Genomic DNA, 57,212 nt, shown 5'->3' with positions numbered 1-57,212 from the left:
GTGGTCATCAGCACGAAGGCAGCGACCAGCGCGCTGCGAAAACCCAGCCGCTGGGCCGCCAGCCCGCCCGCGGCCGGGCCGAGCATGCCGCCGACGCCGAGCACCAGCCAGTAGCCGTTGCCCGCCGCCAGTCCGCGCCCCAGTTCACGGGCGATATAGTCCACCCAGTACAACGAATGCGGTACGTAACCGGCCGAGTTCAGCCCGTAGGCGAGCACGATCAGGGCGATTGCAAGCCACGGCACCGGCGCGCCGTTTGCGCGCTGATCGCTGTGCGTGGTTGCCGGCAGCGCGGCCAGATCGCGCCAGACCGCAAACCAGCTCCAGGCGCCGAGCAATGCCGCCACGCTGCCGATCGCCGCCCAGGTGGCGGCAATGCCGGCGGCCGCCAGCCACGGCACGATCAAGCTCGCGGTGATCGTGCCCACGCCGATGCCGGTGAAGATGATCGCCGAGGCGGCCGGACGCCGGGCCGCCGGCACGCGTGCCATGATCGCCGGGGTGACGACGATGGTGAGCGTTGCCGCGGACCAGCCGGCCAGCAATCGCCACAATCCGTACCAGACAAATCCGGCATCGAACATGCAGCCGAACAGGCTCAGCGTGAGCGTGGTCAGACACAGCGCGATGGCGCGTCGCTCGCCCAGCAGCCGGCCGCTGCGATCAGCGCTCGCCGCCCCCAGCAGATAGCCGAGCAGATTGATCGCGCCCAGCTGGGCCGTGGCTTGCGGCGTGAACCAGCCCTGCTGCACGAGCGGAGTGATCAACGGGGTGAAGGCATAGCGCCCGAGCCCCACGCCCAGCAACAGTGCCACCGCGCCGGCCAGCGACAGGCGCCAGGTCGACGCCGGTGGCGCCTTGGACACCGCCGGCCTCACGTGACGCGGCGCGTGGCTGCCGTGCCGGCACACAGGGTAGCCAGCGCCAGCGAAACAAACGCCATGCCGAACAGCGGCAGATAGCTGCCGAGTTGCTCATACCCCCAGGACATGCCGTAGGCCGCGACCGCCTGTGCGAGCGCGAACGACAGCGTCGCCCAGCCCCACAGCTGCTGTTGCCGCTCCGGGGTGCTCAACGCCGCAATCGACCCGGAGGTGAGCGTGACCGTGCCCGGCACCAGCATGCCGACACCGAACGACGACAGGCCCAGCGCCCATACGCTGTCGGAGAACAACGGCAACGCGACGGCAACGGCCTTGAGCGTGAGTGCGAGCACCAGCGCCGGCCGAAAATCGATACGCGCGGCCGCCGCGCCGGCAAGCAACGGCCCGCAAACCGCGCCCAGACCGAACAGCACCCAGTACAGACTGCCGACCTGCAGCCCCTGACCCAGTTCGCGGGCAATATAGTCGACCCAGAACAGCGTATGCGGCACGAAACCGATCGCATCGAGGCCGTAGGCCACGATAATCAGGCCGATCGCGAGCATTGGCAGGCGCGCGTCGGACGTGGTCCGCGCCCGGGTCTTCTCCAGCGGCACGAGATCACGCCAGACGGCTCGCCAGCTCCACCAAGCCAACCCAGTCGCCACAAGCGCCAGCGCCAGCCATGTGATCGCCACGCCCTGTCCGGCCAGCCACGGCACCAGCGTGCCGCTGGCCATCACGCCGATGCCGATACCGGTGAACACGAGCGCGCTGGTTCGCGCGCGCTCCTGGATAGTGGCCCGCGACAACGCCGCCGGCGCGCCCACAACCACCAGGGCCGCGCCGGTCACACCACAGGCCAGCCGCCAGAAGCCGTACCAGACCACGCCCCAGTCCAGCGCACAGGCATAGAAGCTGGCCACCGTGATCAGCAGACAGGCGCCCAGCACGTTGCGCACGCCAAAGATCAGCGTTGCCCGGTGCGCCAGCGCCGCGCCGAACATATAACCCAGCAGATTGATCGCGCCGAGATAGGCCGCGGCATGGGTGGAGAACCAGTCGGCCTGCACCAGCGCCGGAATCAGCGGCGTGTAGGCAAAACGGGCCATGCCGATGCCCAGCAGCGTTGCCACGCCGCCGGCCAGCCCCAGACGCGTGGCCGAACTCTGCCCCGCGCTACCCATGGCCCGCCCGCCGCCGCGTCGCTTGCGCACTCATGATTGATGTTCCATGCAGCATAAAGACCGGCGAGTGTGCCATGCACTGCGGCGCTGTCCAGCAACCAGACCCCATCACCACGAAACGCACAACGCCACATCGGTCGCGACCAGGCATTGGCGGCGCGAAAGACAACGCCTAAGATCGACCCATGAGCAATACCCACACCACGGCCTCTCCCGACGCCTGCGTCGATACATTGTTCGTCGGCAGCGTGGGCCGACTCGCCAACGACGGCGCCGATTCGGCCATCGACAAACGGGCGGTCACCGACGCGCGCTGGCTCGACGGCGACGGCGTGGCCGGCGACACGGTGGCGGACCACGTCCACCACGGCGGCCGCGACCGCGCACTCAATCACTATCCGGCCGAGCATTACGAAGGCTGGCGATCGCGCTATCCCGGCTTCGACGACGCGTTCGTCCCCGGCGTGCTGGGCGAGAACATCAGCACCCACGGCATCACCGAGGCGGATGTGCGGGTCGGGGATGTGTTCACGCTGGGCGAAGCCACGATCCAGATCGCCCAGCCGCGCCAGCCCTGCTGGAAGATCGGCGCGCGCGTGGGTATCGGGGGCCTGGCGACCGCGGTGATCAAGGAAGGCCGCGCCGGCTGGCTCTACCGCGTGATCGAGCCCGGCCATATCCGCGCCGGCGATACGCTGACCTGTATCGAACGCGCCGGACACGGCATCACCATGGCGCAGATGTGGGCCCTGCTCACCAAGCGCCAGCCCGACGCCGACGACCGCGCGCAGATGCGCGTGCTCACCGAACTGGGCGCGCTGGCACCGGAGTGGCGCAAGCGCATGTCCCAGCGTGCCCGCGGCGGGCGCAGCAGCTAGCCCCGGCCGGGTAACCTACTCGGGATAAAGACGCGGCCTGTAGCCCGGATGTATCACGCCGACCGCGATGTCGGCAAAGTCGGTGAACAGGCCGTCCACGTCGTAGCGGTGATAATACAGACGCAGCTCGTCTTCCAGACGACGCGTGCCCGCCGGTAGTTGGTCGGCGCGGAAGGTATAGGGATGCACCTTGAGGCCGCGCTGATGGGCCTGACTGACCAGCGCTCCGTCGGTATCGGCGATCCGGTTCTTGTCCGGGCCGATACCGTCCGCGTAGGTGGCGATCTCGTCGAGACCGTCGGGCGTGACCATCGCGTCGAAGGCATCGCCGCTGCCCTCGATCAGCTGGATCTGGGGCAGATCGGAGCCCATCACCGAACGCATCTCCTTGAGATTATCGGCATCGAAGCTCTGCACGAACACGTTCGCGTCACGGCCGGCGTAGCCGTATTCAGCCAGCGTATCCAGCAGCTTGCGTTCCAGCGGCAGGCCCTCGGCGTCGTGAAACGCCGGATCCTTGGTCTCCGGATAGATACCGACATCGCGCCGGGTCTCGCGGTTGAGCGATTGCACCATCTCGATCACGGCGCGCAGGGTCGGCACGTGAAAGCCGTTGGCCTCGGCCTGGAAACGGCCGGGAAACACCCGGGTTCCGTCCGGGTTGGTGCGCTCGGTGACCGCGAGCGTCTCGATCTCCGGCAGGGTGAAATCCGCGGCATACCAGCGCCCGTCGGCCCGGGCCCGGTCGGGGAATTTCTGTTCCACGTCGGTGGTGGATTCCAGATGGATATCGTGCAGGCAGATCAGGCGCTCGTCGGCGGTCATCACCACGTCCGGCTCGATGAAGTCCGCGCCCAGGGCATAGGCCATCGCATAGGCCGGCAGCGTGTGCTCGGGCAGATAGCCCGACGCGCCGCGATGGGCGATGACGATCTTGTCGTCCCTGTTCTTGTTGTCGTGCTTCTTATGCTTGGGCATGACGTGTTCCGGAGCGTGGCCGTGATCGACGCCTTGGCCCGGTGCGCCGAACAGGGGCGCGGCGGCCAGTGCCAGCGCGATACACAGACACAGTATCGTCAGATCGATCGAACGGCGAATACGGCGTGAACGGGCCATGGCATGCTCCGGGTCAAGGACAAATACACCAAGCGGGTGCCCTCGACGCTAGCCACGGCGAATGACGCGCGTATGACAGCCGGCGCTCTGCTACCGACAATCAGCCGTTTTCGGGTGTCGAGCGCGGCTTGTTGTCGCGCTGACGGATCAGGCCTTCCTGGGCCACTGACGCCACCAGTTCGCCGGCGCGATTGAAGATCAACCCGCGCGACAGGCCGCGTGCGTCCTGGGCGCCGGGGCTGTCCATGCTGTAGAGCAGCCACTCGTCCATCTGCAGATTGCGATGAAACCAGATCGCGTGATCGATGCTCGCCATCTGCATGCCAGGCGTGAAGAACGATACCCCGTGCGGAAACAGCGACGTCGCCAGCAGATTGAAATCGCTGGCATAAGTGAGCACCGCGCGGTGCACGGCCTGGTCGTCGGGCAACGGCGCCTTGGCCTTGAACCAGACATGCTGGACGGCGTCACGCTTGTCCGGGGCGAGCATGTTCCAGGGCTTGACCGCGCGCATGTCGATGGCGACCTCGCGGCCGACCGCCTCGCGCAGGGATTCCGGCACCCGGTCGAGTTCGTCGACCCAGTTGCGACGCAGTTCGTCGTGGCTGGCCAGGGTTTCCGGATCCGGTACGTCGGGCATGGCCATCTGATGGGTATAGCCGTGTTCTTCGACATGAAACGAGGCGAGCATGGAGAAGATCGGCCGGCCGTGCTGGATCGCCTGCACCCGGCGAGTGGCGAAACTGCGGCCGTCGCGGATATTGTCCACTTCGTAGACGATCGCGGCCTCCATGTCGCCCGGACGCAGGAAATAGCCATGCATGGAATGGGCCTGCTGCTCGGGGTCGACGGTGCGCGTGGCCGCCACCATGGCCTGACCGGCGACCTGGCCGCCGAAGACGCTCTTGCCGCCCAGATCGCGCGAGCTGCCGCGGAACAGACGCTGTTCCAACGGTTCCAGATCCAGCTGGTCGAGCAGATCGCCGACCAGACGTTCGCCGTCTGACGCCATAGTTGATATCCCCCGCTTGCAGATGCAAAAGCATCAGTCTAAAGGATTACGCCAATCGGCCCGGCGCCGGCTCAGTCGGCCTCCCCGGAGTCGGCGGCGCGCAGCAGGAAGTCGGCCCGGGCGAAGGCCACCGGCTTGTCCGGGTCGTCCTGCCAGCACTCGGCCTGCACCTGCGCGATGCGGCGCCCGGAGCGAATCAGACGACAACGGCACAGGCAATCGCGCGCCTGCGCGGAGCGCCAGTAGTCGATCGAGAAATCCACCGGATAGGGCAGGCGCAGCTGCGATTCGGCGATCAGCACATCAAGCTGCATGGACACTTCCAGCAGCCCGGCGACGGTGCCGCCGTGCAGCGCCTGCAGGCGCACGTTGCCGACGAGGGCCTCGCGAAACGGCATGCGATAGATACGCCCGTCGCCGTTACGGTCGTCTTCGACCGCCAGCCCCAAGAACACGGCATAGGGAATCGCGCCGGCCACGGCGGCGAAATCGCGGGCCTGCAGCGCGGCCTGCAGTTGCTCGGCACTGGCGTTCATGCCATCACCGCCTGACCGGTGCGCATGAACGCGGCCGTGCACAAAGCCGTCGGGCGCTCGCGATCGCCCTGATGCAGGGTCGCGCGCACGAACGCCACGCAACGGGTCACGTGGTAACACTCGGCCTCGACGGTGAGCGTCTGATCGGCCACTGCCGGGCGCAGGTAATCCATGCGCAGATCGAGGGTCGCGATCGACTCCAGGCCCGGCAGTGCCAGAAACACGGCCAGCCCGCAGCTGCTGTCGGCGGCCGTGGTGCCCACGGCGGTATGCCACAGGCGCGCGATCGGATCGCCGAGGAACTCGGGGCGATAGGCGAGCGCGGTGACGATGCGTTCGCCGCTGACGTCAACTACTGTCAGTCCCAGCGCCTGATTATGCGGAATCTGTTCGTTGAAACGTCGCGCAATCTGCGCGCGCACGGCCGGATCGCGCTTGTCGAGGAGTTCGGCGGTCTGCGAGCTGTTCATGGCGGGCGACGATAGACGCTGGCTGCGGGCCTGTCCACGCGCGTGATCCGGCGCGCCATCGGGCGAGCGGGTAAGATGAGGGGGCTCGACCGCCTCTATTATGTCGAGTTGCCGTGCGCCACGCGCGGCCGGTATTTCCCAGCCCATCGCTTTCTATGGATCATCCCGATTTCGCGCTGTTTCCCCTGTCCACCGTGGTTTTCCCCGGCGGCATCATGCCGCTGCGGATATTCGAGCCACGCTATCTGGACATGGTCGCCATGTGCATGAAGGGCCAGACCGGCTTTGGCGTGTGCGCGGCCCATCCGGCTGCGGACAAGAATGAGTTCAGCGCGCCGCGCGCGGTGGGTACGCTCGTCGACATCATCGATTTCGACCGGCTCGACGACGGCCAGCTGGGCATCACCGTGGAAGGCAAGCGCCGCTTCGAGGTGGTCTCCACCCGCCAGGCCGACAACGGCCTGTGGTGGGGCGAGATCTCGTTCATCACCGAGGAGGCCGACAGCGCCTGCCCGATCGAATTCTCGCAGCTCAAGCAGATTGCGGCCGCGCTGATCGAGGAAGTGGGCCTGCCCTATGAAACCAAGGGCACAGCCTACGACTCGGCCAGCTGGCTGTCGGCGCGTCTGACCGAACTGCTGCCCTTCGATGCCGCCACCAAGCACGATCTGCTGGCGACCAACGACCCGCTCGAACGGCTGCGGCGTATCCGGCCGATGGTGGAGATCGAAAACACGCGCTGACGGGGCATGGCGACACGGCCGGCGTTATTCGGATCGTGCACAATCGGTTAGCATGCATATCAGCTGTTCCGCAACCGTCGTCGTCCCGTGAAAAACCCCGTCTACCGGGTGGCCTGCATCACCGTGGTGCTGCTGGCTGCCGCATGCAGCAGCCAGCCCACGCGCGCGCCCGAGATCACCGCCAGCCCCACGCCGCCGCCGGTGGATCAGCGCGCGATCGCGATCGCCGACCAGCTGCAGACCCTGCCGGCCACGACCGTCGGCAGCGCGGTGACGGACTTCTACGCCAGCCATGACAACCAGCCGGCCTGGTTCGATCACGACGACAGCGCGCGCCCGGCAATCAAATCGCTGCTGGACGCGCTGTCACGCGCCGACCGGCAGGGCCTGACCGTTGCCGACTACGGGTACGAGGATCTGGCCCGGCGCGTCGAGACACTCGACGACATGAACGCCTCGCTGGCACCGGCGGCACTGGCACGGCTGGACGTGCGCCTGAGCACCGCGTTCGTGGCCTATGCCATCGACCTGCATCGCGGCCGTGTCGACGACAGCCGCAATATCCGTCCGCGCTGGTATCAGGAGCTGCCAGCCGGCGACTATGCCGGTGCCCTGGCCCGCGCCACGGATGCCGGCAACGTCGATGACGCGCTGGGTGAACTGCGCCCGCCACATGCCGGCTATGCACTGCTGGTCAAGGCACTGGCCGACTATCGCGCCATCGCCGCCAACGGCGGCTGGCCCAGTGTCGCCGACGGCCCGCTGCTGAAAGTCGGCATGCGGGATCGGCGCGTGCCCGCCTTGCGCCGGCGTCTGCATATCACCGGCGATCTGCCGCTGGGTGCGGCCACCGGCGAAAGCCTGGACGACGGCGTCCATGCCCTGCAGCGCCTGGATCGGGATGACGGCGTCGATCTCGCATCGACCCGCTACGACCGGCGGCTGGCCGCATCCGTGCGCCAATTCCAGGCCCGTCATGGCCTGGCCACCGACGGCGCCGTCGGCAAGAGCACCCTCGCCGCGCTCAATGTGCCCGCCGCCACGCGCGTGCATCAGATCGAGCTCAACCTGGAGCGCTGGCGCTGGCTGCCCGGCGATCTGGGCGATCGCTATGTGATGGTCAACATCCCCGAATACCGTCTGCGCGCCTTCGATCACGGCCGCACGGTGCTGCAGATGAACGTGGTCGTGGGCAAGTCCTATGACGACCGCGCCACGCCGGTGTTCTCGGATCGCATGCGTTATGTGATCTTCCGGCCCTACTGGAATATCCCGCACGGCATTGCCGTGGACGAGATCCTGCCCAAGGCACGCCGCGACGCGGGCTATCTGGCGCGCCGCCAGTACCAGATCGTCAAGGTGTTCGGCCCCAATGCGAAACCGTTGCCGGCGACGCCGGAAAACCTCGACGCGGTCGAGGCCGGACACCTGCATATGCGCCAGGCCGCCGGGCCACACAACGCGCTCGGTCTGATCAAGTTCATGTTCCCGAACGAGTTTTCGGTCTATCTGCACGACAGCCCATCGGAGCGGCTGTTCTCGCGCACCGAACGTGACTTCAGCCACGGCTGCGTGCGCGTGCAGTTTCCGGCCGAGCTTGCCGAATTCGTGCTGCAGGGCAAGCCCGACTGGGACGCCGAGCGTATCGACAAGGCGCTGCACGAAGGCGGGCGCGAGTATGTGAGCCTGGCCGAACCGCTGCCGGTCTATCTGATCTACTGGACCGCGTTCGTCAACGACGGCGGCGTGCAGTTCAGAAACGATCTCTACAATCACGACCCGCAGTTGGAGAAAGCCATGCAGCGCGCGCATAACCACTTTGCGACGCAGCCGGAGGCTGGTTGATTCGTCTGCGCGGCTATCGGCTGTTGGTCGGAGCGGTCCTCGGGCTGCTCGCCGGCGGCGCCGATGCCCAGCGATTGACGATGACGCAGGCACTGGACGGCGATCCTTTCGGGGCCGCGCCGCAGTTCAGCGCACGCATCCAGGACCGACGCCTCGCCGGCGACGTCGCCGGCGTATTCGCGATGCCCGGCGAAACGCTGTCCGTCGTGGCTCGGGAGATACCCGCCGGCGCCGACCTCACGCTCGACGTCAACGGCTTCGGCGCGGCCCGGCGCGACAACGACCACAGCTGGCGCTGGCGCGCGCCGCGGCAGCCCGGCCTGTACCCGATCACGCTGCGCAATCGGGCCACCGGCGGCCAGATGCGGCTGAACGTATTCGTCAAGACGCCGTTCGACCCGGCCGCGCGCCAACTCAACGGCTACGATATCGGCCGCTACCAACCAACGGCACGCGCCAGGGACCCGCGCAGCGCGCCGCCGCGCGGACTGGTCGAGGTCACCGCCGGCACCACGGGCGTGCATGTCTCGCCGCATTTCACGCTCGGCGATTTTCTGTGCCATCAACAGCCACAATACTGGCCCAAATATGTGTTGATCCGCCCGCGCCTTATCGCGAAGCTGGAAATGATACGCACGGCCCTGATCAACGCCGGCATCGATGGCAACGGGCTGGTGGTGATGAGCGGTTATCGCACGCCCTGGTACAACGCGGATATCGGCAATACCACGGTCTACAGCCAGCATCTGTTCGGCAGCGCCGCCGATATCTTCGTCGACGCCGATGCCGACGGCGAGATGGACGATCTCGACGCCGACGGTTCGATCACGGCCGCCGACGCCGGCTGGCTCGCCGATCTGGTGGAAACACTCACCGCGCAGGCGCCCGAGCTTGCCGGCGGCCTCAGCGCCTATCCCGGCAACCGGTTCCACGGCCCGTTCGTGCACGTGGACGTGCGCGGGGTGGCGGTGCGCTGGTAGCTGATCGAGGCGCAGCGCGCCAGCGTCATCCGGGCTCGGCTACGGTGTGCCGATGCCGGAGCTGACGTTGGACCCGCTGCCGATCCCCGGACTGGTGGGCGACGTACCACCCGTGCCCGGCGTCGTGACCGTTCCGGCGCCGGTGCCACGGTTGGTGCCCGAGCCCGACGCTTCGTCGGCCAGGTCATCGAGCAGATCGGCGATCGCCTCGATTTCGTCGTCCCGATCGCCGATGTTATGGCGATCGGCGATATAGCCCGGATCGTTGTAGTAGATATGCACGTCGCCGTCGTCGTCCTGGCTGACCAGCATCTTCTGCGGCAGATCGACGCCGGCGGTCTGGCTCGATTGCATCAAGCGTGTGCCGACCGTCGGGTTGCCGAACAAGAACAGCGTGCTGGGGTTGATAGCCCGGCCGACCTGCACGGCGCGCGTGGCCTCATCGATGATCACGGGCGCACCGAGGTTGTCGCGCGCATTGATGGCAGTGGCTAGATTGTTCACGGTGGTGTTGAAGTCGTTGTCGCTGTCGACGGTTTCGATACCCTCGCCGTCGCTCACCTTCGCGGCACTGCCCTCGCGCCGGATATCGTCGCCGGCCGCGCTTTCGGCCAGGGTGCGCATATCGTCTTCGAGGCCATCGAGGGTATCGTTCTCGGCATCGTCGAGCGCGTAGCGGGCGTCCAGATAATCGACGTTGGTATAGGCCACGCCGACGGCGTTGTCGCTATCGCGATAGACCAGAATCCTGGCCGGAAGATCCAGCGCCACGCGCGCGTCGGCGGCGATCAGGGCCGCCGAACGGTTGGGGTCGTCGAAATAGACCACGGTGGTCGGACGCAGGGTCAGATTCCCGCTGTCGGCGTTATTCCGATGATCGATCAGCTGCGCGTAATCGGCGCGATACACGGACGCGACGTCCTGCCGGAGCGTCGACAGCGTGGTGTCGAAATCGCTGCTGGACACGGCCACGGACAGACCAGCGATATCGGTATCCTCGACCGGCGCGGTGACGTCCTTGCTGTCGTCATCGTCGTTGCCGATGCCCAGTTCCGACGACCAGTCGCAGGCCGCGACGACAACCAGGCTCAGCGCCAGCAGCAGCCAGAGCGCAATACGGTCTCTACGAGTACGTGGTTGGCAAGTCATGACCGATACCTCGTCCGGGCCCGACCCTCAGCCTACTCGAAATGCCCGCGCCAGCGCTGCACCGCGACCTGTTCCTTGACCAGCTCGAGAATCTCGACGACCGCGTCGCGTACTTCCGAGGTCTGGCCGATATCGTCGGCCAGCAGACGCGAGAGCACGCTGTCGGTGATGTTCTGCACCAGATTGTCGAAATCGGAGGACGACAGGCCGGCCACGGCTTCGTCGAGCACATTGTTGACGGTCTCACTGATCGCGTCGTCCAGCGCCCGCGACACGAAGCTGCCGAGCATGGGCACGCGCTCGAGGTTCTTGAGCGCGGCGTTGTTGTCCACGCCCCGGTTGACCACGTTGGCGACATAACCCTGCAGTTCCTCGCGATTGGCCTGGTAGGCGCTGATGATGGCGTTTTCGATATGAGTGCTGGCAGAGGCGACCAGGCGCTGCTGACGCGGCTGGAGCACGTCCTGCACGACCTTGCGCGAGAGTTCCTGGCCACCGCTTTGCAGTTCCTCCTGGGCACCGGCCAGTACCTTGATCACCACCCGGTCGGAGATCTCCTCGACGACGATGTCGTAATAGACCATCGCGGTCTTGTAGACCGCCCAGTTGCGGATATCGATCACGCCCAGCCGTTGCAGGCGCATGACGATCGAGATCACGCGCAGTACGCGCAGGAAACGAAAACCCGCCACCGGGACACAGCCGAGCACGTCGTACCAGCGCGCGAACGGATAGAAGAACCAGCGGTAATAGCGTTTCTGCACGATCGCGAGCGTCCAGCCGGCGAGCACGTCGGCCACGAAAATAGCGACAAACGCCAGATCGATGGCAAAGAAATTGTCGTGGATACGGCTTTCGTACCAGTCGTGCCCGCCCTGCCAGATCGCGGCAAACGCATTGGACAACGGCCCCACGGCGAACAGCGCATCGAAGATGATCAAGGCCAGATTGAGCGATACCAGCGCGATGATGCCCAGATCCCACAACAGAAACAGGCGCTCGCTCAGGGTACGATCGCCGGCGACCACATCCAGCGGATTGGTGACGTCGGGGCCTTCGTCGTGTGCACTCACGATGTGGCTGCCGACTGTCGGTTCAGCGACACCGTGCGCTGCATTTCATGCACCTCGGCGATCTGGCCATCCATCTGTTGATAGCCCCAGCCGACCGCGAGATCGATGGCATCGCCGCTGGGCACGATATTCAGCGGCGACAGGGTCTTGTCGAAGCGCACCATGGTGTCGGCATAGACGCGGTTCACGCGCATCTGGCGCTGCACGGTCTGAGTGATCGGCCACAGCCACATATTCTTTGCATCGAAGCGCGGAAAGAAACAGTCGAAGGCCAGATAGTAAGCGTTACGCGTCGCGCTCGCAGCGCGGCCTGCCGCCACCCCGCGCCAGGCCGCGCGCGCGGGCACGTTATCGGCGACGCCGCCGTCGACGATCGCCGCCAGCTCGCGGCTGGCCATCAGCTCGGAGAATATCTCGCGGGTCACGCCCGCGCCGGGACCCGGCTCGTACTGCAGGATGGTGGGCACGGCGGCCGAAAAACCGGCGGCGTCGACCGCGTGCACCTGGCGCGTGTCGCTGTCTCGCCCGAGCACGATCGGCTCGACCAGGTCTGCGCTGAAGAATTGCAGCAGGCGGGTGGTACGCGCGGCCACCCGCATCCACATCGGCAGCCAGCGATCGGCGGCCCGGGCCGCGCCGTGCTTGTCCGCGGCCATGCGCTCGTAGGGACGGCGCCGGATGCCAGCGACCACCAGATCCAGTGGTATCTCCATTTCGTCGAGGCGCAGTGGCCGGCGCAGGTCGCCCACGGACATGCGCTGATGCAGGGCGCGCAGGTGCAGATGCAGCAGTCCGGGCAGACAGAATTCACGGCGGCGACGCGCGGCGCTGAAGATATCGCCGTTCTTGAGCTTGCGGGCGAAATCGGTGTACTCGTTTACATCGCCGTGGCGGCGCTGGGCGCGGAACAGGCCCAGGATCGCGCCAATCGAGTTGCCGACGATGTAATCGGGTATCAGCCCGTCTTCCATGAGCCGCGCGAACGCGCCGGCATAGACATAACCGGCGCCGCCACCGCCGCCGGCGACGATCACGAGCGCGCGGCGGCCGGCCTCGCGATCCAGTGCGGTGGCATCGAAATCGTTGCTGTGGTCGACCAGCAGCTGACGCCGCAACTCGATACAGCGCGCACGCAGGGCCGGCACCGCGTCCACGCAGTACACCAGTTTTTCCTCGGCCGTGGCCGAGCCGCGCAGCCGATCGTAGAGATGCTCCAGCATCCAGGCGCGCAGCGGCGCGATACGGGCCGCGTCGACGGTGACATCGTCCACGCCCTGCGCCGGTCGAAACACATGCAGGCGAGCCAGGCCCAGCGCGTAGCGCAGGCATTCATAGTCGCGATCGGTGATGGTGGCGGGCGCAGCCAGATACGCGCGCACCAGCGCGCGCTCCATGCGCTGCAGCTGCAAACGCTCGCGTTCGTCGCGCTCGGCGTCGGGATGCTCGCCCACGGCCGGGCGCAGCACGGCGCTGTTCATCGAATGATCCCCACAATTGTCTTGCCCGCGACCAGGTTATCGGCCGATATCGCGGTCGCAGCAGACGGCGTACAGCCGCAAGGCCGCGTTCCGGGCGGCGGCGTCACGCCGGAAGCAGGCGCTGGCGGGCACTAGGCGCATACCGCAGCGGCCGTCTTCAGCGGCGTGATTGCGGTTCCGATCGTCTGTGCCCGCGGATCGCGTCCGGTGGTTACGCCGGTACGCACGCTCTCGGCCTGGAAGACTTCCCCCTGACCGGCATCGGTCCGACGCGCCTGACCGTGGGCCCGGTTATCCATACGCCGACTGACAGGGCCCACCGTGGCTTGGGTCCCGCCGTCAGCGGCACAAAATAATATCTCAGGCGTCCGGAAACAGCCCATGGCAACGGTTGCGGTGGCCATATTGCAGCCCCACGGGATTGTCGGATGAGACCACCAGCATACCGCAGGAGTGTCGCCCTGCGTCTCACTCGACCAGCGCCTGGGCCTCGGCGCTGTCGGCATACTCGGTGGCCAGCGGCGCCGCGTCGATGCCCTGTTCGCGCAGATAGGCCACCAGCACGTCGGTACGCCCGTGGGTGGCCAGCACGCGGCGAGCGCCGGTCTGTTCGATGGTGCGGATCAGGCCCGGCCAGTCGGCATGGTCGGAGAGCACGAAGCCGCGGTCATAACCACGCCGACGGCGATTGCCCCGGATTCGCATCCATCCGGAGGCAAAACCGGTGTCATGACGCTTGAAGCGCCGCATCCAGCGCGAGCCGGCCGCCGACGGCGGCGCCATGACCAGATCGCCGGCAAAATCATGGCGCTTGTCGCAGGCGCTGACCGCCTCGGTCGGCAGCATCCGGACGCCGGCATGGCGATAAATCTCGGTCAGCGGTACCAGCGCGCCGTGCAGATAGGCAGTGCTGTCGCTGAACGCGGCCAGTTCGGCGAGCAGACGCTGGGCCTTGCCGAGGGCATAGCAGAACAGCACGCTGGTCTTGCCGGCGGCGGCATTGGCCTGCCACCAGGCATGGATATCGGCAGCCACGACCTGCGTGGGCTGCCAGCGATAGACCGGCAGCGCGAAGGTCGCTTCGGTGATGAAGGTATCGCAGGGTACGACCTCGAACGCAGCGCAGGTCGGATCGGCGTCGCGCTTGTAGTCGCCCGAGGCCACCCAGACTTCGCCGTCCACCTCGACCCGGATCTGGGCGCTGCCCAGCACGTGACCGGCCGGATGAAATGAAACCTGCGCATCGCCGAAGCGTAGCGGTTCGCCGTAGTCGACATCGGTCAGATCGATGGTACGGCCCAGGCGTTGGTGCAGGATCGGGCGATTGGCCGCCTGCGCCCAGTAGCGGTCATGCCCGGCGCGCGCGTGATCGGCGTGCGCATGGGTGATCAGGGCCCGGTCGACGGCCCGCCACGGGTCGATATAGAACCCGCCGGCGGCGCAGTACAGACCGCGCTCGGTCAGTTCTATAACGGCTGCCATTGCGATCGCTCCCGGCTGTCGCCTATCCGGTCGGTGGGGCGTGCGCTGCAAGCGCGTCACGCAGATCACCGAGCCACGGTTCATACGCGCGCCAGCGCGCCACCGAAGAGCGATATACAGGTTGGCGCACCTGCCAGACGCTGGCCGTGCGTACCGCGCGTGACGACTCGTGAAAACGCAGGCAGGCATCATCCCAAGGCAGACCGGTGAAATCGATCAGACGCCGTATCTCAAGCTCTTCGTCGTCGACTAGTGATTCATAGTCGACGGTGAGCATCGACAGCGGCAAGCAAGCCGCCCAATGCGCCATGAGTCGTTCGTGCTGGCGATAGACACGCCCCAGGTGCGCGAGATCGTAGGAAAACCGCAGTCCCTTGTTGAACAATTGGAAATAACAGGACAAACAATTGTCCATGGCCTCGCGACGGCAATAGATCACGCGTGCATTCGGGAATAGGCGTGCGATCAGGCCCAGCCAGAGCATGTTGAACGGCATCTTGTCGGTCACGCGCTGGGCCTCGGGGTCCCGCGCCGACAGCGCGCCTAGATAGCGCTGCGATAGCGTGATGACCTGCTCGGCCGTGAGCCGGCGCAGGCATTCCGGGTAGCGCTGGCTCGGCGTACCGACGATCGCAGGTAGTTCCCGCACCATGCGGCCGATATCGCTCAGCTCGCCTGCGCCGTGTGCCTGTGGATGACTGGCCACGATCTGCTCCACCAGGCTCGTGCCCGAGCGCGGCATGCCGACGATAAACAGTGGTCGCTGGGACGGATCGCCCGACGTTCGATGCTCAGCAAAAAAGGCGGTGTCCAGATGTCGTGTGATCCGGTCGATACGCTGGCCAAAGGCCGCTGGATCGAAGGGGTGGCGGCGCGCCTGCAGTCGATTGCCGTCCCGAAAATGTGCGAACGCCTCGGCGGTGTCACCACACCCATCGTGCAGATGGCCCAGCGCGAAGTGCAGATGACTGCGCGCCTCGTCGCCCAGCGACCGATCCTTCAAGCGCTGGCGCATGGCGTCTACGCGCGCTTGCGCCATCGAATAATCGCGATTGTTCATCAGCGCCGCATAGACCCATTCCAGGCCCGGATCCACATCAAGCGCCTGTTCCAGAAAGCTGGCCGACTCGTCGAAGCGTCCCTGGCTCTGGCGCATGCTGCCGAGCCCGGCATAGGCGCGTGCGTCCTCCGGATTCGACACACGTATTGCGTCATGGATACGGACCGCGCGCTCGTATTCTCCGATAACCGCCCAAGCGGCGGCCAAGTCACGCTGGCTTTCGACGTCTTCGGTGCCCTGCTGCGCCCAAGCCAGCAGTTGCTCGCCAGCATCCGCCGGGGCGCCGCGCTCGAACAACAGCGCCGCGACCCGCGCATGTGCCTCGCCGAGCGCAGGACGTGCCTTTAGCAGCGCGCGATAAACCATCAGCGCGTCTTCGCTGCGGCCAGTCTGTGCCAGCGTATCGCCAAGATCAAGCCCGTTCTCGACGCGGTCCGGCTGCAGGACGAACGCCCGCCGATAAGCCGTGATGGCGGTGTTTGCATCGCCCAACGCGCGCAGCAGTTCACCGAGACTATGGTGATAAACCGGATTGCTGGGCTGCTGTTCGATCGCTCGCCGCATCAGTTTGACCGCGGCATTCGCGCGCCCCTGCTGGTGCGCCAGAACCGCCCTCATCCGCAACGCCTCGGGGTAGCCGGGATCACGGCGTTTTAGCGCACGATAGCAACGCTCAGCAGCTTCCAGCCGGCCGGCACGATGGTGGACGATGCCTTCAGCGAGCGCGGGATGGTGGGCGGGATAACCCGCAGGCGTATTTTTCGGACGGGGAAAGAAGGCACGCGTCATTCCTGCATCTTACCGGTCATGTCCCACGCGATGGAAAGCCACACGCAAAAGGCCCCGGCATGCCGGGGCCTTGACGTAATGCTCGGCAAATGGCCGGGCATGCAATCACGACCGTTCTCTAGAAATTGTAGATCGTCGAAAACTGGACGTTCTGCGCTTGGGCGTCGGTACCGTCCTGCTGCTCGTAGAAAGAGCGATTGTATTCAATACCGAAGGTCAGTGGATCGACGGGCGTATACAACAGATTAACCGCCAACGTGTCCGAGTTGTCGTGGAGGCCATCGGTCGAGTAGTCCACGTTGTTCGGGCTTTCCGAGAATGCCTGCCCCCAGACCACGTTACCGGTCAGTTCGGAGGTCAGCGCCTGCGAGATGGTAGCGGTATAACCCCAGCGCTGGAAGGCTTCCAGATTGCCGTTGTCGTCGACGTAGGTGTCGGTGCCACCTGCCGGCGCATAGATATACTTGCCGATGCCCTCGCCGCCAGCGACCGTACCCATGAGGGTCGTGCCGGTCGGCAACGCCAAAGTGGCTCCGGCATCCAGGCCCCAACCGAGCACCGAGTCATTGCTATTGGAATCCGCGCCGTTGAAGCCTTGGATATCGGCCTTCAGATAGCGCGCGATACCGGCGACCTGGAAGCTGACCGGCCCCTGTGAGCCTTGGTAGCGCACAACGAAGTCCGGTAAAGGATTGTCCTCGTTACCCTGCTTGTCGGCCTGCTTGAACGGCAGATCGTCCTGTACCGGCCCTGATGTAACACCGTCACCGGTGGGAGTTTCCAGCGCCACATCGAAGGTGCTTTCGTCCGGCAAGTGGAAGGTATAACGCACCTGCGCCTGGCGCTCAAACAACTGTCCCTGCGGGCCGTAGAAGTTGAGCGTGGTGCCGTAATTGAAGTCCGAGAAAGTCGACCAGTCGCGGCCAATCAACCAGTTGCCGATAGTTAGATACGCACGACGCACGCGCGGCGATGGACCACCACCGAAGCTACCGTCATACGGGCTGCCATACAGATCCATCTCGATGTAGCCGCCGATATCGCCGAACGTTTCAGTCGAGGTCGTCGTCGACAGTTTCAAGCGCGTCTGCTTAACGGTCGCTCCAATGTTGCCGTCCCCAGGCCGGTCGGTGCCCTTGTTATTTAGCGTTCCAATGGCATCGGACGGACCGAGCGAGGTACCGTGATCATCCTCGAAGTCATAGATCGCATCGAGCTTGAAGTAGCCGTTGAGCTGGATCGTGGTGTTACCAACCTTGAAACCCTCGCCGTCGGAGGACGACTCTTCAGTATCGCTGACCATGCTGCCTTCGGACATCTGCTCCTGCTGTGCCTGGAGCTGCTCGATGCGCGCATCCTTCTGGACTTGGTCGGACTGCATTTGGTTGAACTTGCTTTGCAGTTGTTCGATCTGTTGCTGCAATTCCTGCATCTGCTCCTGCTGGCTCTGTTGCGCCACGGCGGGCATAGCTGCAACCAGCAGGGGTACCGCGACTGCGGTACCGAGTACGCTCTTGACTGCCGCGCCCACCGTGGTGGAACGAAACGGAATCGTGCTCATGACTTTTCTCCCTGATTGACTTGAATCCCCCAGAAACGTGCCCCACACGATTCTGATGGCCGAACTGTAACCGAACATAAAGACAGGTGCCACAATCGATATTGTTCAATCGATTACGCGCGAGATCGCATGCAGAGCTTCATGAATGCGACGCAGATATCGGCCATACCGGATATCCGGGAAACAATCCATACTCCAGCGATGGGCGCATGACACTGAAAAAACAGGCTTTCGGCCACAACCCCGATAGACCAAGCAAGTCCCGCGCCATGTACCGGCACGGCAACCGCGGCCGAGTGCCATCTGGCCGAGCGGCATGCGACTAATTGCGGGTACGGCTACACTTCGCGCATGAGCCAAGCAAAAGACAAACTCGTCGTCGGTATCTCCTCGCGCGCCCTGTTCGATCTCGAGGACAGCCACCGTGTATTCGAGGAATCCGGGCGCGAGGCCTATTGCAACTACCAGATCGAGCACGAGGAAGACGTGCTCGAACCGGGCGTGGCGTTCGGCCTGGTACGCAAGCTGCTCGCGCTCAACGACACCGAGCACGAACGCGTGGAAGTGATTCTGCTGTCGCGCAACAGCGCCGACACCGGTCTGCGCGTGTTCAACTCCATCGCCCATCACAAGCTGCCGATCACGCGCGCCGCGTTTACCAGCGGCACCTCGCCCTATCGCTATGTGGGCGCGTTCGGGGGCGATCTGTTCCTGTCGGCCGATTCCGACGACGTGCGCGCGGCCCTGTCCGCGGGTTGTGCGGCCGCCACCATCGTGCCGGGCCATTCGATCGACAGCGGTGACGGCACGCTCAAAATCGCATTCGACGGCGACGCGGTGCTGTTCTCGGACGTGGCCGAGCGCATCTTCAAGGAACAGGGGCTGGCGGCGTTCACCGCCAGCGAGGCCAGTTCGGCGGGCGAGCCGCTGCCGGGCGGCCCGTTCAAGGCGTTTCTGGAAGCGCTGACCCGGATTCAGGCCGAATTCGATCCGGCCGACTGCCCGATACGCACTGCGTTGGTGACCTCTCGCAGTGCGCCTGCACACGAACGCGTCATTCGCACGCTGCGCGCCTGGCATATTCGTATCGACGAGGCCCTGTTCCTCGGCGGCATGACCAAGGCCCGATTCCTGCAGGCATTCGGCGCGGATATCTTCTTCGACGACCAGGCCACCCATATCGGCAAGGCCGCCGGCATGGTCGCCGCCGGGCATGTGCCACACGGCGTCGCCAACGAGTAGTCGACCGTCGGGTCAGACGTGGCGGGTATCTTCCCGGGCCTCACGACCGACGATATAGGCCCGGAAATCGGCGTTCAGATCGTCGACGATCTCGCTTTTTGCGGTCACGACCATGAGCTTGCGCGTGTTGAGCAGGGTGGGATAGTCGATCACCAGCAGACAGTCCACGAACTGCCAGTCGCTGTCGTCGACCTGATCGGCGGTGAGCGCCCACATGCCGGCGGTCTGGGCCGGCAGTTCGACGAACCTGCGCTCGATCTGGCCGGCTTTCTCGTGGCGGGTGACCACGCTGTTGCGGCGACGCGCGATGATGTCGTTGGGCCGGCTCGGGCGGATGACATCGCCGGTATCACCCAGGTAGGTCAGGCTCAAGTGGGTATCGTTACGGGTGATCAGGCGCACATCGCGCACCGTCACCCGCACGTCGGTGCCGTTGGCGCAGACCACATGCACGCGATCCTCGTCGGGGTCGCTGCGTTCGGGCTGGATCAGGCGCTTGAGCCGGTGCTCGAGGCTGCGGTTGCGCAAGACGTAGAACAGATAGACCAGCAGGGACCAGATGATGAACGAGGTCACGGTCCCTAGAATGCTCTGCAGTATGCTCAGCCACGTCATAATTGGGTCACGCACCCCACCGGTTCGTATCTATCATGTTCGCTTCATCGCTGCCCGCCCGCTCATGACCAGCCCGTGACCAAGCCATGAATATAATCGCCGCGATACTCGTGATCGCCGGCGCCCTCGCGGCGGCTGCGTCGATTATGGCCTATCCCCGGCTGCGTCGCCGCTGGCGCAAACCGGCGCAGCTGACCGCCGCCGAACAGCGTCTGCTGCTGGAGCGCCTGCCCTGGCGTGATCTGCTCACCGCGCGTCAGCGCGACAAGCTACTGCGTCTGAGCGCCCGCCTGCTGGCTGACGTCCGCTTTGTAGGCTGTGGTGGCCTGGTGCTGACAGGCGAGATGCAGCTGGTCGTGGCGTCGCAGGCGAGCCTGCTGTGCCTGGGCGCGCAGCCGGCCGAGTTCGCCCTGCCCGGCGAGATACTGATCTACCCGGATGCGTTCTATATCCCGCGCGATCTGCCCGACGAGCACGGTCTGGTCGACGACTTGCCGCTGCTGGCCGCCGGCGAAGCCTGGCAGGAAGGCCGGGTGGTGCTGTCGTGGAGCGATATCCGCCAGGCCCTGGCCGGCGCGGCCGACAACGTCGTGCTGCACGAATTCGCGCATCTGCTGGATTTCGCGGCGCCCGATACCGAAGGCGCACCGCCCATGGCCGGCGTCGACAGCTGGTCGGGGCCGTTCAGCCGTGCGTTCGACACTCTGCGTGCCCAGGGCTCGCCGGTAATCGATATATACGGCGCCGAGAGCCCCGCCGAATTCTTCGCCGTGGCCGTGGAAGCGTTCTTTCAGCGCGGCGCCGAGCTGGCCGACGCACATCCCGATCTGCATGCAGTGATGGCCGCCTATTTCGATCTGGATACCGCGCGCTGCAGGCCGCATTTCACCGACGCGCAGACACAGGCTACTCCGCGCTGATCGTCACCTTGCCGCTGCCGGGCAGACGCTCGGCCAGATCTCGCCCGGCCAGCTGCGACGGCGTGTACGCGCCGCCCGCGGTGTCGCCGGCGAACAGCTGCGCCACGATCGCAAGACTGGCGTGAAGGGTCACCGTATAACCGTTAGCCACCAGCAGACGCCCCACGCGGACCTCGCCCTCGGCGTTACGTACTTCGCCCCAGACGTGAGTGGGCGAACTTTCCCGCTGGCCGGCGTCCGGACCCTGGACACGTCCCGCCCGCGACTTGAGCAGCGCCTGCAGCGGCGCCAGGCCCAGCAGCGGCCGAACCCAGTTGAGGCGTTTGACCTGGGTGATGCGTTTGGGCGCCATCGGCATGTAGACCTCGATATTGCCGATGCCGGTGGTGCGCCAGGCGGTGGAGATATCACCCCAGGGGATGGTCATGGCCTGCTTGGGTCCGTCACCGAAATCGATCTCGCGCACGCTGTCGGCGAGCGGTACAGTGGTCACACGGCCATCGCGCCGAACCTTGCCGCCCTCGGCCAGGCCCTCGACCGAGGTCTTGGCCGTGCCCGGCGAAAACCCCGAACGCGAGTCGAAGCCCAGCGCCAGCGCGGTGGCGTCGGGCATGGCCTCGGCGAGATAAGCCGCGAGGCAATCGGTAGGCACCACGTCGAAACCCACGCCGCAGCACAGTACGACCCCCGCCGTGACGGCATCGTCATGCCGCGAGAAGGCATGTTCGAAGACACTGATTTCGCCGGTGATGTCCAGATAATGCGTATGTGCCTGAATACAGGCCGCCATCACCTGCGGCGCGGTCGCCGAAAACGGCCCGGCGCAGTGCAGCAGCACGTCGACGTCCGCGAGCTGCGGCGAGATTTCGCTGGCCTCCTTGAGTCCGAAGGCCCGCGATTCCAGGCCCAGTTCCTGTGCCAGCGCATGAACGCGATCGTCGTCGCGACCAGCCAGAATCGGCTGTAATCCGCGCGCCACGGCTTCACGGGCAATCAACTCACCGGTGTAGCCATAGGCACCGTAAATCATGAAGGAGTGGTCGGTCATCGCGGATGATTTCTCGAGATAAAGAGGGGGTCAGGATCGGGTGAACGATTGCGTGGCCTTGAGCACGGCGTCGAAGAACGTATCCGGGGACAGCCGTTTCATGCGGTACTGCCAGCGCGCGGTGCGGCCGGGAATGACCAGGAAGCGATTCTCCAGCACGGCATCGTGGATTTCGGCAGCCACATCTGCGGCGGTGATCTTGGCCCGGTCCATGAGTTTCCTGACCATCGCCTTCTGGCGATCGTTGGTACCGCGAAAGGAGTCCAGCAGATTGGTGGCGAAGAACGCCGGACAGGCCACCGTGACGCCGACGCCGTGGGCGTGTTCCTCGGCGCGCAGCGATTCCGACAGCGACAGCACCCCGGCCTTGGCGACATTGTAGGCCGCCATGCCGGGCGCATTGGCAATGGCCGCGAAGGACGCCGTATTGACCAGGTGACCGCGGCTTTCGCGCAGCATCGGCAGCATTGCCCGGCTGCCGCGCACCGTGCCCATCAGGTTGATGTCCAGCATCCAGTCCCAGTCCGCTTCCGAGGTATCGGTGACCAGGCCGGCACTGGAGACGCCGGCGTTGTTGACGAAAACATCGAGCCCGCCCCATTCATCGCTCACGCGCCGGGCCAGGGCGTCGAAATCATCGGATTCACGCGTATCCAGCGTCTGCGCCATCGCCTCGCCGCCGGCGTCATTGACCTCACCGGCGACGCGACGAGCACGACCGGTCTGGATATCGGTCACCGCCACGCGCCAGCCGGCGCGGGCAAACGACAGCGCCAGTTCCCGTCCCAGCCCGCTGCCGGCGCCGGTGATGGCGATGCGCTTGCCGCCGAGCCGTTCGCTGTTGCTGTCTGCCGCCATCGATGCCTGTCCCGCCTGTACTCGTGAAAAGCTAGCATACCGAACGAACGATCGTTCGACGTTGACCGGCATTGAAGGCGCTGCCTATAGTCGCGCCATGTCACAGCTTCTGCTCATCCGACACGGCCAGGCCAGTTTCGGTACCGACAACTACGACCTGCTGTCGCCGACCGGCGAACGGCAGGCGCGTCTTGTGGGTCATCACATGGCCGCCGCCGGCCTGATTCCGGACATACTCCTGGCCGGCAGTCTCGCTCGCCAGCAGAAAACCGCCACGCTCGCCGCGAACGCCTGGACACAGCCACCAGCGCTGCGCACCGACCCCGCTTTCAATGAATACGACGCCGATGCACTGTTCGCGGCCTATCTGCCGCGAGTGCTGGACGAGGATACGGCGCTGGCCGCCCAGCGCGACGGGATCAGTGCCGACCGCCGATTGTTCCAGAAAGCCTTCGAACAGGTCATGGGCCACTGGCTTGCGGGTACATCCCACGAGCATCCACGCTGCGAAAGCTGGGTGGATTTCCGCGCGCGGGTCGGCGCCGCGCTCGCGCGCCTGCGCGACGAGCTGCCGCGCGACTGCCGCATCGGCGTGTTCAGTTCCGGCGGGCCGATCGCGGTCGCTATCAGTGCGGCCATGGCCGCCAGCGACGACAAGACGATCGAACTCAACTGGAGCATCTACAACGCCAGCATCAGCGACCTGCGCTCCACGCGCTCCGGCTGGCGACTGCTGGGCTTCAACGATATCAGTGCGTTGCACGGCGCCGGCGACCCCGCACTCGTGACCTTTCGCTGAGCATGACGGCCGCCTATCCCACATACGAGGCCTTTGTGCAGACCCACGGGCTGGACACCGCACGCCTGTGCGAAGCGATCGTGGCGGCGGGCGAGCCCTCCATTTCGGTACGCAGCCCCCAGGTCGCGAGCGAGAATCTCACCCGGATCATCCAGTCCACCTTGAAACTGGCCAACCGCAAGGGTTTCGCCGCCATGACCCTGCGCGAACTGGCGAGCGCCAGCGGCCTGTCGCTGGGCGGTCTCTACGCCTATATCGGCAACAAGGACGAACTCGCCCAGCTGATCCAGCGGCGCATCGCGCGCACCCTGGGCGATGTGATGGCGGCGGTGCAGCCCGGCGGCGAGGACGCCGGCGCGATGCTCGCACGCGCGATCCATGCGCATCTGATGACCACCGAGGCCCTGCGCGAGTGGTTTTTCTTCCTGTACATGGAGGCGCATCATCTGGCCGCGGACGAACGCCATCAGGCTGTGGCCATGGAACGCGCCTCCGAGCACGTGTTCACCGACATCATCCAGGCCGGGCAGGACCAGGGCCTGTACCGCGCCACCGACCCCGCGGTCGCCGCCGGCCTGCTCAAATCGCTGTTGCAGGACTGGTATCTCAAGCACGGCAAGCACCGCGAACGCGGCCTGACGGTCGACGCCTATGCCGATATCGTGACGGCAGCGATCCAGGCCTATCTGACAACGACCCCGGAGACCCCATGAGTGCGATCGACCAGGCCAAGGACATTCGTGAAGGCGAGGACATCGACGCCGCGGCGCTGACCGCCTACTGCCGCGAGCACGCCCCGGAACTGGTGCCGGCCGACGGCGATATCGTCATCCGCCAGTTTCCCGGCGGCGCGTCGAACCTGACCTATCTGCTGCGCGTCGACGACGCCGAATACGTGCTGCGCCGCCCGCCTTTCGGCAGCCAAGTGAAATCCGCCCACGACATGGGCCGCGAATACGGCGTGCTCTCACGCCTGCACGGCGTCTACGACTATGCCCCCAAGCCCATCGTCCACTGCACCGACGACGACGTCATTGGCGCCGAGTTCTATGTGATGCAGCGCCTGCGCGGGGTGATCCTGCGCCGCGATCTGCCCGACAGCGTCACCCTGTCGCCGGCCGAGGCCACCCGCATGTGCGAGCAGCTGCTCGACGTGCAGGCGACCCTGCACACCACCGACATCCACGCCGCCGGCATGGCCGATTTCGGCAAGCCCGAGGGCTATATCGAGCGCCAGGTCACCGGCTGGAACACTCGCTACCGCAACGCCCGCACCGACGATGTGCCGGACTGCGAGGCGATCATGACCTGGCTGGAATCGCGGATTCCCAACGTCACCCGCGCGGCGATCATCCACAACGACTACAAGCTCGACAACGTCGTCTTCGATGAAGGCCTGGGCCACATCATCGGCGTGCTCGACTGGGAAATGGCCACCCTGGGCGATCCGGTCATGGATTTCGGCTGCTCGATGGCCTACTGGGTGCAGGCCGACGACCCCGAGGACATGCAGCAGATCCGCATGGGGCCGACGCATCTGCCCGGCATGCTGACCCGCGAACAGATGATCGATCGCTATCGCCAGGCGACCGGCGAATCGATCGACGACTGGCCGTTCTATCAGGCCTTCGGCCTGTTCCGGCTCGCCGCGATCCTGCAACAGATCTACAAGCGTTTTGTCGAAGGCAAGACCCGCGACAAGCGCTTCGAGTCGTTCGGGACATCGGTGGCGGTGCTGGCCGCACAGTGCGAACGCGTCATCGCGGCCGCCTGAGTTCGGGCTGAAGACGAATCACCGCTCTTTTCACGAACAATACGAACAACGACCCAACCGCGAGAATCAAGATGAAGCTTTACCAGAGTGACCGCGCCCCCAACCCGCGCCGTGTGCGCATCTTCATGGCCGAGAAAGGCCTTGATCTCGGTAATATGGAGATCATCAACCTGGATCTGGTTGCCGGCGAGAATCTCAGTGCCGACTACCGGCGCAAGGATCCGATGTGTGGCGTGCCCACGCTTGAACTCGACGACGGCACCTGTATCAGCGAATCGGTTGCCATCAGCCGTTATTTCGAGGAGATCCAGCCCGAACCCGCGCTCATGGGGCGCGATGCGAAGAGCAAGGCCGCGATCGAGATGTGGAACCGGCGCATGGAGCTGAAGCTGCTGCTGCCGGTCGCGCTTGCCTTTCGCAACATCAGCCGCGCATTCGCCGATCGTGAGAAGTGCTCGAAGGAGTTCGGCGAGATCAGCCTTGAGCGGGCCACCAAGATGTTCACTTTTCTCGATCAGCATCTGGCCAACAACGACTATATCGCCGGCGACGATTTCTCGATCGCCGATATCACCGCCCTGTGCGCGGTGGATTTCGCGCGCGTGGTCAAGCTGCGTATCGGCGAGGATCAGCCGCATCTCAAGCGCTGGCACGACGCGGTTTCCGCGCGGGATAGCGCCAAAGCCTGACGCGGGCGCGTCGCGGTGCTTGGTTGCCGGCGCCAGCGGCGCTAACCTGCGCGCAGAATCCTTGCTTCGACACCGCCATGGCCGATGACATCGCGCCGAACATGCAGGCCCGGGCCGCGCAGCTGTGCGACACCGCGCGTTTTTTCGCGGCCCGCGGCCTGTGCCCGGCAACCGGCGGCAATTTCTCGACCCGCGCCGACGACGGCGAGGTGCTGATCACCGCGTCGGGTCTCGACAAGGGCACGTTGAGTCCCGCGGACCTGCTGCCCATCGCCCTCGACGGCACCCTGCGCGGCGCCGGTCGGCCGTCGGCCGAAACCGGACTGCATCTCGCCCTGTACCGGCGCGATCCGGCAATCGGCGCGGTGCTGCACGTGCATTCGATCGCCAACACCCTGCTGTCCCGGCTCGGCCGGCCGAGCGTGCTCACGTTCGACGGCTACGAGATGCAGAAGGCGATCAGCGGCAACCCAAGCCACGAAGGCGTGCTGCGGCTGCCGGTGCTGGACAACAGCCAGGACATGGATACGCTGGCGACCGCGCTCGATGCGCGCTTCGACGAAGCCGCCCCGGCCTACGGTTTTCTGGTGCGCGGCCACGGCATCTATGCCTGGGGCGCGGATATCGCCACCGCCCGCCGTCACCTGGAAGGCTGGGAATTTCTGCTCGCCTGCGAACTGGCCCGCCGGCAACTGGAGACACGATCATGAGCGACCCGACCCGCCTGCGCCTGGAGGAACCTACGCCCGAGGTGCTGGCCATCATCACCGATATCGAGGGTACGACCTCCGACATCGCCTTCGTCCACGACGTGCTGTTCCCCTACGCACAGGAGTATCTGCCCGATTTCGTGCGCGCCCGCGCCGATCAGCCCGAAGTGGCTGCCCTGCTCGACGATGTTCGCGCCGAAGCCGACAAGCCGACGGCGGACCTGGACGCCGTGATCAATATCCTCGGCGACTGGATGAACGCCGACCGCAAGGCCACGCCGCTCAAGGCGCTACAGGGCATGGTCTGGCAACAGGGCTACGAGGACAACGATTTCACCGGCCACGTCTACGACGATGCGGTGGCCGCATTGCAGGCCTGGGCCGACGACCGGCGCGCGCTCTATGTGTATTCCTCGGGCTCGGTCGCCGCACAGCGGCTGTTGTTCACCTACAGCGATCACGGCGATCTGACGAGTTTGTTCTCGGGCTATTTCGATACCCGCATCGGGCCCAAGAAGAAGCGCAGCAGTTACAAGGCCATCGCGGCCGAACTGGGCGAAGATCCGTCGTCGCTGCTGTTTCTCTCCGACGTGGGCGACGAGCTCGACGCCGCCGCCGACGCCGGCATGCAGACCTGCTGGGTCGCGCGCGATGAAAAAACCCAGGAAAACGCTAGAATGAGTGAAGCGCATCGGGTGGTGCAATCGTTCGACGAAATCGAGCTGATCTGACCCCGGCGCCCACGCCATATCGCAGGAGTGAGTTCCATGAGCCGACTGACCGTCTACAACGAAAACGATACCGAGACCCCGATCCTGGATACCCGAGACGCCGATGCGATCAGCGCCGAACTGGACAAGGTCGGCGTACTGTTCGAGCGCTGGCCCGCGGAACACGCGCTGCCCGCCGACGCCACCGCCGAGCAGATCGGCGAGGCCTACGCCGCCGATATCGAACGTCTGCAGGCCCAGTTCGGCTATCAGACCTGGGACGTGATCGGCATTCACCCGCAGCATCCGGACAAGGACGCCATGCGGGCCAAGTTCCTGGACGAGCACAGTCACAGCGAGGACGAAGTGCGTTTCTTCGTCGACGGCGCGGGCCTGTTCACCCTGCATATCGGCGGCAAGGTCTATGCGACGCTGTGCGAAGCCAACGACCTGATCAGCGTGCCGGCCGACACCCATCACTGGTTCGACATGGGCGAGGCGCCGCATTTCAAGGTGATCCGTCTGTTCAACAACCAGGAAGGCTGGGTGGCAAAATTCACCGGCACCGATATTGCCAGTGAATTCCGGCCCGCCGGCGAGCAGATTCTGGGCCAGTAGACGCAAGCTCGCGCAGCGCGGCCGGCGATGCGGATTGCCGAATTCGCCGAACGCTCCGGCGTGGGCGTGCATACGCTGCGTTATTACGAGCGCATCGGCCTGCTGCCGGCGATCGCGCGCAACGTCAGCGGGCACCGGCAATTCAGCGAGGGCGATCTGGACTGGGTCGCGTTCATCACACGGCTCAAGAACATGGGCATGCCGCTCGCCCAGATACGCCGTTATGCGCAACTGCGCGCCCAGGGCGACAGTACCGCACATGCTCGTATGATCCTGCTACAGGAACACGCCACCGCGATGGCCGCGAAAATAGCCACCGCGCAGGATCATCTGGCGACCATCCACGACAAGATCGCCTACTACCGTTCGCTCTGAGCCTGCCCCTTCCAGATCGGCACTGCATCGTGGCTCGCCCAGGAAAGCCGCGAGTCTGCGAGCACGCATGAGAGTCTCAGGATATCCGCAGACTTGATCCACAGACACCCTGCTTGTTTCTCTGATCTGCGTAATCTGCGGATGCATAGCCTGCTTCACTGAGGCTTTATGAGCGGTGCCGGTCGGGCTCGGTTGTTGTGCTTGACCTTGAGCGCACTCGAAGTTGTAGCGTCGACTCCATGCCGCTTTCCGCGGCCCCCTATGGAGCCCATCGCATGACCAACGAACGCTATGAATCAGGCTTGGCGCGACTGCGCGAGATCGACGGTGAGGCCGGCGCCAGGGTGATCGAGAGCCTGCAGAGCATCGCGCCGGATCTCGCCCGCTACACCATCGAATTTCCGTTCGGCGATATCTACCAGCGCCCGGGCCTGGATCTGCCCAGCCGGGAATTGATCACGGTCGCGGCACTCACAGCCCTCGGCCACTGCGAGCCCCAGCTCAACGTGCATATCAACGCCGCGCTCAACGTCGGCTGCACGCCTGGGCAGATCGTGGAAACGATCATCCAGATGGCGGTCTACGCCGGCTTTCCCGCCGCGCTCAAGGGCATGGCCGTCGCCAAGGACGTATTCACCGAGCGCGGCCTGATCGACGACTGAGCGCCGGGCAATCATCGCAGCGTCATTCCCTTCCGAGGCGACCCAACATGAAAAACCCCGTCCAGGCATTCTTTGCCTGTCTTGCCGACGGCGACGCCGAGGGCGCGCTGGCACAGGTGCATGAACAGGCCGTGTTCGAAGCCCAGGGACCCGAGCGCGTACCGATCTACGGCGTGTTCGAGGGCCATACGGGCGTACGGCGTTTCCTTGCCACTCTCGGCGAGCTGTTCGATACCGAGGCCCTCGACATCCATCAGTGGGCCGAAGCCGGCGACACGGTTTTTGCCCACGGCCGAATGCAGCATCAGGTACGCCGAACCGACCGGACCTTTGCCTGCGAATGGGCTTTGGTTTGCCGGCTGGCCAACGGGCGCATCATTTCCTACAAGATGTTCGAGGACACGGCCGCGCTCGTGGCGGCCTATACCGACTGAGCGACGTCTTCAGTGACCCCGAACACGCCAGTCACGCCGCGCTGGCGGCCTCGCGCAGCGCCCCCGCAGCAACATCCGCCGCATCGAACACGCCGGTATCGAGTATCCAGCTGGTGATCAGTTGCGCCGGGGTGACGTCGAAGGCGGGATTGGCCACCGGCGCATCGGCCGGCGCCCAGCACAGATCCCCGGCCGCGCCGCTGACGCCACGCACCTCGGCGGCCGCCCGTTGCTCGATTGGAATCGCGGCGCCCGTGGCGCAGTCCGCATCCAGCGTGGTGTGCGGCGCGACGACGTGAAACGGCAGCTCGTGATAGCGGGCGAGCACGGCCAGCCCGTAGGTGCCGATCTTGTTGGCGAAATCGCCGTTGGCGGCGATCCGGTCGGCGCCAACGATGATCCGGTCGACCTGCCCCGCCGCCATGAAACTCGCCGCCATGTTGTCGGTGATCAGCTGGTACGGCACGCCCAGGGCGCCCAGTTCCCAGGCGGTCAGCCGCCCGCCCTGCAACAACGGCCGGGTTTCATCGACCCATACCGAGATCCCCTTGTTTTGCTCGTGGGCACGGCGGATCACGCCCAGCGCGGTACCGATGCCCGCGGTGGCTAGTCCGCCGGTGTTGCAGTGGGTAAGAATTCGTTCGCCGTCGTCGATCAGGGCGGCGCCGTACTCAGCCATCGCATCGCAGAGCGCGCGGTCGTCGTCGAACAGCCGCTCGGCGCAGTCGATCACGGCGGCACGCCAGTCCGGCGCGCCCAGCGCCGCTCGCAGCCCGTCCATGGCATGGGCGAGATTGACCGCGGTCGGCCGCGCCGCGTGCAGGCGCTCGATGGCAACGACAATTCGATCGCGGTCGTCGCCCATGGTCACGCGCACGGCAACAAGCAGGGCCGCGGCGATCGCGATCATCGGCGCACCGCGGGTGCGCAGCGCATGGATCGCCTCGATCAGCGTGTCCACATCGTCGACCGCAAACCAGTGCTCACGATGCGGCAGCTGGGCCTGATCCAGCAGTTGCAGGCGGTCGTCGCTCAGGCGCAGGGCGAGACAGTCACAATCGTTCATGGTGTGAATCCTGTTCTGGCCTCGCCCTTGCCGAATACCGGCTGCATGAAGCTGCGCTCATGGCGCACGATGCAGCGGGTCTGTTCGGCATAGGCAAACGCCGCCTGACAGTCCGGGTCGTCGGCCGCCTTGCGCCGATAGGCTTCGTAATCTGCCAGGCTAGCGAAGGTGAACATCGCGACCGCAATATCGTTAGCGCCCTCGTAGGGCAGAAAATAGCCGTGATGGGCGCTGCCGAAACGCTCGACCAGCGGAATCCACAGGCGCCCGTAGTGCTCGAATTCGGCTTTCTTGTACGGGTCGATCTCGTAGCGCAGATAGCAGGTCACCATGAGTCGCGTCCTCTCAACAGCAATGCGTCGCGGGCCAATACTGGCGAATACAGGCAGGCAATCCGCAGATGAACACAGAAAGACGCAGATGATTACAGACACTCGCTTGCCCTTCTCTTATATCTGCGTCATCTGCGGATAGTCTTTGTTTTTGCTCCTTCCTGCGGGCCTGCGGAACAGGCTGCCAGCCGGCGAGTCAGTGGGTCGCCAGTCGCTCGAGCAGCTCGTCGGTCTTTTCCCGCATCAGGGCTATATCGCCGCGGGTCTCGACGTTCAGGCGTACCACCGGCTCGGTATTGGACTTGCGCAGGTTGAAGCGCCAGCTACCGAAATCCATCGACAGGCCGTCGACGTATTCGACCGCCTCGGCGGCTGTTCCGTAGTGCGATTCCAGATCGGCCAGCGCGGCATCCGGATCGCCGATCTCGCGGTTGATCTCGCCCGAGGCCGGATAGGCGGCGATGCGTTCCTTGACCAGCGTGGACAACGGCTTGCCGCTCTCCGAGATCAGCTGCGCCATCACCAGCCACGGAATATTGCCGTTGTCGGCGTAGGAGAAATCGCGGAAATAGTGATGCGCGCTCATCTCGCCGCCGTAGAGGGCGTCGACGTCGCGCATGGTCTGCTTCATGAACGAGTGGCCGGATTTGGACTGCACCGAGCGGCCGCCGTTCTCCTCGACCTGGGCCAGCGTGTTCCAGGTCAGGCGCGGATCGTGGACGATGGCTTCGCCCGGATTCATCGCCAGCAGCATCTGCGCGATCAGGCCGACGATGTAATAGCCTTCGATGAACTCGCCGTTCTCGTCGAAGAAGAAACAGCGATCGAAATCGCCGTCCCAGGCAACACCGAAATCCGCCTTGTGTTCACGCACCGCGGCGGCCGTGGCCTCGCGGTTTTCCACCAGCAGCGGGTTGGGAATACCGTTGGGCAGGTGCCCGTCCGGCTCGAAATGCATGCGCACGATATCCAGCGGCAGGCGCTCTTCGAGCAGCTCGACCACGAGTCCGGCACAACCGTTGCCCGGATTGGCCACGATCCGCAGCGGCTTGAGATTGTCCGGCTTGATCTGGGCGAGCAGGAAATCGACATAGGCCGCGCGCTGATCCAGCGCGCGCCGCTCACCCGGCCGGTCGGCCAGGGTGAAATCGTTGTGATAGGCGCGTTTTTCGATATCGAACAGGCCGTTATCGGCCGAGATCGGCCGCGCCTGCTCGCGCACGAACTTCAAGCCGTTGTAATCCTTGGGGTTGTGGCTGGCGGTGACCATGATGCCGCCGTCCGCATTCTGCGAGAACGTGCCGTAATAGACTTCTTCGGTGCCGCAAAGGCCGATATCCAGCACGTCGGCGCCGGCCGCCGTCAGGCCCTCGATGAGCGCATCGGCCAGTTCCTGGCTGGACAGGCGCATGTCGCGGCCGACGACCACGGTCTTCGCGCCGATCTCGGCCACGAACGCGCTGCCGATACGGCGCGCGAGGTCGGCGTCGAGTTCATCGGGCACGCGTGCACGGACATCATAGGCTTTGAAGAACGGATAATACTGGCCCATCGGGCATTACTCCTTGTCGTCGGATACTGGCGAGACAGCCGCCGCGGCGCCCTCGCCATCGACAGTATTTTTTGCGTCGGGTTCGACATCGGCGCGGCCGTAGACGTCGTCATAGCGCACGATATCGTCTTCGCCCAGATAGCTGCCGGACTGGACCTCGATCAGATCGAGTTCGACCTTGCCGGGGTTTTCCAGCCGATGCACCGCGCCCAGCGGGATGAAGGTGGATTCGTTTTCGGTGAGCAGCATCTGGCGTTCGTCGCAGGTGACGAGCGCGGTGCCGTGGACCACCACCCAGTGCTCGGCGCGGTGGTGATGGCTCTGCAGCGACAGCCGCCCGCCCGGCGTGACCCGGATATGCTTGACCTGAAAACGCTCGCCGGCGGCGATCTGCTCGTAGCTGCCCCAGGGCCGATAGGCCTTGCGGTATTCCACCGCCTCGCTGCGGCCTTCGACGGCGAGGCGCTGCACGAGCGTCTTGATATCCTGCTCGCGAGACCGATCGGCCACCAGCACCGCATCGGCCGTCTCCACGATGACGTGATCGCGCACGCCCAGGGTGGCCACCAGCCGGCCCTGGCTGTGGACCACGCAATCGTCGCTGTCCTCAAGCCAGACATCGCCACGCGCGCTGTTGCCGCGCGCATCCCGGCCCGCCGCGCGGGCCACGGCCGACCAGCTGCCCAGATCGTTCCAGGCCGCGTCGAGCTCGACCATGACCGCGCGGTCGGTGCCCTCCATGACCGCGTAGTCGATGGAGTCGGCAGGACTGGCGGCAAACGCGTCGGCGTCCAGGCGCAGGAAATCGATATCGGTGCGGGCCGCGGCATGGGCGGCCGCGGCGGCGGCGTGGATATCCGGCGCCTGCTCGGCCAGGGCGTCCAGATAATCCTGGGCGCCGAACAGAAACATGCCGCTGTTCCAGAAATAGTCGCCATGGGCCAGGTATTCGGCGGCGCGTTCGGCATCCGGTTTTTCCACGAACCGCTGCACCGTGCGCACGCCGTCGGCCAGTACGCTGCCGGCCTGGATATAGCCGTAGCCGGTCTCGGCGCGATCCGGCGTGACCCCGAATAGCGTCAGGCGGCCGCGATCGGCGTTGGCGCGTGCCCGCGTGATGGCGTCGGCAAAGGCGGCCGCGTCGCCTATCGCATGGTCCGTGGGCAGTACCAGCAGTTCGGCGTCGCCGCCGTGGCGGGCGCAGATCTCGAACGCGGCAGCAGCGACCGCGGGCGCGGTATTGCGCCCTACCGGCTCGATCATCACCCGGCCGTCGATGCCCGAACTGCGCAGTTGCTCGGCCATCACGAAACGATGCTCGTCATTACCCACGATCAGCGCCGGACCCAGGTCGTCGAGCTGCCTGACGCGCCCGAGCGTCTGCTCGAGCAGGCTGCGGTCGCTGGTGCCGGCAAGGGCCAGAAACTGCTTGGGGCGGCTCTGACGCGACAGCGGCCAGAGGCGGCTTCCCACGCCGCCGGCCAGCAATACCGGTATCAACATGTGTTTCTCCACGGGGCCCTTGAACGGACCATTGAAAGCGACGGGCGTGATCGCCGATCGATAATATCCAGCGCAACGCGAGGCAATTGCGCAAGTCTAGTATAATTTCAAGATATTACTGTGGCGAACCTGGGGGCGCGGGCAATCGTCCGGCGGGCGACTGCCGCAGCGGCGACGGGCCGCGCGCCACATCCAGCAGGACGGGACCAAGCACACGTGATTCGACGACAAACCGCGAAACCGCTCGCCTGTATCCTTTGTGCGCTGAGTATCGTCTCGCCCGCGGCGCTGGCCGTGACCCTGGACGACCTGCAGGCCGACGTCGACGCCGGTCGCTTCACCGACGCGCGCGACCAGAGCAGCGCCTACCTCGCCGATCATCCGGGCAACCGCGATGCGCGTTTTCTGCATGCGCGCGCGCTCGCCGGCATGGATAAGACAAACGCCGCGATTGCCGAATTCAAGGCGCTGGCCGATGATTTTCCCCTGCGCGCCGAACCCGCCAACAACCTGGCCGTGCTCTATGCCCGCCAGGGCGACTACGACCAGGCACGCAAATGGCTGGACAAGGCACTGGCGACCCAGCCGGCCTATGCCACTGCGCATCGCAACCTCGGCGATGTCTATACCGCACTCGCGGATCTGGCCTACCGGCGCGCGCTCGGCAGCAGCGACAGCGCACGGAAAGTCCCGCTGACCCTGCTCGACCGGCTCTATTACGCTCAGGAATCGGTCGCCCCGGGCGATCCGAGCAAACCGGCGCCCACGCCGCCCAAGCCGGCTCCGGAGTCGGTGCCGGCGCCCGAGCCCAAAGCCGAGCCCAAACCCGAAACACCGCCCGAGCCCGTATCGACGCCGACTGACGAGGCTGCGGAAAAAACCGTAGAGGCGCCCCCGCCGGCCGACGACAATCTGAGCATCGTCCAGACCCTGCGCGCCTGGGCGCTGGCGTGGTCGTCGCAGGATTTCGACGGCTATACCGACTTTTATGCCGACGCCTTCGATCCCGGCGACGGCATGAACCGGTCCCAATGGCTGGCGCTGCGCCGGGCGCGCCTAGCCAAGCCCGACAAGATTCATATCCGTATCGAGGATCCCGCGATCACGCCGGTATCCGACGACCGTGTGCAGGTGGATTTCGTGCAACGCTACGAGTCTCCGAGCTACAGTGATCAGGTGAAAAAACGTCTGCTCATGCAGCGAACCCGCGCCGGCTGGCGCATTCTCAGGGAAACGAGCGCCTCGAACTGATGACCATGCTGCGCTTTTGTGCTCCGCTACTGCTCGTGTGCTGCGTCTGGCTGATCGCATGGCCGGTCGCCGGACTGGCCGCCGATGCGCCGGTGTCGTCCGGCAATGCGCCGCATTCGGACGCGGAATCACAGCTGCTTGCGGTGCTCAACCTCGCCCAGCAGGGCGACTACGACAGCGCGATCGACGATCTGTCCGACCTGATTCAGGCGCGGCCGAATTTCCGTCTCGCCCAGCTTGTCTACGGCGAACTGATGGTGGCCCGCACCGGTCGTTCGATCGACCCGCAGATCAGCGCGAACATGCGTGATCAACGCGATGCCCTGCTCGACGAGGCCAAGACCCGCTGGGCGCATCGCATGGCCGCCTCGACCGACGGCAAGGTGCCGGATGTGATCCTGCAGATCGCGCCGCAGTACGAACACGTGATCGTGGTCGATCTGTCCAACAACCGGCTGTACCTGTTCGCCAACGAACAGGGCGTGCCACGGCTGGTATCGGATTTCTATACCACCATCGGCCGCGGCGGCGCCGGCAAGCAGGTCGAAGGCGACATGCGCACGCCCATCGGCATCTACCACATCACCAAGTATCTCAACGACAACATGCTGCCGGAGCTCTACGGCGTCGGCGCGCTGCCGGTGAACTATCCCAACGCCCTGGATCGCGCCAAGGGCCGAACCGGCTACGGGATCTGGCTGCACGGCGTACCGCGTACCACCTACTCGCGCACGCCGCGGGCCAGCGAAGGCTGCGTGGTGATCGCCAACGACGATTTCGAGACCCTCAAGGCCAACGTAACCATCGGCAAGACGCCGGTGATCATGACCGCGGGCCTGAACTGGGTATCGGTCGGCGCCGTGGAATCGCAGCGCACGTCATTGCTTGCGGCGGTGGAAGACTGGCGGCACAGCTGGCAGTCGATCGATACCCAGTCCTATCTGGCCTATTACGCGCCCAGCTTCGTCAGCGCCGCGGGGCGCGACAAGGCCGCGTTTGCCGCCTACAAGAAGCAGGTCAATGCCGTGAAGACGGATATCTCGGTCGATCTGAGCCAGATCAGCCTGTTTCGTTATCCGGGCGAGGACAAAATGGTCAAGGTCGCCTTCACCCAGGATTACAGCAGCAACAACTACCACTCCGAGGACCGTAAGGCCCAGTACTGGCATCAGAACGACCAGGGTGATTGGCAGATCGTGCTGGAGACCGAAGACGACTGACCTCCGGCAGGGGTCGGCCCGGCCCCGAGCCGTGCGATGCGCGACAGCGCTGAAAGCCGGTACGGGACCGCGCCACGGCAAGGCGGACACCCTGCCCGATCGAGATCACGCCGGACAGCACCGGATTAGCGCTTCGGGGCGGACGCCGACCGCCGCCTGGCAGCGGCATCCGTGGCGCCGGCCCGATTATTCAACGATCACTGAATGGATTTCGTAGCCGGCGGAATGGTCACGGCTGTCGCGCGCGTCACGCCATCCGCGGCTGCTCAGGCCGGAACCGACGCGCCGAGGCGAGCCTCCGGCCGGCTGTTGGCGAGCGCCGCCAAGCGTCGCTCAGTCGGCGTTGGCGGCCCGCTGCTGGGCGATCAGGTAGTCGGCCACGTCGAACATCTTTTCGTTGCTGCCTGCGCTGCGGCCACTCAGGTAATACTGCCCGGCCACGCCCAAGCTCGGCGTGGCCGTCACCCGGAACGCGCGCATGGTCTCGCCCGCGGCACGCACCTTGTCGCTGACCGCGTCGCTGTCGAACGCTTCGGCAAACCGATCGCCGTCCACGCCGTGGTCTTCCATGAAATCGCGGATGTCGTCCTCCGACAGCAGGCGCCGGCCCTGTTCGTGGATGGCCGTGAAGATGTCTTCATGCACCTTGTCGAGAACACCCAACTGCTCGGCGGCATAGTAGAGACGTGCATAGACCTGACCGCCGGCGCCGAACAGCACCGGCACCCGCGAGAACTCGACGTCATCGCCCAGCGTCTTGCGCCAGTCTTTGAGTTCGGGCTCGAGGTGGTAGCAGTGCGGGCAGCTGTAGAGGAAAAACTCCACCACCTGGATCTTACCGTCCTCCGGCTGTGCGACCGGATTATCGATGACCTGATAGTGATCACCCGCGACATACCGCGTGATCAGACTCTGGGCGGCTGCCACGCCGGCAAACAGGGTCAGCGTGAGCGCGATGAACGCCGCAATACGTCGCGTCATGATTCCGGTCCTTGGCCGCTGGGCTCGGCCTGTTACTGCTGGGTGGAGTCGGCGCCGGCTTTCTTGCCGGCGTCATCGGCGGGCTTGGACGTATCGGCGTTGCCGCCCTGGTCCGCGGCCGTGTCATTGCCTGCCGCCGAACCGGCTTTCTGCTTGGCCGCGGCATCGGCCTTGTCCGCCTGCTTGGCGTCGCCACCCGCCGCACCGCCGGCCTGAGTGGAGGTATCGCCGCCGGCCTTGTTGTCGCTGCCGTCATTGCCGGCCTCGTCGCCACTCGCCTTGGCCGCGCCCGGGCCGCCAGCGTTCTGCATCAGCGCACCATAGTCCTTCTTGGACGACTTGCCGTCGCTCTGCCCCAGACCGGCGACATACGAGGCCAGTGCCTTGATATCGGTGTCGGAGAGGTTCTCGGCCACGCCGTTCATGATCGTCGCGTTGTGGTAGTCGCTGCGGGTACCGTCGCGATATGCGGTCAACTGGGTCACGATATACTGCGGATTCTGACCGGACAGGCGCGGGAATTTGGCCGCTGCGTTGCCCATGCCCGAGGGGCCGTGGCAACCCGAGCAGGCGGGAATGTTCTTGTCGGCCTTGCCGCTGTGATACAACGCGGCACCCGCCGGAGCGACGGCTATATCGGCCGCGCCGGGCCGGGTCTGCTGCGAGGCGAAATACACCGCGAGGTTCTTCATGTCCTCGTCGGAGAGACCAGACGCCTGCCCCATCATGATTCCGTTCTTGCGTTCACCCGATTTGAACAGCTTGAGCTGCTCGTAAATATAGGGTGCGCCCTGACCGGCGAGCTTGGGGAACTGCGGGGAGACCATGTTGCCCTTGGGGCCGTGGCAGGCGGCACAGACCGCAGCCTTCTGCTGCCCGGCGTCCACATCGCCGTCCATCAAGGGATCGGCGCTGACTGCCCCCGCACAAACTATCAGCCCGAACAACACAATAAAGCGCTTGGTCATGTCGTACTCGTCTCCGACGCAAAACGGAAGCACAATGGCGGCGGTCCGACGCTATACCGGAACACGACCGTCCATCTGGAAATCGTATTTATTGTATACCACCCGATCGGCCGGCCACAGCCTGCATGCATGGCGCCGCCTGCGTCGCGCTCTTCTCACACCCAGCCGGTAGCTTTTCATGAACCTGCTCAAGCCAACGGATTTCAAGGACATGCAGTTTGTATGTTCGGCGCCGACCCCGCGCGCATTTCCCGACCCGGAAGGCCCGGAAATCGCCTTCGCCGGACGTTCCAACGCCGGAAAATCGAGCGCGCTGAATGCGATCTGCGAGCGCGTCGGGCTCGCGCGCACCAGCAAGACGCCGGGGCGAACCCAGGCCATCAACTTCTTCGAAAGCGGCCCATTGCGCTTTGCGGACCTGCCCGGCTACGGCTACGCGCGCGTGCCGCCGGCCACCAAGGCCGCCTGGCAGGCGCTCATCGAAGGCTATCTCAGCGGGCGTACGACGCTGACCGGCGTGGTTCTGATCATGGATGCGCGACGCCCGCTCACCGCGTTCGATCGCCAGTTCCTGGACTGGGGCACCCGCTTCGGTCTGGCTTTCCATCTTATTCTAACCAAGGCGGACAAACTGTCGCGCAACCAGCAGATCAAGGCCTTGCGTGGCGTGGAGCAGGAAATCGAGGGGGCGACAATGCAGCTGTTTTCGGCGAGCAAGCGCCAGGGCATCGACGAGGCACGCGCAGCGATCGCGACACTGGCGAGCGCGCCCGACCAGTAATTATTTGCAAATGCGAATCATTCGCATATAAGATCGATGAACAATTCGTCTCTGGGCATCGACATGGGATACGACATCCGCGCGTGGCTGGACCGCGACGGCACGCCGCAACTGCAGATCATCGATATCGAGTCGGGCGACGTGCACGTGGCCTGGGCGCCTCGCAAGCATCGTTCGCGCGAACTGAAATCGTTGTTCCACGAGCTTATGTTACTGAGTGTAAGGGAAAAACTGACTCGTCAACGACAGCCGGGCTGATCGAGACAGCGCGCTCGTCGACTCGGACCAACCATTTGTCGGGAATCCGGCGCGTTTATTCGACGCGGCGGATTTTCTATGGCATAAAGTGTCCAGATCACTGATTGCTCAGGGATAAAAAAGCCCCGACAGCAGGGGGAATACTGTCGGGGCGGCCGGTCCGGCCTTGGGGGAAGGAACCGGACCTGTTTACCGCTCAGGGAGAAAAGCGGGCAAGCACGTAGCTTGCATGGAATAAGACCGGTCACTGACAGCTTAGTTCCAGGGTTCACGAAAAAAATTTGGGATTTTTTTCGGCCGGCCTAGCACAAGCTGGAAACACCACGCAGCACACCGGTTGCACATGTCGACAGGGATACAAAAAAAGAAACCCCGGCGGTAGGGGGAATACCGTCGGGGTAGTTTTTCCGGTCATTGGGGGGAACCGGAATCGTTTGCCGCTCAGGGAGAAAAGCGGGCAAGCACGTAGCTTGCAAAAAGTAAGACCTCGCGGTATCGAGGGAAGTTCCAGCGAATTCAAAAAAATTTCGGCAGTTCGAATTTTCTGTTGGGGAACAGGACATCGGCCCATTGCCGACAGCTCTGCGACGCAGGCCCGACACGTGGTCGGCACAACGCAGGCAAAAAGAAACCCCGACGACAGGGGGAGTATCGTCGGGGTAATTTTCCGGTCATTGGGGGGAACCGGAATTGTTTGCCGCTCAGGGAGAAAAGCGGGCAAGCACGAAGCTTGCGAAGAATAAGACCTCGCCATGGCGAGCGAAGTTCCAACGAATTCGAAAAAATTTACGGCGGACCGATGCACCTGTTGGGGAACAGGGAATCGGACCGCTGCCGACGAAGCCGCGACGCCGGATCGGGACTTGGCCTGAGCGGAAACGCAGGCCAAAAGAAACCCCGGCGATAGGGGGAGTATCGTCGGGGTAAGCGTTACCGGCCTTGGGGGGAACCGGATTTTTAAAGCCCGCTAAGGGAGAAAAGCGGTGTAAGCGCTATGCGTCGCTTATGCAGGGTCAGACCGGCGCCTGTCGGCCGAGTTCCCGATAAAACGAAAATAATTTCCGGCCCCGCTGACCGTGTTGATTTCGGGGTGTTTTTTCCGTCGACAGCCCCCGCTTCCAAATCGCTTTGCACATCTTGGTGACAACGGCTGCGCACAGATCGCCCATGCACGAATACCTATTGCCGACCCCGGCATTTCATCGGCTGACAGCGCCATCACAACTCTTTGCCGAAACTGACGTCGCGCTCAGTGCGCCAGCTGCCAGTTGTCGGCGATCCCGGCCTCGGCCAGCAACGGCACGTCCAGCTGCGCGATCGCGCCCATGCGCTCGCTGATGAGCTTCCCCAGCCGCTGGGCCTCCTCGCGGGGCACTTCGAAGACCAGTTCATCGTGTACCTGCATGATCATGCGTGCCGGCTCGCCGGTTTCGTGCAGCCAGGCATCGATCTCGATCATCGCTTTCTTGATCAGATCCGCCGCCGTGCCTTGCAGGGGCGCGTTGATGGCCGTGCGTTCGGCGTACTGGCGGCGCTGGGCGTTCTTGGCATTGATCTCGGGCAGATACAGCCGGCGGCCGTAAAGCGTCTCTACATAGCCCTGAGCGGCCGCGGCCTTGCGGGTATCGTCCATGAAACGACGCACGCCAGCAAAGCGATCGAAGAATTTCTCGATATAGGCACCGGCCTCGTCGCGGCCGATATCGAGCTGCTTGGACAGGCCATAGGCCGACATGCCGTACATCAGGCCGAAGTTGATGGCCTTGGCGGCACGCCGCTGATCGTTGCTGACATCGTCGAGCGCGGCATCGAACACCTCGGCCGCGGTGGCGGCATGCACGTCGAGCCCGTCGTTGAAGGCTTTGAGCAGCACTTCATCGCCGGACAGATGCGCCATGATGCGCAGCTCGATCTGGGAATAATCGACCGCGAGAATCTGCTGGCCGGGCGGGGCAATGAAAGCCTCGCGAATCCGGCGCCCGGTCTCGGTCCGGATCGGGATGTTCTGCAGATTGGGGTCGGAGGAGGACAGCCGCCCGGTCGCCGCCACCGCCTGATGATAGGAGGTATGGATGCGTCCGGTCTGCGGGTTGATCTGGGTGGGCAGCTTGTCGGCATAGGTCGAGCGCAGCTTGGACAGCTCGCGCCAGTCGACGATCATGGCCGGCAGTTCGTGGCGGTCGGCGAGCTCGCGCAGCACGTCCTCCGCGGTACTGGGCGCGCCCTTGGGCGTCTTGCGAATCACCGGCAGCCCGAGCTTGTCGAACAGGATTTCCTTGAGCTGGGCGGGCGAACCGAGATTGAACTCGCCACCGGCCGCGTCATACGCCTGGGTCTTGATCTGCTCCATGCGTTCGGCCATTTCCTGGCTGACGCGGCCGAGCAGATCGCGGTCGACGAGTACGCCGGTAGCCTCGACCCGGGCCAGTACCGGCATGAGCGGCATCTCGATATCGGTATACAGCGCTTTCAGCTGCGGCGTTTCGGACAGCCGTGCGTAGAGCAGCTGATGCAGCTGCAGGGTGACGTCGGCGTCCTCGGCGGCATAGGGCGTAGCGATATCCAGCGCCACCTGATTGAAGGTGATCTGTTTCGTGCCCTTGCCCGCGACTTCCTCGAACTTCGTGGTCTTGCGCTCTAGATACTTCTGCGCCAGCGAATCCATGTCGTGGCGGGTGGCGGTGCTATCCAATACATAGGACTCGAGCATGGTGTCGAAATCCGCGCCCTGGATATCCACGCCGTGGCGCTTGAGCACGTTGATATCGTATTTGATGTGCTGGCCGAGCTTGGGGATGTCGGGGTTTTCGAGCACGCGCCGGACCCGATCGAGAACCGTCTTCGGCGCCAGCTGATCCGGCGCGCCCATGTAGTCGTGTGCGATCGGCACATACCAGGCCTGGCCGGGTTCGACTGCGAACGACAGACCCACCAGATTCGACTGCATGGACGACAGGGCGTCGGTTTCGGTATCCACGCAGATCAGCGCGGCGGCCTCCAGCTTTGTCATCATCGCCTCGAGCGCATCTTCGTCGAGCACGGTGCTGTAATCGGTTTCGGCCGGTTCGGCCGTGCTCTCGGCGGCCGGTACGTCGATGTCCTCGAGAAAACGGTGGAACTCGAAGCGGCGATAAAGCTCGGCCAGGGTCGCACTGTCCGGCGCGCGCCGGGTCAGATCATCGGCATCCTCGTCGAGTTCCAGCGCGGTACGGATGGTGGCCAGATCCTGGTAGAGCGGCAGATCGGCCAGCGCGGCGCGCAGGTTGTCGGCGACCTTGCCGCCGATCTTGTCGGCATTGTCGATCACGCCCTGCAGCGAACCGTATTCGTTGAGCCATTTGGCCGCGGTCTTGGGGCCGACCTTGTCCACGCCGGGGATATTGTCGGAGGAGTCGCCCACCAGCGCCAGGTAATCGGTGATCAATTCGGGACCGACGCCGAATTTCTCGCGCACGCGTTCCTCGTCGGTGACCCGATCCTGCATGGTGTCCAGCAGCGCCACACGGGCGTTGACCAGCTGCGCCATGTCCTTGTCGCCGGTGACGATCAACACCTCGCCCGAGTCGCGCGCGGTGAGCGTGCCGATGACATCATCCGCTTCCACGCCCTTGACCTGCAGCATGGGCAGCCCGAGGGCGGCGATTACGGCCTTGATGCCCTCGAACTGGGTCGAGAGTTCTTCCGGTACCGGCGGGCGATTGGCCTTGTAGTCGGCGAACAGCTCGTTGCGGAAAGTGCCGCCGCGGGGGTCGAAGACCACCACGATGCGATCGGCCTCGTACTCGCGCAGGAACTTGCGCAGCATGTTGGTCATGCCATAGATCGCGCCGGTCGGCTCGCCGTCGCCGTTGGTCAGCGGCGGCAGCACGTGATAAGCGCGATAGAGCCAGGACGAACCGTCGATAAGAATCAGCGGGCCTTTCGGAGCGGCATTGGGCATGGGCAATACGGATCGTGCCGCGTCACGTCGACGCAGGGAATTGTGGAGCACAGCTTAAGGAACCTCTGCTCTAGTTGTCACGGATCGCGTTTACCCTAGAAATGCTTTAGGCCAAAGACGTCGATACAAGACGCGTGGCGCCTCGCCCGGGTCATTCCCGGGTCAAGCTACGCAACGCCGTAACGGCGTCTTTGGGGCCAAACCCCATGCGGAGCATGGCGCCGGGCCTTTGCGCGCGCCTGGACGGCGTCATCAGTCGTTCATGTGCAATGAGCACACCGCTCTTCTTCCTTGCCAGACGCGCGCAAAGGACTCCGGCGCGACCGCGACGACTAAAGCAGAGGTTCCTGTACGCGAGCGGCGCGGCGAGGGCAGCCACATCCGAGTCGCCGGACGGCTAGTCAACTCGGCAGACGCCGCTCGCCGCGCATCAGATCGGCAATGGTCTCGCGGGCCCGCACTTCGTGCGGCACGTCGCCGTCGACCATGACCTCGGCGACCCGCGGGCGCGCGTTGTAGGTCGAGGCCATGGTGAAACCATAGGCGCCGGCGCTGCGCACCGCGAGCAGATCGCCTTCGGTCAGCGCCAGTTCGCGGTCGCGGCCGAGAAAATCGCCGGTCTCGCAGATCGGGCCGACGATCTCCCAGCGCCGCGCCTCGACGGTGCCCGTGGTTTCGGTCACCGGCACGATCGCCTGCCAGGCATCGTAGAGCGCCGGGCGCAGGAGGTCGTTCATGGCTGCATCCACAACGGCGAAATGCTTGTCGTCGGCCTCGATGCCGGGCTTGAGCAGCTCGACGCGGGTCAGCAGCACACCGGCATTGGCTGCCAGCACGCGGCCGGGCTCGACCACGAGCTTGAGATCGCGTCCGGCCACCAGGTCGCGGATCGCAGTGGCGTATTCGGCCGGCGATGGCGGCGTTTCGTCACGATAGCGAATGCCCAGGCCGCCGCCGACATCCAGATGCCGGATCACGATGTCGCACTCGGCCAGACGGTCGATCAGCGCCAGCACGCGCTGCACCGCATCCTTGAACGGCGCAAGGCGGGTCAGCTGCGAGCCGATATGACAATCCACGCCGCGGATGGCGATGCCCGCAAGCGTCGCCGCCTGTGCATAAATCGCCTCGGCGCGCTCGATACCGACCCCGAACTTGTTGTCCTTCAGGCCGGTGGCGATATAGGGGTGGGTCTGGGCGTCGACGTCGGGATTCACGCGCAGCGAAATCGGGGCGATCTTGCCCATGCGCCGGGCGACCGTGTCGATACGCGCGAGCTCCACCTCGGATTCGACGTTGAAGCAGGCGATACCGACTTCCAGCGCACGTTCTATCTCATCGACCCGCTTGCCGACCCCGGAAAACACGACCTTGGCCGGGTCGCCGCCGGCGGTGATCACCCGTTCCAATTCGCCCACCGAGACGATATCGAAGCCACTGCCCAGATCGGCCAGCAGTCCGAGCACGCCGATATTGCCGTTCGCCTTTACCGCAAAACAGATGTCGTGATCGATGCCGGCCAAGGCATCGTCGAACACGCGGTAATGGCGCGTCAGCGTGGCCGCACTATAGACATAGCACGGCGTGCCGAAGCGCTCGGCGATCGCGGACAGGGACACGCCTTCGGCGTGCAACACGCCGTCTCGATACTGGAAATGGTCCATCAGCGGCTGTCGTTATCGGAGTCGTCCGCGTTGCCGGCGCCCTGCGGCGCCGGCCGGCTGGCCTGGTCGTCATCGCTGCTGTTCATGCCGAACGGGCCGTCGGTCTGCGATTCGGGCGCCTCGCCCGGCAGGAACAACGGCCCTTTCTGACCGCAGCCGGTCAGCAGGGCACTCGCCACTAGGCTCAGCAAAAACGCGATACAGCTCGCTTTCATCATCGTCCGGCGACCGAAGGAATAAACGCCGATTCTAACAGCGCAGGCGGCCCGTGATCAGACGCCCAAGTGCTTGGCGAGAAAGCGCAGGTGGTCTTCCATGAAGCTGGCAATGAAGAAATAGCTGTGGTCGTAGCCTTCGCGCCGACGGACTTCTACCTGGGCACCGACCTGATCGGCGGCTTCTTCCAGGCGATGCGGATGCAGCTGTTCTTCGTAGAAGCCGTCATCCAGACCCTGCTCGATCAGGATCGGGGGCAACGATTCGCCGTTGCTCGCGCGCCCCATGATCGCGGTGGCATCGTATTCAAGCCAGGCGTCGCGGTTGTCGCCGAGGTATTTCGGCAGTGCCTTGTGGCCCCATGGCACTTCGCTGGGCGCACAGATCGGCGAGAACGCCGAGATGGCGGCAAAGCGATCCACGTTGCGCAGGCCCACAACGAGTGCCCCGTGGCCGCCCATGGAATGACCGGAAATGGCCTCGCGCGACAGATCCAGCGTGGTGCCGAACTCGTCGGCCAGCAAGGCCGGCAACTCGCTCGTGACGTAGTCATACATCTGATAGTGCGAGGCCCAGGGTGCTTCAGTGGCGTTGACATAAAAGCCCGCGCCCTTGCCCATGTCATAGCTGTCTTCGTCGGCGACGTCGTCGCCGCGCGGGCTGGTGTCGGGCGCCACGATCGCGATGCCCAGTTCGGCAGCGACGCGCTGGGCGCCGGCCTTGTTGACGAAATTCTCGTCGGTACAGGTCAGCCCCGACAGCCAGTACACCACCGGCACGCGGCGCGTATCCGCCAGCGGCGGCAGATAGAGCGCGAACGTCATCGTGCAGTTGCAGACCTCGGACTTGTGCGTGTAGCGCCGCTGCCAGCCGCCGAAAGCCTTGTGTTCGTCGATCTTTTCCATCACCGGATTCTCTTTATCGTCGAGCAAAAACGCCGCGACGACCGGTATCGGTGCCGCGGCGTGACGTGTCGTATCGTCGTGGGTCTAGAAGTGCAGGACCGAGCGGATCGCCTTGCCTTCGTGAAGCAGGTCGAAGGCTTCGTTGATCTTCTCGAACGGCAGATCGTGGGTGACGAAATCGTCCAGATTGATCTCGCCGTCCATATAACGCTTCACATAGCCCGGCAGCTGGGTACGGCCCTTGACGCCGCCGAAGGCGGAGCCGCGCCATACGCGACCGGTGACCAGCTGGAACGGACGCGTCTCGATGGTTTCGCCCGCGCCGGCCACGCCGATGATGGTGGATTCACCCCAGCCCTTGTGGCAGCACTCGAGCGCGCTGCGCATGATGTTGACGTTGCCGATGCACTCGAAGGAGTAGTCCACGCCGCCGTCGGTCAGTTCGATGATGACCTGCTGGATCGGGTCGTCGTAATCCTTGGGGTTGACGCATTCGGTCGCGCCCAGCTGCTTGGCGAACTCGAACTTGCTCGGGTTGATGTCGATGGCGATGATGCGCGAGGCGTTGGCCATGCGCGCGCCCTGGATCACGGCCAGGCCGATCGCGCCGAGACCGAACACGGCCACGGTGGAGCCTTCCTCGACCTTGGCGGTATTGAACACCGCGCCGATGCCGGTGGTGATGCCGCAGCCCAGCAGACAGATCTTGTCCAGCGGGGCTTCCTTGCTGACCTTGGCCAGCGATACCTCGGCCACCACCGTGTATTCCGAGAACGTGGACGTTCCCATGTAGTGAAACAGTTCCTTGCCGTTGCACTTGAAACGCGACGTGCCGTCGGGCATGACGCCCTGGCCCTGGGTCTCGCGCACGGAGCTGCACAGGTTGGTCTTGCCCGACTTGCAGAACTTGCACTCGCCGCACTCGGCGGTATACAGCGGAATCACGTGATCGCCAGGCTTGACGCTGGTCACGCCTTCGCCGACTTCCTCCACCACACCGCCGCCTTCGTGGCCCAGGATGATCGGGAAATGGCCTTCCGGGTCCGAACCCGAGAGCGTGTAGGCGTCGGTATGGCATACGCCGGTGGCCACGATCCGAACCAGCACCTCGCCTTTCTTCGGCGGCGCGACTTCGACTTCCTCGAGCGAAAGGGGTTTGCCCGATTCCCAGGCAACAGCAGCACGAGATTTCATAGGTTCTCCTCGTTCAACGCGCTAGACGCGTGTTCGTTCTTGTATGAAACACAGATCTTCGAGTCTATCGCATTGGTCGGGCTTATACGCAACCAAAATTTCCTTGCAAGCATTCGCGCCGCTGGCCAGACTTGCGCGCTTGGCTTACCGCAATCCGGTCACCGCATGCTCGACTGTATCGAAATCGAACCCCGTTCCGAGGCCACCGCGAGTGTGATCTGGCTGCACGGCCTGGGCGCCGACGGCAACGACTTCGTACCGATCGTCGAGGAACTGGGCCTGCCTGCCGACCACGGCATCCGTTTCGTGTTTCCGAATGCACCGGTACGCCCGGTCACGATCAACAACGGCATGCCGATGCGGGCCTGGTACGACATCAAGGGCATGGCGATCGCGGACAAGCAGGACGCCGAGGGTATCCGCGCCAGCGCCGCCGAGATCGAAGCGCTGATCGCGCGCGAGGCCGAGCGTGGCGTGGCCGCCGACCATATCGTGCTGGCCGGGTTTTCCCAGGGCGGTGCCATTGCCCTGCACGCCGGCGTGCGCCACGCCGACGCACTGGCCGGGATCATGGCCCTGTCGACCTATCTGCCGCTTGCCGAGACGCTGGCCGACGAGGCCAGCGACGCCAATCGCGGCGTCTCCATCATCATGGCCCACGGCAGCGAGGATCCGGTCGTGCCGATCACGCTGGGCCAGGCCAGCCGCGATCATCTGCAACAGGCCGGCTACGACGTGGCATGGCACGAGTATCCGATGCAGCACCAGGTGTGTCTGCCACAGATCGCCGAAATCGGGCGCTGGCTGCGCGCGCGTCTGACCGGCAGTTGATCGGCGCATGATCGACACGCTGCAGCAACTGATCGGTGAGTATGGCTATTTCGCGGTCGCACTGGGCTGCTTTCTGGAAGGCGAGACCGCGATCCTGCTCGGGGTGTTCGCGGCCCATCGCGGCATTATCGACGTCAATGGCGTGCTGATCGCGGCCATCATCGGCACCATGATCGGTGACAACCTGTGCTTTCATATCGGCCGTCGCATGGGCCGGCCGGCGCTCGACAAACGCCCGGCATGGCGGCCCAAGGTCGCCCGCGTCGAGGAACTGCTGCAGCGCTACGGCGCACCGATGATGATCGGTTTTCGTTTTCTCTACGGCCTGCGCTACGTCACCCCGTTCGTGTTCGGCTCACTGGGGATCTCGCCGCTGCGCTTCTTCATTCTCGATGCCATCGGCACGGTCATCTGGGCCGGCACCATCACCTTGATCGGCGTGTACCTGGCCGATGCCGTGCAGGGAGCGTTGGCGCATATCCAGAACGTCGAACAGCTGCTCGTGATCGTGCTGGTGATCGCGGCCGCGGTCGGCTTCGGCATCTATCGGCTGCGCCGTCGCAGGAAGACAACGCCGCCGTCGCAGTAGCGCCGGCAGGGATCTCGCCCGCCGGTTCCACGAAATTAGCCATTGCTGGCGGCGAGCACACGTCGCCGGCACGCTTGGCCGGACACCACTAGCGATCGATGGAATAGACGATATCGCCACCGGTGGCCGCGCCGCTGGACTGGGTCTCCAGACGCCAGTGCGAACTCAGCGTATAGCGCATGGATAGCGTCGAGACCGGGTTGAACAGCCCGATGCCGTAGCTGACATAGAGCTTGGGCGACAGATACTTGCCGACCGTGAATGCAGCCTGATCGCTGCCTTCGCCGGCGCCGCTACCGATACCGATATCGTCGACACCCAGACGATCGCCGACATCGTTGAGCACCTTGTTGCCGCGACTGCTGCCCAGCGCCAGGGCCGCGCGCGCGACCAGACTGGCCTGCTTGCTGTTGGTGCCGTCGAGCGGGCGGCCCAGCAGCAGCCAGGACAATTGCTGCGACTGACTCATGCCGGGTTCGGAAAACAGGGTCAGCCTGGGTTGGCTGATCGGCCCGCGCACCTGAACGCCAACGGTGATGTCCTCGCTGGGATAGCGGGCCGCCTTGATATCCAGACCCGGCGAGCTCACCGGTCCGCCGGCGAACAGAATCCGGCCTTCCTGAATATCCAGGCTCTGACCATAGGCGCGATAGGCGCCGTCGACGACACGGATCTCGCCGGTGCCGGTGGGCACGTCGCCCGGCTGCTGCACCACCCGCAGATCACCGGTGAGATTGGCGGTCAGGCCGAAGCCGTCGATGCTGACCTTGTCACCCAGAATGACCCGAACGTCGGCATGAATGGCGCGCGAAATAGCCGCGGCTTCCGGGGTGGTGCCGTCGTCGCTGACGATCACCTGATCGCCGGAGACCGTGGTCACCCCGGCCGCGGGCAGATCGCGCGGCGTGATCGACGCCTCGGGAATGGTCACGCTGCCGGTGACGTCCACCCGCGTCGGGGTGACCGCCACTTTCAGGTCGGGGCTGACAAAGGCCTTGGCGTCGGGGATGTTGACGACCTGGAAGCGATCGCCCTCGATCGTGAGGTCGACATCCTGGCCTTCGTCGTTGAGCGCGATCGCACCGTTGGCGCTGAGCTGGCCGCCGCCGGAGGTGGCCGCGGCATCGATATCGATGGAATCGCCGCGGCCGACCGCCGCGAGTTTGACGCCGGTGAGCACCAGCCCCGGCGTGACCAGCACGATGCGCGAGGCATCGAGGGTAATGTTGCCGAGCACATTGGGCTTGGCCAGGGTGCCGTTGAGGCGCAGATCGCCGGCGATGTGGCCATTGAGCTCGTCGACTTCGGGCGAGAGTTTTTCCACCACGCTCAGCTTGGCGATATCGATGTTCACGCTGCCGCTGAGCGGGCGTTCGGTCAGCGGCTGCGAACCGCCGCCGACGTTCATGTCCGCGCGGATACCGCCGGTGTCGGCCAGCGGCAGATTCACCGACGCATCCAGCCCGGAGTCGTTGAGCACGGCGCTGATGCGCCCCGGCTGCATGTCGACGATGCGCACCACGCTGTCGTCCGGCTGGGTCATGTCCACGCTGCCGTTGCTGGTGGTCAGCTGGGCGTTGACGTCGGGGTTGCCGTTGGTCGGCAGACGCGCATCGACGGTGCCGGAGATCGAGCCGTCGATATCCAGGCCCTCGGGGAAGAACGGGCGGGCGTAATCGTAGGCGAAATCGGACAGCTGGACATGCGCCGCGCTGGCCTTGGCGTCGTGCGAACCGCGCAGACACACGCGCGACCCGCCCGAGGTCAGGCAGGCATCCTTGATCGATTGGGCATTGGCGGACACCAGCCCGGACGCCGGCGCGGCCAGCGACCAGGGGGCGAGCTTGTCGTAGGCCGCGGTCAGGCGATTGAGGGTGAAGCGCCAGTTCATGGTCTTCTTGTTCAGGCCGCCGTCCAGACCCAGGTCGGCCTTGGCGATATCGCTATCGACCCTGGCGCTGATCGAGTGCGCCGAGGGCGTGCCATCCATGTTCAACACGACCGCGTCGATCTTCTGGCCGCCGGCGTCGACACCGTCGATGTTCAGTTCCACCTTCGACTGGCTGGCGCCCGACCAGTCCACGCGGGCATCGAGGGCGGCGCTGTTCACGCGGTTGGCCTCGAAGGCGATATTGCGGCCGTCTAGGGTGGCGCGCACGTTGGGCGCGGCGACCTTGCCCTTGACCGTGCCGCTGGTCTTGAGCGTACCCGCCAGCGTCGGCCAGGCGGTGGACAGGTCGGTGGAATCGATATCCCAGCGGCCGTCGAGCAGCGCGTCCGGGGTCCAGCCGAAGCGGCCTACGATATCCGCGGTGGTTGCGCCGGACACCAGATGAAGCTTGTCCACGAGCACATGATCGCCCAGATACCGGGCCTTGGCGTCGAGCCGTAGCGGTTGGCCGCGCAGGGTGCCGTTGGCGGTGAGTGTGTCGACGTTGGCGGTGAGTACATCGCCATCCTGCTTGGCGCGCACGTCGGCGTCGAGATCGAAATCGCCCGGCACGTCGGCCACGATCGCACCCGGGTTGATGCCGCGACCCTCGAGATGGGCGACCACGTCCAGCGCCGGCGCCCAGATCACTTTCGCGTTGCCACTGATATCGCCCGGACCGCCGCTGATATTCAGCTTGGCCAGATCGAACGACTCCATGGTGCCGCTGCCGTCGAGGCTGAGCTTGCCCTCGGTCTGGCCGACGACCTGCCAGGCGAGCGCGGTATCGAGCTGATAGGCGGTCATCTCGCCGGTCAGGCGGACCTTGCCGTTGTCCGAACGATACGCCGGCGCGCCCTTGAGCGGCCACTGCAGCTCAGACCAGTCCACGGTCAGGTCCATGGCGTTGCCTTCGGCCAGCGCCACCTGTCCCTTGGCGGACAGATTGCCGCTCATGTCGGGACTGCTCAGATCCAGCCGGTCGATGATCACCGCGGCCGGCGTGTAGTGCACCAGCGCGCTGACCACGGCCTTGCCGTAGTCGGCGCTGTCGGCGTTGGTGTCGAGGGTGACCGCGAGATTGTCGATCGGGCCTTTCGCGGTCACGGTGGTGCTGACGCTGGCCTCGGGCAGATCCTTCTTGATCTGCTGCAGGTGGGTGTCGTCGAGCGTGACGGTGGCATCTACTTCAGGCGCATCCAGCGCGTCGGCGACCGCGCCCTTGAGCGACACGTTATAGGGGGCGTTGACCTGCGCGGCGAAACCCAGGCTCGACAGATCACCCTTGATCTCGGCCTTGGCCTTGACCGGGGCCAGATCGGGCAGCCGCAGGGTCGCGTTCAAACCCAGGTTGGTGGCATAGCCACCGCGCGGATTGAGCGCGGCGTTGGCGTCGATATCGAACAACGGGCCGTTGCCTGTGAGCGATTCGATCTTCCAGTTCTCGCCGTCCAGGCGCGCGTTGACCAGGCGCACCGTGTCGACCACGATCGGCTCGGCCTCGGGCGCGGTGATCGCGGACAGATCGTCGAGCGAGACACGATCGATCTGGACCGTCACCGGCAGGTCGATGGCGTCGGGCAGCGAGAACGGCTCGCCGGTCGGTTCCGGTTCCGGCGCCGCCTCGACCACCTGGGTGACCTCGTAGTCGAGCCCGCGCACGGCCAGATTCCTGACGTGGACGGTCCGCGACAGCAGTTCCTTCGCGGTCCAGTCGAAATCGACCGCGTTGACCGCCAGATGCAGGCTGTCGGTGTCGACCTTCACACCGCGCACTTCCAGCGGCCCGATCAGCCGGCCCTCGACGCTCGCCACCTCGATGCCCTCGGGCAGGCGCGGGCCAATCTGGCCCCAGGCGAAATCCAGACCGCTGCGGGTGGTCGCCACCCAGGCCACCAGGCCGATGACGATCAGCACCAGCAGCAGCACGATCAGCAGCGTCCACTTGATGACGCGCCAGACGCGCGAGCGCCGTTTCCTGGGTTTGCGCTGCTTCTTCGCCTTGGGATCCGGCGTGTTGTCGGGCTGCTCGCTCACAGATCGGGGCCGAGACTGAAGTGGATACGGAAGTTGCTGTCCGGATCATCCAGTGGGTGCGCCAGATCGAGCCGGATCATGCCCACCGGCGAGGCATAGCGAAAGCCGATGCCCACGCCGCGCTTGAAATCGAAGCTGGTGGTATTGGCCACGTCGCCGGCATCGAAGAAGGCGGCCACGCCGAACTTCTTGTAGACGCGATAGTCGGTCTCGATGCTGCCCACGGCGAGATACTGGCCGCCGATGTCTTCCTTCTTGCCGTTGGTGGGGCTGATCGACTGGTAGGAATAACCGCGCACGGTGCGGTCGCCGCCGGTGAAGAACCGCTGCGACGGCGGCAGGTTCTCGAAGTCGTTGACCTCGGTGGCGCCCAACTCGGTACGCAGCAGCAGGCGGCTGCGCGAAGTCATGGGCAGTACGGCCCGGCCGGTGAACTTCGCCTGGACGAAATCGGTGCTCGAGCCCAGTGTTTCGCTGGCCCCGTGCACGTCCAGCGACGCGCTCACGCCCTTGCGCGTATCCAGCAGGTTGTCCGCCTTCTGCAGGGTGATGGTGTAACCCGGATACAGCAGCGTCGAGGTGCGATCACCGGCGCCGTCATTCAAGTCGTAGGTTTCACGCTCGAGATTGATATACGCACGCTTGCGGCCCAGCGACCAGCCGGTGTCGCGCACCGCGCCCACGCCGTACAGAAACGAGCTGATATCGCCGAAATCCTCGTTGGTGACCTTGGCGGTGAAGCTGAGCTTGTCCTGGGCCACGTTGGAAATCGGAATATCGTAGGACGACTGCAGGCTCTGCTTGACCGCGGACAGACGCAGATCGGTCGAGAACTGGTGGCCGCGCTTGTTCAGATGCCGGAACTTCACGCCCACGCCCACGCGCGGACCGGTATCGGTGCCATAACCGCCGGAGAGCGTATAACTCTGCGGTTTGCTCGGCTGGGCGCTGACGGTCACCGGAATCTGCAGCCGGCCGACGCTGATCAGCGGGTCTTCCGGCGGATAGAGAATATCGAACAGCCAGTCCTCGATCGGGCCTTCACGCTCGGCCTTGCCGCGATCGGCCTGGATCTCGATCTCGTTGAAATAATCGGTATCGCCCAGAATCAGCTGCAGATCGACCAGACGCTCGGCGTTGAACGGCTCGCCGGCCGCAAACGGCACGAAGCGCTGGGCGAAGTTATCGTTGAGCACGTCCTGATCCAGCGTCACCGCACCGAAGTAGTAGCGCTCGCCAGTGTCCATGACCAGATCGATCTGGGCGGTATTGTCGGCCGGGTTGACCCGAATGGCCGATTGCGAAAAACGCGCATCGAGATAACCCGCGTTGTAGGCGGCGTTATACAGCGCGGTCTTGGTCGCGGTGTAGTCGGCGTGCACCAGACGCTTGCCTTCGGCGAGCTGGGTGTCCCTGAGCGCTTCCTTGATGTCGGGGTACTCGTCGCCCGGGCCATTGACCGCAAGATTGACGGTTGTGACCTTGGTGACCGGCCCGTGGTCGATCTTGAAAGTCGCCTGCCAGGTCTTGTCGTCTTCCTTGTTCGGGGCGTCGAGATTGGTCGTGACCACGGGGTTGTAGTAGCCGAAGGGCGCGAGCGCGTTCTTGATCTCATCGGGGGAGAGGCGATACAGGCGTCGTATCTGGCCACCGGACCAGGGCTCGTCGTGCTCACCCGCTACCGACAGCGACTTGCGCACATTGGTCAGCAACGGATCATCGATACCGTCGATACGTATATTGACGGTGTCCGCAATGGCCGGATGGATGAGCAGCCCGGCGATAGCGATCACCAGGATATGGCGCCCGCGCCGGCCCTGTAGATACTTGCGATAATGCTGAATCACGTGGCCCGAAACACCTGCCAGGTTGTACCCGTTGACGCGGGGTAACGCGTCAAACCCCTTGATCGATCGCCTGGCCGAGACACACGGACCCCAAGCAAGACGCCCAGATTACCCCAGAACCCGGACCGTACCGAAAGCGTAGCACCTCGGTACATGACGAACACTTACGCGGCTCGCGGGGCTCTGGATGACGGTACAGCCGCTCTCAGTCCCCAAAATTGTAGATTCTGAGATCGATCAGATCATCGATACCGGTAATACCCAGTACGCGGCTGTAGAAACTGCGCTCGGACTCGATCGCGGTCCGGATGTTGGCGGCGTCGCGAAAACCGTGGCGTTCATCGGCAAACGTAACATACGCCACCGGCACACCCTGCGAGCGCAGCGCAGCCACCATGGTCTCGGCCTGATCCGGCGGCACGACCTTGTCCTGGAGGCCTTGCAGGAACAGCACCGGGCAGGCCAGTCGCTCGGCGTGGGGCAGGGGCGAGCGTTCGACCAGGCGCGCCGGATCGGCGCCAATCAGCCCGACCAGATAACGCGACTCGAACTTGTGCGTGGACGCCATCAGCCGGGTCAGGTCGCCAATCCCGTAATAGCTGGCACCGGCCGCGGCGACATCGGTGAACGTAAGCACACACAACACGGTATAGCCGCCAGCACTGCTGCCGGAGATCAGCACGCGCTCGCCGTCGATATCACCGCGGTCGGCCAGATATCGCGCGCCGGTGGCGCAATCGGCCACATCGGCGATACCCCAGGCATCGTCCAGCTTGCCGCGATAGGCACGCCCGTAGCCGGTGCTGCCGCGATAGTTCACATCCAGCAACGCATAGCCGCGTGAGGTCCAGTATTGGATACGTGCATCCAGCGCAGTACTGGTCGCACCCGTCGGCCCACCGTGGCACTTGAGTATCAGCGGCGGGCGGGCGTCGGCCGGGCCCGCACAGTCGGCGTTGACCGGCGCATAGAACAAACCGTGGGCGCGGTCGCCGTCCGTCGTCGACCAGCTGATCGCCTGCGGTTGCGACAACGACACGCCGTCCGGCAGACCGTCGCCGGCGCGCAGGACGCGGGCGCTGCGAGACGGCGTGGCCGGCGCGGCAAAATACAGAACGCTTTTCGGGGTCGCCGCATCGGCCGCGATCACCACCAGATCGTCGCCGATGGCATGCAGATGTTCGAAGAAATCCTGGGCCAGCGGCCAGGGCGTGAAGGACCCGTCCTCGGTATCGACCTCGCCCAGCTGCCAGCGGCCGGCGCGGGTCGCCATGGCATAAAGCCGACCGTCGGCGGTGAAGGCGTACGTGCTCTGACCGAACACCCATTGCGGCACGCCGAACTCGGCCTGCTCGCGGGTGAGTTGCGCAAAGCCGCCACCGGCGCTGTCTTCGCGATAGATATTCCACCAGTCGTCGGCGTCGCAGACGATATGCAGGCGTCCGTCGGGCGCGAATACCGGCGCGAACAACGACGCCCGCTCAGGTGCCCAGCGACACGACGGCGCGCCGATACGCCCGTCGGCATCGATCTCGGCCTGCCAGAGCGCGGTGGCATCCCAGGGCATATCGGGATGATTCCAGGCCAGCCAGACCAGCCGATCGCCGGCCGGCGACAGGCGCGGGCTGGCATAGAAATCGTGGCCGCTGTGGATCCCGGTGCGCCGACCCTGCGCGTCGATCATCTCGAGCGCGGCCTGGGGTTCGGCGTCGGCGCGCGGCGTCTCCGCAACCGCGATCAGCCGATCACGGCCGGCGTCGTACTGCAGATCGGCGAAATGCACGTCATCGTCGACGTCGGTAAGCGGCGCGAGATCGCCCGCGGGTTCACGCCGCCAGATCGCCTGATCGGCCGCGTTGACGAACCAGACCACCCCGGCGTGCACGGTGAACGCCGCGCCGCCGTATTCGTGGACCGCGCTGCGCGCGCTCGCCGGCGCGTCCAGCAACGACTCGGCCTCGCCGGCGTCGTTCAGGCGCATTATGGTGTTGCGCCCGGCCTCGTCCGGGCAGCTTTCCAGCCAGTACAGCAGCGGCGCGTCCACGCCGTGATCGATACGCAGATCGGTGAACTTGCGGCCGGCAGCGGCCACGTGATCGGCGCTGATGGCGGATGGCCAGCTGCCGTAGGGACGGATATTGGTCATGCGCGGTCTTTCCTCTGCCTGGGTCCGTAATGCTTGGGCCCGTGCGTCCGCGTGGCGACGAGCCAGTGTTCGTGAACCCGGTGATCAATCGCGGCATCGGCATCGAAACCGTGCTCATGAAAATCCACGCGCCCGTCGATACGGCGGGTGATCACGGTCGAGGCCCGGGTGCCGTAACGCGGACTCTGGATGAACAGCGACGATAGAAAGCGTTCGTGTTCCGGGCCGATGCCGGTATCGGGCAGGGTTTCGGTGGCCGCCGGGTCGGCATCGGCCAGCAGTTCGAAACCCGCCTGTGCATCGAACGCATCGCGCTCGATCAACG

53 protein-coding genes (2 of these 53 cut by a window edge) are annotated in these 57,212 nt (G+C 64.9%); 22 read left to right on the top strand and 31 right to left on the bottom strand.

The annotated features are described in order from the left end of the window. Positions 1-866, bottom strand: the 5' portion of a protein-coding gene (locus tag ACFOSU_RS08225) for a YbfB/YjiJ family MFS transporter (protein WP_380688328.1). Its footprint begins 316 nt before the window's first position; 866 of the gene's 1,182 nt are visible here — the first part of the coding sequence; it begins with the start codon at positions 864-866; its stop codon lies beyond the left edge, outside the window. A gap of 8 nt (positions 867-874) precedes the next feature. Further along, positions 875-2,080, bottom strand: coding sequence for a YbfB/YjiJ family MFS transporter (locus ACFOSU_RS08220; RefSeq protein WP_380688326.1), 1,206 nt, complete (start codon positions 2,078-2,080; stop codon positions 875-877). Between the two features lie 155 nt (positions 2,081-2,235). Between ACFOSU_RS08220 and ACFOSU_RS08215 the strand changes: the two genes are divergently transcribed. Beyond that, positions 2,236-2,928, top strand: a complete 693-nt coding sequence (locus tag ACFOSU_RS08215; RefSeq protein ID WP_380688324.1) for an MOSC domain-containing protein — start codon at positions 2,236-2,238, stop codon at positions 2,926-2,928. A gap of 15 nt (positions 2,929-2,943) precedes the next feature. Here ACFOSU_RS08215 and glpQ read toward each other — a convergent pair whose 3' ends face one another. The 4 genes from glpQ to ACFOSU_RS08195 form a co-directional block, all read right to left on the bottom strand. Further along, positions 2,944-4,044 (bottom strand): glycerophosphodiester phosphodiesterase, encoded by a 1,101-nt coding sequence (gene glpQ / locus ACFOSU_RS08210; RefSeq protein WP_380688322.1) that lies wholly within the window; start codon positions 4,042-4,044, stop codon positions 2,944-2,946. Between the two features lie 100 nt (positions 4,045-4,144). Beyond that, positions 4,145-5,056, bottom strand: coding sequence for an acyl-CoA thioesterase II (gene tesB, locus ACFOSU_RS08205; protein WP_380688320.1), 912 nt, complete (start codon positions 5,054-5,056; stop codon positions 4,145-4,147). A 71-nt stretch (positions 5,057-5,127) separates the two neighbouring features. Next, complete coding sequence (locus ACFOSU_RS08200; protein ID WP_380688318.1) at positions 5,128-5,592, bottom strand: PaaI family thioesterase; 465 nt, start codon at positions 5,590-5,592, stop codon at positions 5,128-5,130. Beyond that, a complete protein-coding gene (locus ACFOSU_RS08195; protein ID WP_380688316.1) occupies positions 5,589-6,209 on the bottom strand; it encodes a PaaI family thioesterase in 621 nt (206 codons plus the stop codon). Before ACFOSU_RS08195 ends, ACFOSU_RS08200 begins: the two co-directional genes overlap by 4 nt. Before the next feature lie 8 nt (positions 6,210-6,217). Here ACFOSU_RS08195 and ACFOSU_RS08190 point away from each other — a divergent pair, with 8 nt between their 5' ends. The 3 genes from ACFOSU_RS08190 to ACFOSU_RS08180 all read left to right on the top strand — a co-directional run bounded on the left by ACFOSU_RS08190 (position 6,218) and on the right by ACFOSU_RS08180 (position 9,630). Next, on the top strand, positions 6,218-6,805 hold the full coding sequence (locus ACFOSU_RS08190; protein ID WP_380688314.1) for an LON peptidase substrate-binding domain-containing protein: 588 nt from the start codon (positions 6,218-6,220) through the stop codon (positions 6,803-6,805). Positions 6,806-6,892: 87 nt separating this feature from the next. Next, a complete protein-coding gene (locus ACFOSU_RS08185; RefSeq protein ID WP_380688312.1) occupies positions 6,893-8,650 on the top strand; it encodes a L,D-transpeptidase family protein in 1,758 nt (585 codons plus the stop codon). Continuing rightward, the gene (locus ACFOSU_RS08180; RefSeq protein WP_380688310.1) at positions 8,647-9,630 is read left to right on the top strand and encodes a hypothetical protein; all 984 of its coding nucleotides are present in this window, start codon (positions 8,647-8,649) and stop codon (positions 9,628-9,630) included. The genes ACFOSU_RS08185 and ACFOSU_RS08180 overlap by 4 nt, the downstream gene beginning before the upstream one ends. A 39-nt stretch (positions 9,631-9,669) precedes the next feature. On the opposite strand, the gene ACFOSU_RS08175 is transcribed toward ACFOSU_RS08180, so the two are convergent. The 7 genes from ACFOSU_RS08175 to ACFOSU_RS08145 form a co-directional block, all read right to left on the bottom strand. Next, positions 9,670-10,779 carry a DUF302 domain-containing protein gene (locus ACFOSU_RS08175; protein ID WP_380688308.1) on the bottom strand — a complete coding sequence of 370 codons (1,110 nt, stop codon included), beginning with the start codon at positions 10,777-10,779 and terminating at the stop codon, positions 9,670-9,672. A gap of 32 nt (positions 10,780-10,811) precedes the next feature. Continuing rightward, positions 10,812-11,852 carry an ion transporter gene (locus tag ACFOSU_RS08170; protein WP_380688305.1) on the bottom strand — a complete coding sequence of 347 codons (1,041 nt, stop codon included), beginning with the start codon at positions 11,850-11,852 and terminating at the stop codon, positions 10,812-10,814. Further along, complete coding sequence (locus tag ACFOSU_RS08165) at positions 11,849-13,330, bottom strand: patatin-like phospholipase family protein (protein WP_380688303.1); 1,482 nt, start codon at positions 13,328-13,330, stop codon at positions 11,849-11,851. The genes ACFOSU_RS08170 and ACFOSU_RS08165 overlap by 4 nt, the downstream gene beginning before the upstream one ends. Positions 13,331-13,798: 468 nt before the next feature. Beyond that, the gene (locus ACFOSU_RS08160) at positions 13,799-14,812 is read right to left on the bottom strand and encodes a ligase-associated DNA damage response exonuclease (protein ID WP_380688301.1); all 1,014 of its coding nucleotides are present in this window, start codon (positions 14,810-14,812) and stop codon (positions 13,799-13,801) included. Positions 14,813-14,834: 22 nt separating this feature from the next. Further along, positions 14,835-16,559, bottom strand: a complete 1,725-nt coding sequence (locus tag ACFOSU_RS08155) for a tetratricopeptide repeat-containing sulfotransferase family protein (RefSeq protein WP_380689213.1) — start codon at positions 16,557-16,559, stop codon at positions 14,835-14,837. Next, positions 16,526-16,654 carry a hypothetical protein gene (locus tag ACFOSU_RS08150; protein ID WP_380689257.1) on the bottom strand — a complete coding sequence of 43 codons (129 nt, stop codon included), beginning with the start codon at positions 16,652-16,654 and terminating at the stop codon, positions 16,526-16,528. Before ACFOSU_RS08150 ends, ACFOSU_RS08155 begins: the two co-directional genes overlap by 34 nt. A 125-nt stretch (positions 16,655-16,779) precedes the next feature. Then, positions 16,780-18,222 (bottom strand): DcaP family trimeric outer membrane transporter, encoded by a 1,443-nt coding sequence (locus tag ACFOSU_RS08145; protein ID WP_380688299.1) that lies wholly within the window; start codon positions 18,220-18,222, stop codon positions 16,780-16,782. A 351-nt stretch (positions 18,223-18,573) separates the two neighbouring features. Between ACFOSU_RS08145 and ACFOSU_RS08140 the strand changes: the two genes are divergently transcribed. Further along, positions 18,574-19,464, top strand: coding sequence for a 5'-nucleotidase (locus ACFOSU_RS08140; protein ID WP_380688297.1), 891 nt, complete (start codon positions 18,574-18,576; stop codon positions 19,462-19,464). Between the two features lie 12 nt (positions 19,465-19,476). Here ACFOSU_RS08140 and ACFOSU_RS08135 read toward each other — a convergent pair whose 3' ends face one another. Further along, a complete protein-coding gene (locus ACFOSU_RS08135) occupies positions 19,477-20,094 on the bottom strand; it encodes a hypothetical protein (protein WP_380688295.1) in 618 nt (205 codons plus the stop codon). A gap of 71 nt (positions 20,095-20,165) precedes the next feature. Between ACFOSU_RS08135 and ACFOSU_RS08130 the strand changes: the two genes are divergently transcribed. Further along, complete coding sequence (locus ACFOSU_RS08130; protein ID WP_380688293.1) at positions 20,166-20,999, top strand: M90 family metallopeptidase; 834 nt, start codon at positions 20,166-20,168, stop codon at positions 20,997-20,999. On the opposite strand, the gene ACFOSU_RS08125 is transcribed toward ACFOSU_RS08130, so the two are convergent. Both ACFOSU_RS08125 and ACFOSU_RS08120 read right to left on the bottom strand, forming a co-directional pair. After that, the gene (locus tag ACFOSU_RS08125) at positions 20,986-22,047 is read right to left on the bottom strand and encodes a saccharopine dehydrogenase family protein (RefSeq protein WP_380688291.1); all 1,062 of its coding nucleotides are present in this window, start codon (positions 22,045-22,047) and stop codon (positions 20,986-20,988) included. The genes ACFOSU_RS08130 and ACFOSU_RS08125 overlap by 14 nt on opposite strands. Positions 22,048-22,077: 30 nt before the next feature. Then, the gene (locus tag ACFOSU_RS08120) at positions 22,078-22,905 is read right to left on the bottom strand and encodes an SDR family oxidoreductase (protein ID WP_380688289.1); all 828 of its coding nucleotides are present in this window, start codon (positions 22,903-22,905) and stop codon (positions 22,078-22,080) included. A gap of 97 nt (positions 22,906-23,002) precedes the next feature. On the opposite strand from ACFOSU_RS08120, the gene ACFOSU_RS08115 reads away from it, so the two are divergent. The 10 genes from ACFOSU_RS08115 to ACFOSU_RS08070 all read left to right on the top strand — a co-directional run bounded on the left by ACFOSU_RS08115 (position 23,003) and on the right by ACFOSU_RS08070 (position 29,676). After that, entirely contained in the window at positions 23,003-23,704 is a 702-nt protein-coding gene (locus ACFOSU_RS08115; protein WP_380688287.1) for a histidine phosphatase family protein, read from the top strand. A 35-nt stretch (positions 23,705-23,739) separates the two neighbouring features. Then, positions 23,740-24,417: a TetR/AcrR family transcriptional regulator gene (locus ACFOSU_RS08110; protein ID WP_380688285.1), complete on the top strand. Its 678-nt coding sequence runs from the start codon at positions 23,740-23,742 to the stop codon at positions 24,415-24,417. Continuing rightward, positions 24,414-25,478 carry a phosphotransferase family protein gene (locus tag ACFOSU_RS08105; RefSeq protein ID WP_380688283.1) on the top strand — a complete coding sequence of 355 codons (1,065 nt, stop codon included), beginning with the start codon at positions 24,414-24,416 and terminating at the stop codon, positions 25,476-25,478. The genes ACFOSU_RS08110 and ACFOSU_RS08105 overlap by 4 nt, the downstream gene beginning before the upstream one ends. 71 nt (positions 25,479-25,549) lie before the next feature. Further along, entirely contained in the window at positions 25,550-26,167 is a 618-nt protein-coding gene (locus tag ACFOSU_RS08100; protein WP_380688281.1) for a glutathione S-transferase family protein, read from the top strand. 77 nt (positions 26,168-26,244) lie between these two features. Then, positions 26,245-26,877, top strand: a complete 633-nt coding sequence (locus ACFOSU_RS08095) for a methylthioribulose 1-phosphate dehydratase (protein ID WP_380688279.1) — start codon at positions 26,245-26,247, stop codon at positions 26,875-26,877. Then, positions 26,874-27,608, top strand: a complete 735-nt coding sequence (mtnC, locus tag ACFOSU_RS08090; protein ID WP_380688277.1) for an acireductone synthase — start codon at positions 26,874-26,876, stop codon at positions 27,606-27,608. Before ACFOSU_RS08095 ends, mtnC begins: the two co-directional genes overlap by 4 nt. Before the next feature lie 36 nt (positions 27,609-27,644). Continuing rightward, positions 27,645-28,205 carry a 1,2-dihydroxy-3-keto-5-methylthiopentene dioxygenase gene (locus ACFOSU_RS08085; RefSeq protein ID WP_380688275.1) on the top strand — a complete coding sequence of 187 codons (561 nt, stop codon included), beginning with the start codon at positions 27,645-27,647 and terminating at the stop codon, positions 28,203-28,205. Positions 28,206-28,232: 27 nt separating this feature from the next. Next, complete coding sequence (locus ACFOSU_RS08080) at positions 28,233-28,580, top strand: MerR family transcriptional regulator (RefSeq protein WP_380688273.1); 348 nt, start codon at positions 28,233-28,235, stop codon at positions 28,578-28,580. A 275-nt stretch (positions 28,581-28,855) separates the two neighbouring features. Further along, positions 28,856-29,242 carry a carboxymuconolactone decarboxylase family protein gene (locus ACFOSU_RS08075; protein WP_380688271.1) on the top strand — a complete coding sequence of 129 codons (387 nt, stop codon included), beginning with the start codon at positions 28,856-28,858 and terminating at the stop codon, positions 29,240-29,242. 47 nt (positions 29,243-29,289) lie between these two features. Further along, positions 29,290-29,676 (top strand): nuclear transport factor 2 family protein, encoded by a 387-nt coding sequence (locus tag ACFOSU_RS08070; protein WP_380688269.1) that lies wholly within the window; start codon positions 29,290-29,292, stop codon positions 29,674-29,676. Between the two features lie 31 nt (positions 29,677-29,707). Here the strand turns inward: ACFOSU_RS08070 and mtnA are convergent, their stop codons facing one another. From mtnA to ACFOSU_RS08050, 4 genes are all read right to left on the bottom strand, one after another. Continuing rightward, positions 29,708-30,742, bottom strand: a complete 1,035-nt coding sequence (gene mtnA, locus ACFOSU_RS08065; RefSeq protein ID WP_380688267.1) for an S-methyl-5-thioribose-1-phosphate isomerase — start codon at positions 30,740-30,742, stop codon at positions 29,708-29,710. Further along, on the bottom strand, positions 30,739-31,074 hold the full coding sequence (locus tag ACFOSU_RS08060; RefSeq protein WP_380688265.1) for an NIPSNAP family protein: 336 nt from the start codon (positions 31,072-31,074) through the stop codon (positions 30,739-30,741). The genes mtnA and ACFOSU_RS08060 overlap by 4 nt, the downstream gene beginning before the upstream one ends. Positions 31,075-31,270: 196 nt before the next feature. Continuing rightward, positions 31,271-32,626 carry a phosphomannomutase gene (locus ACFOSU_RS08055; protein WP_380688263.1) on the bottom strand — a complete coding sequence of 452 codons (1,356 nt, stop codon included), beginning with the start codon at positions 32,624-32,626 and terminating at the stop codon, positions 31,271-31,273. Between the two features lie 6 nt (positions 32,627-32,632). Further along, positions 32,633-34,129: a mannose-1-phosphate guanylyltransferase/mannose-6-phosphate isomerase gene (locus ACFOSU_RS08050; RefSeq protein WP_380688261.1), complete on the bottom strand. Its 1,497-nt coding sequence runs from the start codon at positions 34,127-34,129 to the stop codon at positions 32,633-32,635. Positions 34,130-34,345: 216 nt separating this feature from the next. Between ACFOSU_RS08050 and ACFOSU_RS08045 the strand changes: the two genes are divergently transcribed. After that, the gene (locus ACFOSU_RS08045) at positions 34,346-35,380 is read left to right on the top strand and encodes a L,D-transpeptidase Cds6 family protein (protein WP_380688259.1); all 1,035 of its coding nucleotides are present in this window, start codon (positions 34,346-34,348) and stop codon (positions 35,378-35,380) included. After that, positions 35,380-36,600, top strand: a complete 1,221-nt coding sequence (locus ACFOSU_RS08040) for a L,D-transpeptidase family protein (RefSeq protein WP_380688257.1) — start codon at positions 35,380-35,382, stop codon at positions 36,598-36,600. The genes ACFOSU_RS08045 and ACFOSU_RS08040 overlap by 1 nt, the downstream gene beginning before the upstream one ends. 333 nt (positions 36,601-36,933) lie before the next feature. Here the strand turns inward: ACFOSU_RS08040 and ACFOSU_RS08035 are convergent, their stop codons facing one another. Further along, the gene (locus tag ACFOSU_RS08035; protein WP_380688255.1) at positions 36,934-37,581 is read right to left on the bottom strand and encodes a thiol:disulfide interchange protein DsbA/DsbL; all 648 of its coding nucleotides are present in this window, start codon (positions 37,579-37,581) and stop codon (positions 36,934-36,936) included. 32 nt (positions 37,582-37,613) lie between these two features. Then, positions 37,614-38,549, bottom strand: a complete 936-nt coding sequence (locus tag ACFOSU_RS08030) for a c-type cytochrome (RefSeq protein WP_380688253.1) — start codon at positions 38,547-38,549, stop codon at positions 37,614-37,616. Between the two features lie 178 nt (positions 38,550-38,727). Between ACFOSU_RS08030 and yihA the strand changes: the two genes are divergently transcribed. Further along, positions 38,728-39,330: a ribosome biogenesis GTP-binding protein YihA/YsxC gene (gene yihA, locus ACFOSU_RS08025; RefSeq protein ID WP_380688251.1), complete on the top strand. Its 603-nt coding sequence runs from the start codon at positions 38,728-38,730 to the stop codon at positions 39,328-39,330. A 63-nt stretch (positions 39,331-39,393) separates the two neighbouring features. Further along, complete coding sequence (locus ACFOSU_RS08020) at positions 39,394-39,588, top strand: hypothetical protein (RefSeq protein WP_380688249.1); 195 nt, start codon at positions 39,394-39,396, stop codon at positions 39,586-39,588. Positions 39,589-40,837: 1,249 nt separating this feature from the next. On the opposite strand, the gene polA is transcribed toward ACFOSU_RS08020, so the two are convergent. From polA to ACFOSU_RS07995, 5 genes are all read right to left on the bottom strand, one after another. Further along, entirely contained in the window at positions 40,838-43,528 is a 2,691-nt protein-coding gene (gene polA / locus ACFOSU_RS08015) for a DNA polymerase I (protein ID WP_380688247.1), read from the bottom strand. 401 nt (positions 43,529-43,929) lie between these two features. Continuing rightward, positions 43,930-45,192 carry a diaminopimelate decarboxylase gene (gene lysA / locus ACFOSU_RS08010; RefSeq protein WP_380688245.1) on the bottom strand — a complete coding sequence of 421 codons (1,263 nt, stop codon included), beginning with the start codon at positions 45,190-45,192 and terminating at the stop codon, positions 43,930-43,932. Then, positions 45,192-45,407, bottom strand: coding sequence for an LPS translocon maturation chaperone LptM (gene lptM / locus ACFOSU_RS08005; RefSeq protein ID WP_380688243.1), 216 nt, complete (start codon positions 45,405-45,407; stop codon positions 45,192-45,194). The genes lysA and lptM overlap by 1 nt, the downstream gene beginning before the upstream one ends. A 57-nt stretch (positions 45,408-45,464) precedes the next feature. After that, complete coding sequence (gene fghA, locus ACFOSU_RS08000; protein WP_380688241.1) at positions 45,465-46,313, bottom strand: S-formylglutathione hydrolase; 849 nt, start codon at positions 46,311-46,313, stop codon at positions 45,465-45,467. 84 nt (positions 46,314-46,397) lie between these two features. Then, the gene (locus tag ACFOSU_RS07995; protein ID WP_380688239.1) at positions 46,398-47,507 is read right to left on the bottom strand and encodes an S-(hydroxymethyl)glutathione dehydrogenase/class III alcohol dehydrogenase; all 1,110 of its coding nucleotides are present in this window, start codon (positions 47,505-47,507) and stop codon (positions 46,398-46,400) included. 165 nt (positions 47,508-47,672) lie between these two features. Here ACFOSU_RS07995 and ACFOSU_RS07990 point away from each other — a divergent pair, with 165 nt between their 5' ends. After that, positions 47,673-48,338: an alpha/beta hydrolase gene (locus tag ACFOSU_RS07990; protein ID WP_380688237.1), complete on the top strand. Its 666-nt coding sequence runs from the start codon at positions 47,673-47,675 to the stop codon at positions 48,336-48,338. Positions 48,339-48,345: 7 nt separating this feature from the next. Continuing rightward, positions 48,346-48,927, top strand: coding sequence for a DedA family protein (locus ACFOSU_RS07985; RefSeq protein WP_380688235.1), 582 nt, complete (start codon positions 48,346-48,348; stop codon positions 48,925-48,927). Positions 48,928-49,015: 88 nt separating this feature from the next. Here the strand turns inward: ACFOSU_RS07985 and ACFOSU_RS07980 are convergent, their stop codons facing one another. The 4 genes from ACFOSU_RS07980 to ACFOSU_RS07965 all read right to left on the bottom strand — a co-directional run. Then, on the bottom strand, positions 49,016-52,894 hold the full coding sequence (locus ACFOSU_RS07980; RefSeq protein WP_380688233.1) for a translocation/assembly module TamB domain-containing protein: 3,879 nt from the start codon (positions 52,892-52,894) through the stop codon (positions 49,016-49,018). Further along, complete coding sequence (locus ACFOSU_RS07975) at positions 52,891-54,741, bottom strand: autotransporter assembly complex protein TamA (protein WP_380688231.1); 1,851 nt, start codon at positions 54,739-54,741, stop codon at positions 52,891-52,893. Before ACFOSU_RS07975 ends, ACFOSU_RS07980 begins: the two co-directional genes overlap by 4 nt. A gap of 205 nt (positions 54,742-54,946) precedes the next feature. After that, complete coding sequence (locus tag ACFOSU_RS07970; protein WP_380688229.1) at positions 54,947-56,887, bottom strand: S9 family peptidase; 1,941 nt, start codon at positions 56,885-56,887, stop codon at positions 54,947-54,949. Further along, positions 56,884-57,212: the end of an NRDE family protein gene (locus ACFOSU_RS07965; RefSeq protein WP_380688227.1), read on the bottom strand. It continues 490 nt past the right edge of the window; 329 of the gene's 819 nt are visible here — the last part of the coding sequence; its start codon lies off the right edge, out of view; the stop codon is at positions 56,884-56,886. The genes ACFOSU_RS07970 and ACFOSU_RS07965 overlap by 4 nt, the downstream gene beginning before the upstream one ends.

The organism is Salinisphaera aquimarina (genome assembly GCF_042643355.1).
Classification (GTDB): domain Bacteria; phylum Pseudomonadota; class Gammaproteobacteria; order Nevskiales; family Salinisphaeraceae; genus Salinisphaera; species Salinisphaera aquimarina.
Note: the sequence above shows the minus strand (reverse complement) of the source record. Positions and strands in the feature narration are given on the sequence as shown.

Bases quoted from the DNA above. Each gene is read 5' to 3' on its own strand.
- ACFOSU_RS08215 (WP_380688324.1), top strand. From the start codon at position 2,236: ATGAGCAATACCCACACCACGGCCTCTCCCGACGCCTGCGTCGATACA.
- glpQ (WP_380688322.1), bottom strand. From the start codon at position 4,044: ATGGCCCGTTCACGCCGTATTCGCCGTTCGATCGATCTGACGATACTG.
- tesB (WP_380688320.1), bottom strand. From the start codon at position 5,056: ATGGCGTCAGACGGCGAACGTCTGGTCGGCGATCTGCTCGACCAGCTG.
- ACFOSU_RS08200 (WP_380688318.1), bottom strand. From the start codon at position 5,592: ATGAACGCCAGTGCCGAGCAACTGCAGGCCGCGCTGCAGGCCCGCGAT.
- ACFOSU_RS08195 (WP_380688316.1), bottom strand. From the start codon at position 6,209: ATGGGCTGGGAAATACCGGCCGCGCGTGGCGCACGGCAACTCGACATA.
- ACFOSU_RS08190 (WP_380688314.1), top strand. From the start codon at position 6,218: ATGGATCATCCCGATTTCGCGCTGTTTCCCCTGTCCACCGTGGTTTTC.
- ACFOSU_RS08175 (WP_380688308.1), bottom strand. From the start codon at position 10,779: ATGACTTGCCAACCACGTACTCGTAGAGACCGTATTGCGCTCTGGCTG.
- ACFOSU_RS08165 (WP_380688303.1), bottom strand. From the start codon at position 13,330: ATGAACAGCGCCGTGCTGCGCCCGGCCGTGGGCGAGCATCCCGACGCC.
- ACFOSU_RS08160 (WP_380688301.1), bottom strand. From the start codon at position 14,812: ATGGCAGCCGTTATAGAACTGACCGAGCGCGGTCTGTACTGCGCCGCC.
- ACFOSU_RS08145 (WP_380688299.1), bottom strand. From the start codon at position 18,222: ATGAGCACGATTCCGTTTCGTTCCACCACGGTGGGCGCGGCAGTCAAG.
- ACFOSU_RS08140 (WP_380688297.1), top strand. From the start codon at position 18,574: ATGAGCCAAGCAAAAGACAAACTCGTCGTCGGTATCTCCTCGCGCGCC.
- ACFOSU_RS08130 (WP_380688293.1), top strand. From the start codon at position 20,166: ATGAATATAATCGCCGCGATACTCGTGATCGCCGGCGCCCTCGCGGCG.
- ACFOSU_RS08125 (WP_380688291.1), bottom strand. From the start codon at position 22,047: ATGACCGACCACTCCTTCATGATTTACGGTGCCTATGGCTACACCGGT.
- ACFOSU_RS08120 (WP_380688289.1), bottom strand. From the start codon at position 22,905: ATGGCGGCAGACAGCAACAGCGAACGGCTCGGCGGCAAGCGCATCGCC.
- ACFOSU_RS08115 (WP_380688287.1), top strand. From the start codon at position 23,003: ATGTCACAGCTTCTGCTCATCCGACACGGCCAGGCCAGTTTCGGTACC.
- ACFOSU_RS08105 (WP_380688283.1), top strand. From the start codon at position 24,414: ATGAGTGCGATCGACCAGGCCAAGGACATTCGTGAAGGCGAGGACATC.
- ACFOSU_RS08100 (WP_380688281.1), top strand. From the start codon at position 25,550: ATGAAGCTTTACCAGAGTGACCGCGCCCCCAACCCGCGCCGTGTGCGC.
- ACFOSU_RS08095 (WP_380688279.1), top strand. From the start codon at position 26,245: ATGGCCGATGACATCGCGCCGAACATGCAGGCCCGGGCCGCGCAGCTG.
- mtnC (WP_380688277.1), top strand. From the start codon at position 26,874: ATGAGCGACCCGACCCGCCTGCGCCTGGAGGAACCTACGCCCGAGGTG.
- ACFOSU_RS08085 (WP_380688275.1), top strand. From the start codon at position 27,645: ATGAGCCGACTGACCGTCTACAACGAAAACGATACCGAGACCCCGATC.
- ACFOSU_RS08080 (WP_380688273.1), top strand. From the start codon at position 28,233: ATGCGGATTGCCGAATTCGCCGAACGCTCCGGCGTGGGCGTGCATACG.
- ACFOSU_RS08075 (WP_380688271.1), top strand. From the start codon at position 28,856: ATGACCAACGAACGCTATGAATCAGGCTTGGCGCGACTGCGCGAGATC.
- ACFOSU_RS08070 (WP_380688269.1), top strand. From the start codon at position 29,290: ATGAAAAACCCCGTCCAGGCATTCTTTGCCTGTCTTGCCGACGGCGAC.
- mtnA (WP_380688267.1), bottom strand. From the start codon at position 30,742: ATGAACGATTGTGACTGTCTCGCCCTGCGCCTGAGCGACGACCGCCTG.
- ACFOSU_RS08060 (WP_380688265.1), bottom strand. From the start codon at position 31,074: ATGGTGACCTGCTATCTGCGCTACGAGATCGACCCGTACAAGAAAGCC.
- ACFOSU_RS08055 (WP_380688263.1), bottom strand. From the start codon at position 32,626: ATGGGCCAGTATTATCCGTTCTTCAAAGCCTATGATGTCCGTGCACGC.
- ACFOSU_RS08050 (WP_380688261.1), bottom strand. From the start codon at position 34,129: ATGTTGATACCGGTATTGCTGGCCGGCGGCGTGGGAAGCCGCCTCTGG.
- ACFOSU_RS08040 (WP_380688257.1), top strand. From the start codon at position 35,380: ATGACCATGCTGCGCTTTTGTGCTCCGCTACTGCTCGTGTGCTGCGTC.
- ACFOSU_RS08035 (WP_380688255.1), bottom strand. From the start codon at position 37,581: ATGACGCGACGTATTGCGGCGTTCATCGCGCTCACGCTGACCCTGTTT.
- ACFOSU_RS08030 (WP_380688253.1), bottom strand. From the start codon at position 38,549: ATGACCAAGCGCTTTATTGTGTTGTTCGGGCTGATAGTTTGTGCGGGG.
- yihA (WP_380688251.1), top strand. From the start codon at position 38,728: ATGAACCTGCTCAAGCCAACGGATTTCAAGGACATGCAGTTTGTATGT.
- ACFOSU_RS08020 (WP_380688249.1), top strand. From the start codon at position 39,394: ATGGGATACGACATCCGCGCGTGGCTGGACCGCGACGGCACGCCGCAA.
- polA (WP_380688247.1), bottom strand. From the start codon at position 43,528: ATGCCCAATGCCGCTCCGAAAGGCCCGCTGATTCTTATCGACGGTTCG.
- lysA (WP_380688245.1), bottom strand. From the start codon at position 45,192: ATGGACCATTTCCAGTATCGAGACGGCGTGTTGCACGCCGAAGGCGTG.
- lptM (WP_380688243.1), bottom strand. From the start codon at position 45,407: ATGAAAGCGAGCTGTATCGCGTTTTTGCTGAGCCTAGTGGCGAGTGCC.
- fghA (WP_380688241.1), bottom strand. From the start codon at position 46,313: ATGGAAAAGATCGACGAACACAAGGCTTTCGGCGGCTGGCAGCGGCGC.
- ACFOSU_RS07995 (WP_380688239.1), bottom strand. From the start codon at position 47,507: ATGAAATCTCGTGCTGCTGTTGCCTGGGAATCGGGCAAACCCCTTTCG.
- ACFOSU_RS07990 (WP_380688237.1), top strand. From the start codon at position 47,673: ATGCTCGACTGTATCGAAATCGAACCCCGTTCCGAGGCCACCGCGAGT.
- ACFOSU_RS07985 (WP_380688235.1), top strand. From the start codon at position 48,346: ATGATCGACACGCTGCAGCAACTGATCGGTGAGTATGGCTATTTCGCG.
- ACFOSU_RS07970 (WP_380688229.1), bottom strand. From the start codon at position 56,887: ATGACCAATATCCGTCCCTACGGCAGCTGGCCATCCGCCATCAGCGCC.